At 47.6% G+C, this 57,671-nt stretch carries 45 protein-coding genes and 1 pseudogene (2 of these 46 running past the window's edge); 19 read left to right on the top strand and 27 right to left on the bottom strand.

Going from position 1 to position 57,671, the window contains the following annotated elements; genetic code table 11:
* The 6 genes and pseudogenes from BGX14_RS04975 to BGX14_RS04945 form a co-directional block, all read left to right on the top strand.
* A protein-coding gene (locus tag BGX14_RS04975) for an ISL3 family transposase (protein ID WP_158223236.1) crosses the window boundary here: on the top strand, positions 1–223 show its final stretch. The gene continues 1,094 nt to the left of window position 1, outside the view; the window shows 223 of its 1,317 coding nt (coding positions 1,095–1,317); its start codon lies off the left edge, out of view; the stop codon is at positions 221–223.
* A gap of 30 nt (positions 224–253) precedes the next feature.
* Positions 254–577: pseudogene (locus BGX14_RS04970) on the top strand (transposase); the annotation flags it as partial.
* A 573-nt stretch (positions 578–1,150) separates the two neighbouring features.
* Complete coding sequence (locus BGX14_RS04960) at positions 1,151–2,302, top strand: hypothetical protein (protein WP_095879249.1); 1,152 nt, start codon at positions 1,151–1,153, stop codon at positions 2,300–2,302.
* Between the two features lie 851 nt (positions 2,303–3,153).
* Complete coding sequence (locus tag BGX14_RS16015) at positions 3,154–3,423, top strand: hypothetical protein (RefSeq protein WP_233126413.1); 270 nt, start codon at positions 3,154–3,156, stop codon at positions 3,421–3,423.
* Between the two features lie 212 nt (positions 3,424–3,635).
* Positions 3,636–4,202: a hypothetical protein gene (locus BGX14_RS16010; RefSeq protein WP_233126412.1), complete on the top strand. Its 567-nt coding sequence runs from the start codon at positions 3,636–3,638 to the stop codon at positions 4,200–4,202.
* A gap of 364 nt (positions 4,203–4,566) precedes the next feature.
* On the top strand, positions 4,567–5,073 hold the full coding sequence (locus tag BGX14_RS04945) for a hypothetical protein (RefSeq protein ID WP_095879247.1): 507 nt from the start codon (positions 4,567–4,569) through the stop codon (positions 5,071–5,073).
* Position 5,074: 1 nt separating this feature from the next.
* Here the strand turns inward: BGX14_RS04945 and BGX14_RS04940 are convergent, their stop codons facing one another.
* A complete protein-coding gene (locus BGX14_RS04940; protein ID WP_095879246.1) occupies positions 5,075–6,616 on the bottom strand; it encodes a YDG domain-containing protein in 1,542 nt (513 codons plus the stop codon).
* A gap of 938 nt (positions 6,617–7,554) precedes the next feature.
* Between BGX14_RS04940 and BGX14_RS04930 the strand changes: the two genes are divergently transcribed.
* Together BGX14_RS04930 and putP are read left to right on the top strand one after the other, a co-directional pair.
* Complete coding sequence (locus BGX14_RS04930; protein ID WP_095879244.1) at positions 7,555–10,992, top strand: SNF2-related protein; 3,438 nt, start codon at positions 7,555–7,557, stop codon at positions 10,990–10,992.
* Between the two features lie 114 nt (positions 10,993–11,106).
* Positions 11,107–12,639 carry a sodium/proline symporter PutP gene (gene putP / locus BGX14_RS04925; RefSeq protein ID WP_095879779.1) on the top strand — a complete coding sequence of 511 codons (1,533 nt, stop codon included), beginning with the start codon at positions 11,107–11,109 and terminating at the stop codon, positions 12,637–12,639.
* 228 nt (positions 12,640–12,867) lie between these two features.
* Here putP and BGX14_RS04920 read toward each other — a convergent pair whose 3' ends face one another.
* The 10 genes from BGX14_RS04920 to BGX14_RS04875 form a co-directional block, all read right to left on the bottom strand.
* Positions 12,868–13,608: a ZIP family metal transporter gene (locus BGX14_RS04920; protein ID WP_095879243.1), complete on the bottom strand. Its 741-nt coding sequence runs from the start codon at positions 13,606–13,608 to the stop codon at positions 12,868–12,870.
* A gap of 30 nt (positions 13,609–13,638) precedes the next feature.
* Positions 13,639–14,598 (bottom strand): nickel/cobalt transporter, encoded by a 960-nt coding sequence (locus BGX14_RS04915; protein ID WP_095879242.1) that lies wholly within the window; start codon positions 14,596–14,598, stop codon positions 13,639–13,641.
* Positions 14,573–15,163 carry a DUF1007 family protein gene (locus tag BGX14_RS04910; RefSeq protein ID WP_095879241.1) on the bottom strand — a complete coding sequence of 197 codons (591 nt, stop codon included), beginning with the start codon at positions 15,161–15,163 and terminating at the stop codon, positions 14,573–14,575. Before BGX14_RS04910 ends, BGX14_RS04915 begins: the two co-directional genes overlap by 26 nt.
* A gap of 138 nt (positions 15,164–15,301) precedes the next feature.
* Positions 15,302–16,588: a serine--tRNA ligase gene (gene serS, locus BGX14_RS04905; RefSeq protein ID WP_073303268.1), complete on the bottom strand. Its 1,287-nt coding sequence runs from the start codon at positions 16,586–16,588 to the stop codon at positions 15,302–15,304.
* Positions 16,589–16,709: 121 nt separating this feature from the next.
* Complete coding sequence (locus BGX14_RS04900) at positions 16,710–17,987, bottom strand: hypothetical protein (RefSeq protein WP_095879240.1); 1,278 nt, start codon at positions 17,985–17,987, stop codon at positions 16,710–16,712.
* Positions 17,984–18,670 carry a hypothetical protein gene (locus BGX14_RS04895; RefSeq protein WP_095879239.1) on the bottom strand — a complete coding sequence of 229 codons (687 nt, stop codon included), beginning with the start codon at positions 18,668–18,670 and terminating at the stop codon, positions 17,984–17,986. Before BGX14_RS04895 ends, BGX14_RS04900 begins: the two co-directional genes overlap by 4 nt.
* Entirely contained in the window at positions 18,671–19,339 is a 669-nt protein-coding gene (gene pyrE / locus BGX14_RS04890; RefSeq protein WP_078775616.1) for an orotate phosphoribosyltransferase, read from the bottom strand.
* 1 nt (position 19,340) lies between these two features.
* Positions 19,341–19,871 (bottom strand): hypothetical protein, encoded by a 531-nt coding sequence (locus BGX14_RS04885; RefSeq protein WP_073303261.1) that lies wholly within the window; start codon positions 19,869–19,871, stop codon positions 19,341–19,343.
* A gap of 10 nt (positions 19,872–19,881) precedes the next feature.
* A complete protein-coding gene (gene purU, locus BGX14_RS04880) occupies positions 19,882–20,727 on the bottom strand; it encodes a formyltetrahydrofolate deformylase (RefSeq protein ID WP_073303259.1) in 846 nt (281 codons plus the stop codon).
* 33 nt (positions 20,728–20,760) lie between these two features.
* On the bottom strand, positions 20,761–21,666 hold the full coding sequence (locus BGX14_RS04875) for a GGDEF domain-containing protein (protein WP_233126410.1): 906 nt from the start codon (positions 21,664–21,666) through the stop codon (positions 20,761–20,763).
* 782 nt (positions 21,667–22,448) lie between these two features.
* Between BGX14_RS04875 and BGX14_RS04870 the strand changes: the two genes are divergently transcribed.
* Both BGX14_RS04870 and BGX14_RS04865 read left to right on the top strand, forming a co-directional pair.
* Complete coding sequence (locus BGX14_RS04870) at positions 22,449–23,552, top strand: hypothetical protein (protein ID WP_143394139.1); 1,104 nt, start codon at positions 22,449–22,451, stop codon at positions 23,550–23,552.
* 5 nt (positions 23,553–23,557) lie between these two features.
* Positions 23,558–26,773, top strand: coding sequence for a fibro-slime domain-containing protein (locus tag BGX14_RS04865; protein WP_233126491.1), 3,216 nt, complete (start codon positions 23,558–23,560; stop codon positions 26,771–26,773).
* A gap of 965 nt (positions 26,774–27,738) precedes the next feature.
* Here the strand turns inward: BGX14_RS04865 and BGX14_RS04860 are convergent.
* Positions 27,739–31,848, bottom strand: a complete 4,110-nt coding sequence (locus BGX14_RS04860; protein ID WP_143394137.1) for a DUF3320 domain-containing protein — start codon at positions 31,846–31,848, stop codon at positions 27,739–27,741.
* On the bottom strand, positions 31,845–32,723 hold the full coding sequence (locus tag BGX14_RS04855) for a glutamate--tRNA ligase family protein (protein ID WP_095879234.1): 879 nt from the start codon (positions 32,721–32,723) through the stop codon (positions 31,845–31,847). The genes BGX14_RS04860 and BGX14_RS04855 overlap by 4 nt, the downstream gene beginning before the upstream one ends.
* 13 nt (positions 32,724–32,736) lie before the next feature.
* Between BGX14_RS04855 and BGX14_RS15500 the strand changes: the two genes are divergently transcribed.
* Positions 32,737–32,907 (top strand): hypothetical protein, encoded by a 171-nt coding sequence (locus BGX14_RS15500; RefSeq protein ID WP_158223235.1) that lies wholly within the window; start codon positions 32,737–32,739, stop codon positions 32,905–32,907.
* A 139-nt stretch (positions 32,908–33,046) separates the two neighbouring features.
* Here the strand turns inward: BGX14_RS15500 and BGX14_RS04850 are convergent, their stop codons facing one another.
* From BGX14_RS04850 to BGX14_RS04815, 9 genes are all read right to left on the bottom strand, one after another.
* Positions 33,047–33,631: a hypothetical protein gene (locus BGX14_RS04850; RefSeq protein WP_073303248.1), complete on the bottom strand. Its 585-nt coding sequence runs from the start codon at positions 33,629–33,631 to the stop codon at positions 33,047–33,049.
* Between the two features lie 101 nt (positions 33,632–33,732).
* Positions 33,733–34,881: a hypothetical protein gene (locus tag BGX14_RS04845; RefSeq protein ID WP_233126409.1), complete on the bottom strand. Its 1,149-nt coding sequence runs from the start codon at positions 34,879–34,881 to the stop codon at positions 33,733–33,735.
* Between the two features lie 169 nt (positions 34,882–35,050).
* Positions 35,051–35,467, bottom strand: coding sequence for a hypothetical protein (locus BGX14_RS04840; protein WP_233126408.1), 417 nt, complete (start codon positions 35,465–35,467; stop codon positions 35,051–35,053).
* 165 nt (positions 35,468–35,632) lie between these two features.
* Entirely contained in the window at positions 35,633–35,869 is a 237-nt protein-coding gene (locus tag BGX14_RS04835) for a hypothetical protein (protein ID WP_233126407.1), read from the bottom strand.
* 7 nt (positions 35,870–35,876) lie between these two features.
* Complete coding sequence (locus BGX14_RS04830; protein ID WP_073303241.1) at positions 35,877–36,539, bottom strand: serine protease; 663 nt, start codon at positions 36,537–36,539, stop codon at positions 35,877–35,879.
* 2 nt (positions 36,540–36,541) lie between these two features.
* Complete coding sequence (locus tag BGX14_RS15235; RefSeq protein WP_073303239.1) at positions 36,542–36,967, bottom strand: hypothetical protein; 426 nt, start codon at positions 36,965–36,967, stop codon at positions 36,542–36,544.
* Positions 36,968–36,975: 8 nt separating this feature from the next.
* Positions 36,976–37,764, bottom strand: coding sequence for an amidohydrolase family protein (locus BGX14_RS04825; protein WP_095879231.1), 789 nt, complete (start codon positions 37,762–37,764; stop codon positions 36,976–36,978).
* Positions 37,761–39,212, bottom strand: a complete 1,452-nt coding sequence (locus BGX14_RS04820) for a radical SAM protein (protein ID WP_095879230.1) — start codon at positions 39,210–39,212, stop codon at positions 37,761–37,763. The genes BGX14_RS04825 and BGX14_RS04820 overlap by 4 nt, the downstream gene beginning before the upstream one ends.
* Positions 39,212–39,742, bottom strand: coding sequence for a hypothetical protein (locus tag BGX14_RS04815; protein ID WP_095879229.1), 531 nt, complete (start codon positions 39,740–39,742; stop codon positions 39,212–39,214). The genes BGX14_RS04820 and BGX14_RS04815 overlap by 1 nt, the downstream gene beginning before the upstream one ends.
* 374 nt (positions 39,743–40,116) lie before the next feature.
* Here BGX14_RS04815 and BGX14_RS04810 point away from each other — a divergent pair, with 374 nt between their 5' ends.
* Both BGX14_RS04810 and BGX14_RS04805 read left to right on the top strand, forming a co-directional pair.
* The gene (locus BGX14_RS04810; RefSeq protein ID WP_095879753.1) at positions 40,117–41,352 is read left to right on the top strand and encodes an IS256 family transposase; all 1,236 of its coding nucleotides are present in this window, start codon (positions 40,117–40,119) and stop codon (positions 41,350–41,352) included.
* A 468-nt stretch (positions 41,353–41,820) separates the two neighbouring features.
* The gene (locus BGX14_RS04805) at positions 41,821–42,129 is read left to right on the top strand and encodes a helix-turn-helix domain-containing protein (RefSeq protein WP_143394136.1); all 309 of its coding nucleotides are present in this window, start codon (positions 41,821–41,823) and stop codon (positions 42,127–42,129) included.
* Between the two features lie 86 nt (positions 42,130–42,215).
* Here BGX14_RS04805 and BGX14_RS04800 read toward each other — a convergent pair whose 3' ends face one another.
* Both BGX14_RS04800 and BGX14_RS15780 read right to left on the bottom strand, forming a co-directional pair.
* Positions 42,216–43,013, bottom strand: coding sequence for an aldo/keto reductase (locus tag BGX14_RS04800; RefSeq protein ID WP_095879227.1), 798 nt, complete (start codon positions 43,011–43,013; stop codon positions 42,216–42,218).
* Positions 43,014–43,042: 29 nt separating this feature from the next.
* Positions 43,043–44,311 (bottom strand): carboxymuconolactone decarboxylase family protein, encoded by a 1,269-nt coding sequence (locus BGX14_RS15780; RefSeq protein WP_198951153.1) that lies wholly within the window; start codon positions 44,309–44,311, stop codon positions 43,043–43,045.
* 264 nt (positions 44,312–44,575) lie between these two features.
* On the opposite strand from BGX14_RS15780, the gene BGX14_RS04790 reads away from it, so the two are divergent.
* A complete protein-coding gene (locus BGX14_RS04790) occupies positions 44,576–45,130 on the top strand; it encodes a hypothetical protein (protein WP_143394134.1) in 555 nt (184 codons plus the stop codon).
* A 12-nt stretch (positions 45,131–45,142) separates the two neighbouring features.
* On the top strand, positions 45,143–46,234 hold the full coding sequence (locus BGX14_RS04785) for a PolC-type DNA polymerase III (RefSeq protein ID WP_073303225.1): 1,092 nt from the start codon (positions 45,143–45,145) through the stop codon (positions 46,232–46,234).
* A gap of 911 nt (positions 46,235–47,145) precedes the next feature.
* On the opposite strand, the gene BGX14_RS04780 is transcribed toward BGX14_RS04785, so the two are convergent.
* Together BGX14_RS04780 and BGX14_RS04775 are read right to left on the bottom strand one after the other, a co-directional pair.
* Positions 47,146–49,623, bottom strand: coding sequence for a DNA topoisomerase III (locus BGX14_RS04780; RefSeq protein WP_095879224.1), 2,478 nt, complete (start codon positions 49,621–49,623; stop codon positions 47,146–47,148).
* A gap of 5 nt (positions 49,624–49,628) precedes the next feature.
* Positions 49,629–50,768, bottom strand: coding sequence for a glycosyltransferase (locus BGX14_RS04775; RefSeq protein ID WP_073303293.1), 1,140 nt, complete (start codon positions 50,766–50,768; stop codon positions 49,629–49,631).
* A gap of 207 nt (positions 50,769–50,975) precedes the next feature.
* Between BGX14_RS04775 and BGX14_RS04770 the strand changes: the two genes are divergently transcribed.
* Both BGX14_RS04770 and BGX14_RS04765 read left to right on the top strand, forming a co-directional pair.
* Entirely contained in the window at positions 50,976–53,156 is a 2,181-nt protein-coding gene (locus BGX14_RS04770) for a carbohydrate-binding domain-containing protein (RefSeq protein ID WP_158223234.1), read from the top strand.
* A 377-nt stretch (positions 53,157–53,533) separates the two neighbouring features.
* On the top strand, positions 53,534–55,039 hold the full coding sequence (locus tag BGX14_RS04765; RefSeq protein WP_095879222.1) for a carbohydrate-binding domain-containing protein: 1,506 nt from the start codon (positions 53,534–53,536) through the stop codon (positions 55,037–55,039).
* A gap of 9 nt (positions 55,040–55,048) precedes the next feature.
* On the opposite strand, the gene BGX14_RS04760 is transcribed toward BGX14_RS04765, so the two are convergent.
* Positions 55,049–55,912: a radical SAM protein gene (locus BGX14_RS04760; RefSeq protein WP_095879221.1), complete on the bottom strand. Its 864-nt coding sequence runs from the start codon at positions 55,910–55,912 to the stop codon at positions 55,049–55,051.
* Between the two features lie 30 nt (positions 55,913–55,942).
* Here BGX14_RS04760 and BGX14_RS04755 point away from each other — a divergent pair, with 30 nt between their 5' ends.
* Positions 55,943–57,226: a folylpolyglutamate synthase/dihydrofolate synthase family protein gene (locus tag BGX14_RS04755; RefSeq protein ID WP_095879220.1), complete on the top strand. Its 1,284-nt coding sequence runs from the start codon at positions 55,943–55,945 to the stop codon at positions 57,224–57,226.
* Positions 57,227–57,238: 12 nt separating this feature from the next.
* Positions 57,239–57,671: the 5' portion of an aminoacyl-tRNA hydrolase gene (gene pth / locus BGX14_RS04750; protein ID WP_095879219.1), read on the top strand. 122 nt of this gene lie beyond the right edge of the window; the window shows 433 of its 555 coding nt (coding positions 1–433); its start codon is at positions 57,239–57,241; the stop codon falls past the right edge of the window.

Here is a 57,671-nt window from a genome sequence, read left to right as displayed (position 1 = left end):
GCGCAACTACGACGGAATCCTCAACACAATCAGGCTGGGCGTGTCAAACGCAAGGATCGAGGCGACGAACAACAAGATAAAGCTACTGATACGGACTGCCTATGGCTTCAGGAACATGAACAACATGCTGTCGCTGATAATGTTGAGCTGTTCCTATGTAGATGTAAAGATAGCCTACGAATGGGAATCGGTATCGAGAGAATCATCTAGCAAGGCTGCCTAAATGCTACCACACATATTGATGATGCCTCCAAAAAAATATCCAATCGTCATTCAATCTTGGAAAGAAAAATGGGATAAACTTTCGTGTTATTTTGATTATCCAAGTGAAATTCGTCGCATTATTTATACGACAAATACTGTCGAAGGTTATCATCGCCAAATTCGAAAAGTGACAAAAACAAAAGGTCTGTTTCCAAATGATGACTCGCTTGTAAAACTCGTGTACTTGGCGTATCGAAATATCAAAAAGAAGTGGAAAAAGCCATTGCAAAACTGGACAACTTGCGTACAAAAATTATCGATTCTTTTTGGTCAAAGATTTAATCCACTCAACTTAAATCAAATTCCAAAATGAATTTTCTCCGCCCCCAAACGGAAACACAAAAACTTTAATTGGATGATTTTTTTTCAAACAAGGAATGATAATTTTATCATTTCTTGTTATATTTGAATTGCTTCAAAAGGAGAAATTTGAAGTTGTCGCAAAGACAAAATCGAGTTGAAAAAACATCGCTTTGATTTTGCTTTTCGCTTCTTCAATTTTGAAATTTCAAAGCTCTTTTTTTAGCTAACAAAAACTAAATGACACAGTTTATTTGACAGAACCAATTTTATGTACACTGATTGGAATCATATTAATTCCCTTTTTTTAGATTTTTATGGGTGTGATACTTATGATTGCAGTAATGTTGATAAAATCGTTTTGAGAAGTTCCGATTATTCGTACTCCGAGGTTTTTGATGTGGATGATTTCTCTATAACACAATCGAAAAAGAAGTTTTCTCGTTCTGCAGAAGGCGAAGATTGTGAATATACCGACAAACATCTTTTTTACTTTACCATAAAAACAAAAAATGTTGATGTCGAAATGAATGTGCAAATTGGTTCTTCTGAATGTCGAATTTGTTATGAGTTTTGCAGGTAGCACATGTTTCGTGTAATCGTTTTGATGTTTTTTGTTTTTCTCATTGTTGGTTGTAGTGAAGAAAATGATTACAGTGTGAACAGAGTAGATTCTTATGATTTAAGTGCTCCGCATTCTATAAAAAATAGAGCCCTTTCAGGTTCTATTTTTATTCCCCAAGAATTTTCGGTTGATTCTGTTAGCTTGTGCGAATTAGACAGTTGCTTGAATAAAATTCAGGGACGCTGTTACAAAGGGACTGTAATGGATTCGAAATACAGCTTTCTTGCTACGGATTACAAATCTCCTTATGTGATTATAGAACTGCATTTGCGATTCTCTCATTCTGATTCAGTTGTGTCCAAAATAACATTCTTAACACTGTCAAATATTTCGTTGTCGCTCCATCCTCGATTATCGATAGAAAGCCATCTAGAAAGCAAAAGAGTAAAAAAGTTGTATGAGGATGGTTATCCATTTCATGCGGCCAAAAGTAAATCGGCTATAGAATTAGAACGACTTTTAGGAGCCCGTTATGGGGCATATACAGAGGACGATTCTTTATATAGATATGATCCAATGCATCCTTACTATATTTCTTATGGAACATTTAATGGCCGTGCGGAAAATTTTTTTCTGTATGTGATGTTGGGCTTTTTGGTCCAAGATTCATTGTTTAAACAAAATGTTGATTCATTTACAAATTATTTTTCTGAGAATGGGCAATGGTTTGATTCTGATAAAGCTCTTATTAGCGCTGATTATTGTGCCTCAAATCGGGATACTATCATTAAATGGGTTATGAAACACGATAGTACTTGGTTGTATTCTCAACGTGATTTGAATGAACTAATGTCTAACTTGTTAGAGAAAGTTTATGGTTTCCCAAAATGTAAGGCTGGCTTTTATGGTGATCCGAACAGTGGTTCGTATGATATTCGTATGGTAAATGAGAATCCTGCGTCCATCCATTATGGGGATTCACTTGTCTGTGATCATTCGAAATTGACGCTCCGCATTTGGCGATTGCCCTATGATAGCTTGGAACGGAAGTTTGGCTTTTGTACTTACGCAGAAAAAGCTGAGAAAACTATTGTCATGACTGAGGACTCTCTTTACTATGAATGTCGGCATAACGATACCGATCGAGGTTGGTTTCCTACGAAAAAACCTTAACATTCGTTTTGAGTCTTCGTTCATTTTCAAATCTGAAAATGAGGAATGGACTAGTTTACAATTGCACGAATGCAAATCGTTGCACTCGCATGGTGTGTTGCAATCTGTTCCATTATGCAGTAAATCATAGAAATGGCAAGTAAATACCGTTTGTGCGAATTCGGGCGGGCGTAGGCTTGCCCTTTTTGCGTTAGGGATAGTGACCCCTTGGGGCGAAGACTTGCGGACAGTTTCGTCTTGGTGTTTTCGGGAGCAAGGCTTCGTTTTAGGAGGCGAGTAACGAGCTAAGCGAAGGTGGTCGCCCCTAAAATATAGCCCGACCGCACATATATGTGCGGGAACGCCCAAAACATTAGGTGGCATTATCCCGCCGGTGACTATCACTAAGGAATAGCGTGCAAGCGAGTGTCGCGACGAAATGCTCGCATTTCGGCATGACCGAGCGCCGCCGCGGACGCCTATACGAAACTAGCCACTTTAGTGGCTTAGTTGAGTTATCCCCTTTGGGGAAAAGGCGTCAAAACCTCGCCACCATCAAGGATTACACGTGGAAAATCGCTGAAGCTCTTCACGTTTTCAGAAACCCATACGGCTCGGCAATGAAAATGCAAGCATTTTCGCTGCTCTCGCCTTGTATGGTTTTGCGGCCTCATGAACATGCAGTACGCCATCGAAGACGGCAAGGTTTTCGTTTTGGAAGCCAACCCCCGCGCATCTCGCACGGTGCCGCTGGTCTCCAAGGTTTGTAACACGCCCGTGAGCCGTAGGCGACTCGTCATAACGAGTCGTCGGAGGCGATAGTGAGGCTGTAAGCCGAACGGTCACCACAGGCCCGCCTCGCAACGCGCCTCATGCTCGGCGAAAAGCTTGAAGACCTGAAGCTCAAGGACAAGAAGTTGCAGAAACCCATGCGCCTCGGTCATGCGCAAGCAAGCTTGCTCGCGACGCTCGGCTTTAGGGTTTTCAACCACCACGGCGCCAAGGAAGCTGTGTTCCCCTTCGACAAGTTGCAGAAACTTCCTCGCCTCGGCAATGGGCCTGCAAGCAGTCCCGCTGCTCTCGGCTTGCGGAGTTTTCCCGAAGGGGACCCGGTGAAAGGCTTCGAAATGCGCTCCCTGTGAGCCGTAGGCGACTCGTCTTAACGAGTCGTCGAAGGCGACCTTTGACCACTTAGCACTTTAGCGCTTATGTGGGCATGGCGACCTTTAGGTGGGAGTGAGGCGTAAGCCGAACGGTCGTCATAATCGAAGTCTTCGGCCTCTCCGACGACTACGCCCTCGCTTACTACAAGAGCCAGGAAGCCGCAGGTTCCTTCCTCCCGAACGAAGGTGCCGTGCTGATTAGTTTGTCTGACAAGGTGAACCTCTCCGAACAGGCAATCGAAATCGGCAAGGAATTCCAGAAACTCGGCTTCAAGATTTACGCCACCGAAGGAACCGCCAAGTTCTACGAGAAGGCCGGCGTGAAGTGCGAAGTGGTGAACAAGATTGCCGAAGGCCGCCTCAACGTTTTGGACATCATCTTGAATAAGCAGGTGAACCTTATCGTCAACACGCCGTGGGCAAAGCGCGACGCCATCAAGGACGACAAATGCCAAGGGCGAGTGAAGCAGGATTGCTTGCAAGCCTATTTCCGAACCCAGCATTTGGGAGCCGAAGGATCCAAAGTGCCATCCGCAAGGCCGCCATCAAAAGTGTGCAAGGTGAGTGTCGCACAAAAATGCTTGCATTTTTGTATGACCGAACCGAAGCCACGGACGCGAAGCGTCAACTACAAGGTTCCCTACATCACGACCCTCGCCGGTGCCTACAACACTGTCAAGGGAATCGCCGCCGCAAGGAACGGACATGGTGCTGTGAAGAGCCTCCAGGAATACCATGCGACCATTGAAGAGATTTAACAGGAAGTCTCTGCAGGTATGGCTTGCAAGGCGAATGGCGTGTCAGAGAGTTCTCTGGCATGGCTGAGCCGGAGCCGCTGACGCCGTAGGCATCAATATCACGCGACGATTGAAAAGGTGTAAGCGCTGAAGGTCCCTGAGCCGTTTGTCGAACTAGCCGAACCGCTTTACCAAGGTCATTTTTAGAGGTGGTTTGGCTTTTACATTTAGCGAAATGAACAAATTCTATTTCCAAAATTCTTGACATTTTTTGGGATTTTTCTATTTTGCGAAGCACAATTTTCACTGCGTATAATAGTTCAGCGTGAAATCCACCGGGTTTTGCGCTTTATTTTTTGCGAAGCCCACAACAAAGAGGTCCACTATGGATTTTTATATGAAGCTTCCGCGCAGAAAACGCGAATTCACTTTATTTTTATTCGTGCTTTCTTTGATTTCCATGAATATCATTGCGCCGCTTATCACCTGTTTTGAAATGGGATTTTCGCTGAACAGCTGGGCGCATGTTTTCCCGATTATGCCGATTCTTTGGCCGTGCGTCATCGCGACGGTTCTTGTCACATATAAACCTGCCGCATTTTTGACGTCGAAACTCACGCAAGAGGGCGACAGCTTTCACGCTGTGGTTACGCTCAACATCATGTGCACGGTTTTCTTGATGTCCATCATTTTGACGGTTGTCGGTTCCTGGGTGGGCGCACAGCAAATTTCGATGGATCCCATTTCTCGATTTTTTTACAAGTGGCCGCGCAATTTTGCGATTTCCTTGGCCGTAGAAATTTTTATTGCGCAGCCGATTGCGCGCCAAGTGATGTTTATGTTGCATAAGCATCTGGATGCGAGAAAAGCACTTTCGGCTTCAGCCGCTTGATTTACTTGAGTTTATTGCCCAGTAAATCAAAACGCATGCCATTCTTTTCGGCTATCACAGAATGGCCGTCAAAGCGGATTTTTTCTTTGTATTCCAAAACGCTTTTTTGCGAAATAATGCGATAACCAATTGACGCGCTTTCTTGTGTGATATTCGCTTTCAATTCTGGTAGCGCAAGTACATAATTTGCAAGTACGGCGGAATCGCCTTCGAGTGTCAAACCGGAAAGAATGATCTTCTTGTTCGTTCCCACTTCTGCGTTTTCAAACTTGGCCGTAAGGGATCCCTTCAGAGTCACATTGTCGTCTTTACAAATCCCTTCTATGTTGGGCTCGCCAGAAATTACCGCATCGTCTGTGCCATCGTACTTCTTGTCTGCTGCGGTAAGGCCTGTTACGTTCAAAGTTATGGGCTTAATTGGAATATCAAGCGTATCGCTGACAAATGCATAGCCATTCTGGTTCAGCGCATAGACCTCGGAAAAATCAACTACCATCTTGTCTCCGATTTCTACCACGTTGAAAATTCCATCGTAGTTCCGTTCATCCAATCCTTCCGGCATCAGCGCCATGCCGACGCCTAAAACCTTGCCCGTGCAATATTCCTTTGCATACCAAACAGGCTTCACTCCCTTGACGACCGTTAAGTTGGCTTTCAAGAACGGCGTTGTTTCTCCTTCGGCAATCCCCCATGTTTTTTCAAAGTCAAAACCGACAAAAAAATCCTTCGCTTTCATGCCGCCATTATAATTATAGTCAAAGCATTTGACCGATGCGCTGTTTGTATCAATGAATCCAAGATTTGAACCTATCACCTTGTTTCCTTCGCAGTCAGCGTAGGATATTCCGTACGAATTTTCGACAGAACCCGTGGCTTCGTTTACGCCGACAACGGTACCCACATTATATTTGTATTTGTATGTACCTTGCAGCGTGCCTTCGTTGATAGCATAACTCGTTTTAACGGTTCCTTGGTTTTTGCCGATGATGCCGCCGATGTTATAATTTTCGCCGATTTTACCCACAAAGTAGCAGTTCTCGATTGTCCCGCCAAACACTCCGGCAATGCCGCCAATGTAGGATTCTTCGGGTTTGTAACCCATATACAGGACTTTGCCAGTAACATAAACGTTTCGGATGATTCCCGAATCGCCTTGTCCGACAACGGCTCCCGTATAATAACCACCATTGACAAAAATGTCTTCAAGACCGAGGCTATCGACCAGCCCATTCATGTCCCGCCCAAACAGGCCTTCAAAATTGTCGTTGAAAAGTTCCAAGTTCTTTATTTTGTGCCCCGCACCGTGGAATTCGCCCGAAAAATCGTTAATAGGTGCAAAACCATGCCATTCGTCATCACTTTCGGGTGCGACGATGTCGGCTGTCAAACGGTATTTTGCATCCAATGCACAACCCTCGACTCCCACCTTGGTTAAATCTTCAAAGGATTTTACTTCGTATTCGCTCGCCTCATTCAACACGAGGTCACAGGCTGCATGTACTGCAAAAGGCAACACTAACAGTAACGGAAATAAATTTTTCATCGTCATTCTCCATATAAAATTTGCTTCCAAATGTAATTATTTTGCAAAAGTCGTCGGTGCTTGTGGTACGATGCGGCGTACAAATCGCACAAAACCGCAGTCAGCTTACGCCTAGAATACTGTGATCTCGCTGCTTTATAAAATGATGCAGTGCGCCTCGGTTAAATTTTAGGGGATTATATACAAAATTCCACCCGATTGGCTCGTAATCGATTTCTCCAAAGCTTTCAAAGTCCAGCGGAGTGAGCAGAAGAAATATTTGCTTTTGTTCTTACTGCGAAAAAGGATGCTTCGTTGCACTCGCAATGACGGGAAAAGATCCATTTCCAAGCGTGTGCATTGTCATTGCGAGGAGCAAAGCCCTATGAGTCTTGGGAACTTGTTCCCTTAGACGAATTGTCCCTTGCAGGGATACTTCAACTATGGAATCGGAGATTCCAAGTTTCAGGGATGCGCAGCCCCATCATAAATTGTAATTCGCTTCGTCTATGCGCTTTGGAATGTTCCCAAAGCCCATTTTGGCATCGTGCCATTCACCGTCCCGGGCAAAAAACGGGTTGCGGCATCGTGCCGAATGCCAACCAGTGAAAAAAGCAAGCGATATAATGCCAACGGTCCGTCCGAGAACCTCCTTTCGACATCTTCTGCAAGGAAAAATCATTCCTTTTTGAAAGCGACCGTCATTGCGAGCGTTAGCGCGGCAATCTTTTACGGAACAAGTCTCCAAGGCTCATGAGGCTTTGCACAATTCGTCTAAAGGAGCAAAGCTCCTAAGACTCATGAGGCGAGCATTTCACAATCTGCGAGAAGAAATTCACCGTGCGTCTCACTTTGAAAAAAATTTTAAGTGAGAGTATTTGGTGGAAGATTGTATATGATTTTCAAATTTTACTGTACATTTAAGCACTGAAAAGAGATGTTTTGCTATATTTGCAGCAATGTCCGCGGATTCGATAAAACATTCCTTGTGGGGCGATAAGTGGAGAGCCGCTGTAGAGCAGTCTTTTCCGGTGTATTCGCGTTCTCAGGCTCGCGCTGCCGATATTAAAATTTCGGGCAGAACTGTTGAAGCGCGTATTGTCGATGGCTCGTGGAGTACGCAAAAAACGGTTCTTCTTCTTTCCCGCTTTTCGGAAGAGGAAGAATCGGCGTTGATGGATTCCTTCAAAAAAAATCCCCAGTTGGCAGAAGCGCTTGCGCATCATCTGGAACCGAAAGAAGCTTTGGAACTCGCCGAAGGCTCGGGAATAAAGCTTTTTCCCGAACGCGGGGTGAAGTTCTCGGTAAAATGCAGCTGTGGAATGCGGGGAATGTGCCATCACGCTTACGCAGCGATTTACGGGGTAGGGAAAAAAGTGGACCGCGATCCGTTTATCCTTTTTAAAATTCGAGGGATGAATGTGGGAATGCTGGCGGAGCAGTGTACGCAGGCTTCTTGGGAAGAAGATCTGCCTGTTTTGGAAGGCGCAGACTCGCTTCCGCTTTTTGCCGGTAAATTTACGCTGGTTCCAAAGGCGGGAGCAGAAGAAATTTCCGAAGTCCCGGAATACGAATCGGCGGATATTGTGGATGTTCGGAAAGCGGTTGTGCATCTGGTTTCGCCGAATGCTGTTTTCCATGCCGATTTTGTGGACGCTTACAGGGAATGCCTTTTGGAAATGTTCGCCAAAAATTTTGAACGCTATCCCGAGAAGTCGGTGGATTTGGCTGTTCCGGGAATTGTCCGTTATCGGGGCGGTTCTTGCTGGATGTTTGGGAATGTTCCGTTGGAATGGGCATTGGATGCCGTTTCGGTGGAAGGTTCTGTGGGGATGGAAAAAGCGGATGTTTCTTTTCGGCTTTTGGATTATGCCCGAAGAACAGCTTTGGAAATTCTGCATCGGGGCACCGTTTTTCCGAAGCCTTTTGCTATCGATAAAAAGGATGCTCAATTTTTTTGGCAGCCGATGGATTTTATTCCCGAAGTTCACGGGGCGATAGAACGTTTGCAGGCTTGGCTTCCGGCAAAATTTGTACGGAGCGATATGGAACCGCCTCATTTGATGACGCAGAATGCGGCAGAGATGCTTGTGCTGGCGATACTGAATACGTATCTTCGTGTGGGTTCGGAAAAAATTTTCCGGGATGAACGTTTGTACGCTTTTTTTGGCGATGTGACTTTGGCGTATTCCGGGAAAAACGATGGAATAGAAGAATTTGAAAAATGGCTTTCGGGTTATAATTTGCCGTATGCGCCGTATTTGCCGGTGATAAATGGGGTGGATGCCGGGTTTGGAAAAGTGGATGTGGATTTGGATTTTTTGGACAAATCGACCGGAGAAATCAATTCCTATTCCAAATTGTGGATTCGCGATTTTCCTAGCGAAAAACGGGCCAGGATTTTGCGTTCTTTGCAGCCGTTGCAGAATTTTCTTCCGGGCTACGACGATTACGTTTCGGCAAAGGCGATGGACAATATCCATTTGTCCGGTGAAAACCTGATTCGCTTTTTGAACGAGTCCGTTCCGCTTTTCCGCGCTTTGGATCTCGAAATGGATTTGCCAAAAGGAATTGAACGTGTTGTCCGAGGAGTTCCGCATCCGCAAATCGTGCGCTCCGACGAAAAGAAACAGGCGGGATTTTGCCGACTAGAAAATCTGTTGCAGATGAACTGGTCTTTGGAAATTGCCGGCAAATGGATGGACGGGAAAAAATTTTTGGAACTTTATGCGGAATCCAAGGATTTGCTGTATTACGAAGGCCAGTATTTTTATGTGCTTCCGGAAGATGTGAAAACGATAAAGGAAGGACTTCGCGACCGATTTAAAATTCCGGCGATCAAGGTTTTGCAGATTGCGCTTGCGGGTGAATTTGAAGGGTTTTCGGTAGATATTGCCCCTGAAGCGTTGGAAGAAATCCACAAGTTGAAGTCGGAAAACGAATCGGACATTCCTGTCCCGCCGCAAATTCGGGCATCGCTTCGCCCTTACCAGAAACGCGGATTTGCTTGGATGCTTGGCAATTCCAAACTCGGATTTGGGAGCATCATCGCCGACGATATGGGACTCGGAAAAACGTTGCAGGTGATTACGCTTTTGCAGCAGATGAAAAATGACGGCGCATTGGAAAACGAGAAGGCCATCGTCATCGTTCCTACCGGACTTTTGCAAAACTGGAAAAAGGAACTTTCCAAATTTGCTCCAGAGTTGAATGTTCGGATTTATCACGGTTCCCATCGTCAGTTGGAGATGACGGATCAAGACGTTCTTGTGACGACTTATGGCGTTCTCCGATCGGACAAGGATAAATTGACAGAAATGCGCTGGCAGGTCGCCGTGATTGACGAAGCGCAGAACATCAAGAATGCGGGGACTTCGCAGAGCAGGGTGGTGCGCTCTGTTTCGGCAAAGATTAAAATTGCGATGAGTGGCACGCCGGTGGAAAATCGCCTGTTGGAATTCTGGAGCATCATGGACTTTTGCAATCGCGGATTTTTGGGAAGCGCAAAATCCTTTCATGAAGAATTTGAATTTCCCATTCAGGGTCGCGGAAATAAACATCGGGCGGAGCTTTTCAAAAAAATTTCAGCACCGTTTTTGCTTCGCCGCCTGAAAACAGACAAGTCCATTATCGCCGACCTTCCCGAAAAATTGGAGCAGAACGATTGGGCGACGCTTTCGCCGGAACAGGAATCGCTATACAGAAAAACATTCGACAGCTGCATGGCGAAGCTGGCGGATTTTAATGTGGAAAATGCCGAGGAAAAATTTGAACGCAGTGCCGCCGTGCTTCGGCTGATCGTCGCTCTGAAACAAATCTGCAATCACCCGGTGCAATATTTAAAAGAAGGAAAACCGGATCCTGCGCTTTCGGGAAAGATGCAACTCTTTTTGGATATTGTCGGGGGAATTCTGGAGACGGACGAAAAGGTACTCGTCTTCACGCAGTTTACGGAAATGGGCGAAATTCTACAGGAAGTCCTCAAAAAGGAACTGAAAGCGGAATCTCTTTTCTATCACGGCGGATTGTCGGTTTCTGCGCGGGAACAGATCATTTCTGAATTTGAAACCTCTCCGGAAAAAAGAATTTTGATTCTTTCTTTGAAAGCGGGCGGAACGGGATTGAATTTGACGGTCGCATCTCAAGTGATTCACTACGATTTGTGGTGGAATCCGGCTGTAGAAGCGCAGGCGACGGATCGCGCGTATCGCATTGGCCAAAATCGTCGCGTGGTCGTGCACCGCTTGATTACGAAGGACACGTTTGAAGAAAAAATCAACGATATGCTCGAAAGCAAAAAGAAAATTTCCGAGATGACGGTGGCTTCGGGCGAAAACTGGATTACGAAACTCTCTGATGATGAACTTCGTCAGGTCTTCACTCTGGGAAAAAATTGATTTCTCTGAAAGCCCGCAAAATGGCGGCGGGATTCTTTTCTGAATACGGAATGGTAACGGACATCTCGGAGAAATTTTTTAAATTGCGGAAAAATTAACTGAGGATGTTCCATGATGGCGATGGTCGTTTTTATTCTTTATTTGCTGCTGATGCTCGGCGTGGGATTTTATTTTTCGAAAAAAGCGAATAGCTTGAATTCCTACTATCTCGGTAACCGGAACATGAACAAGTGGGTCGTGGCGATGTCGGCGCAGGCATCCGATATGAGCGGCTGGCTTTTGATGGGGCTTCCCGGAGCCATTTACCTTTCGGGGCTTTCGGAGGCGTGGATTGGCGTGGGGCTCGCCATCGGTACTTACATCAACTGGAAAATTGTCGGTCGTCGGCTGCGCAAGTACACCTATTTTTGCAACGATTCAATAACCTTGCCCGATTTTTTTGCCAATCGCTTCCGCGATAAGCGGGGAATTATCCGCGTAATTTCGGCTCTGTTTATTCTGGCATTTTTCCTGTTTTATACGACTTCCGGATTTGTCAGCTGCGGAAAATTGTTTTCCACGATTTTCGGTTGGGAATATACGACCGCTTTGCTCGTCGGCGTTGTCGTCGTGGTTTCTTATACCTTCTTGGGTGGTTTTTTGGCGGTCAGCTGGACGGATTTTGTGCAGGGCATTTTAATGCTCATTGCCGTGCTGATGATTCCCGTCACGATTTGTACGTTAAATGACGGCTTTGCTCCGACCATCGATGCGATGAACAAGGTGAATCCCTATCTGATGAATATCTTTACGAATGCTTCGACCGGGAAAGCGATTACGGTGATTTCGCTCCTCTCTTCGCTCGCCTGGGGACTCGGCTATTTTGGAATGCCGCATATTTTAGTGCGCTTTATGTCGATTAAAAATCCTGACGAGATTACGCATTCTCGCCGCATTGCCATGACTTGGGTGATTTTATCGCTCGGCGCATCCATTTTGATTGCGGTTTTTGGACGCTATTATCTGATGCAGCATAACATCGCGCTGGATGACCCCGAAAAAGTCTTTATGGTCTTGGCGACGAATCTTTTCCCGACGGTGATTGCGGCTGTCATTATGGCGGCGGTACTGGCAGCGATTATGAGTACGGCGGATTCGCAGCTTCTCGTTTCGGCTTCGGCATTTAGCAATGACCTTTATAAACGCCTGATTCATAAAAGAGCGTCGAATAAGGAATTGATGCTTGTGAGCCGAGCCATTGTGCTTGTGATTGCGCTTGTTGCTGGATTTTTGGCTTATCAAGGACGACCGAACGGTTCTCACGGCTTTTTGGACGTGGTGATGAGTCTGGTGAGTTTTGCCTGGGCCGGATTCGGTTCCACGTTCGGACCGGTTGTTTTGCTCGCCCTTTTTTGGAAACGGACGAATTTGCCCGGCGCGATTTGCGGAATGCTTTCGGGTGGAATCCTCGCCTTTGTCTGGAAATTTTACCTTTCGGGATTTGCGGATTCCTATGCGATATTCGGTCTATACGAACTGGTCCCTGGTTTCGTCGTCAGCTTTGTGACGATTGTCGTCGTGAGTCTTTGCACTCGGAAACCCTCGGACGAAATTGTCAAAGAATTTGAACAGGTCGATTCCAGCCGCTTGAGCGATTTGATCCATTGATGTTTTGAAATCGTGTGTTTTGGGGAAGCTTCGGAAAATCGGAAATGGGAAGCTTCCTATAAAAAATCACAGGTCGTAAACATGGAGGGGAAAATTACCGGGCGAGCCCTGCCTTTGGCAGGTCGGCGACTTCCGGGCTACAGCTTCGCAAGGCTCAAAGGATCGCCTTGCTTTTGCACATCTGTCGGTAGCCTTTGATCGGTGCTGCGCTCTGGCCTTGGAACAATTCTATCCGAGTGCCACGTCCAGCGCAAGCATCAGGCTGAATCCCAATGCAAAAAAGAGCGTTCCCAAATCGGAATGTTCACCCGCTGCCGAACTGGGAACCAGTTCTTCAACAACGACATAAATCATGGCGCCCGCGGCAAAGCTCAAGAGATAAGGCATCGCCGGGGAAATGGAGGATGCCAAAAGCAGCATGGCGACTCCGGCGATGGGTTCCACGATTCCCGACAGCATTCCATATACAAACGCTTTTGAAGATTTGAATCCCGCGGTTTTCAAAGGCATGGAAACGATGAGCCCCTCGGGAATGTTTTGAATGGCGATGCCGATGGATAGAATCCATGCGCCTTGTGCCGCACCGAGCGCCATTCCTTCGGGGATGTTGTGCAGTGTGACGGCGAGGACAAGCATGGTGGAACGTTGCAAATGGGAATGAAAACCTTCGGGTTTATTGGCGAATTGATGCAAGTGCGGAATGACATGGTCGAGGAGCAGCAAAAAGAGAATGCCCGCCCAAAAGCCGACGACTGCGGGAACGAAGGAGAACTTTTGCAGATGCGCCGAATTTTCAATGGCGGGAATCAGCAGGCTCCAGATGGATGCCGCAATCATCACGCCGCCGGCAAAGCCTGTCAGCATCCGTTCGGCGGAACGGTTGAGCTTTTCTTTTAAAAAGAAAACCAAAAAGGCTCCGAGAGTTGTGCCTAAAAAAGGAATGAGCAGGGCGAGAAAAATCGATGTCATATTTAACCCGGGTAAAAGGATGCGGAAACGTTATGCTCCGAGCAAAAGAAAGATGCCAAATAGAAAAATGCACAGTCCGCCGATAAGAGCGATGCACGAATGGATGGAAACTGCATAGCGTTCCAGTTGCTTTGTTCGCTGGATTCCTTTGTCGATTCCTCGCCGTGTAGCGATAGCAAGGAACCCGAATGCGGTATTGGTGATAGCCATGCCAAGACAAATGCCGAAGGCTCCCAGCAAGGCAAGGCCGGGAAGGTCGTTGAGCAGGCAGAAAAAGACGATCAGGGCGACCGCAGGGCAGGGGACGATTCCGGTTATCAGCGCAAGCCAAAGCAGCTCTTTCCAACTGGCGTGCATATTCGCCGGTGCGTTCTTGCGACCGTGAATCCACTCTCGAACGGCGATGAAAATCAAAAGGATTCCGGTGAAAGCGATAAGGATGTAGCTGGCCTTTTCGATGTTGATTCGGCTGGCGTCAAAAATAGGGAACAGCGCGGTTTTAGCAATGCCGTAGAGAATGAACAGAAGAATAACCGCTGAAAGGGTATGAATCGTGGTGATGGCGGTTCCAAGCCCGATGCCTTGCGCCACATTCCCTCGCCTTGCCAAAAAATAACTGACGACAATCGTTTTTCCGTGGCCGGGCCCTATCGCATGAATGAAGCCGTAAGCAAAGCAGATGAGCAGAAAGAGGAAGACGCTTCCCGAATGTCCCGCTTTCAATTTGCGGATTTGGCCGGAGATATTTTCTCGAAGGCTTTTTTGCCATTCCGTCAATTGCTGCAACATTTTATCGGATCCGAAAAAAATCTGGCGTTTGGATGTTTTCACCGTTGCCGTGTCCGCATCGGAGGCGATCTCTTGTGTAGGTTCTGCCTTTTTAAATTCAAATTTTTTGACGCTGGCGTCGGCGAAGGAAAAAGAAATTCCACCGCAAAGACAAAGGAACAGAATGGACAAAATTTTAATTTGTTTTTTTATAGCGAACATAAACCCCTTTGACTTGTCGAGAAAAATTTTTGAATTGGGTTAAACCGTCCAGAGCGTCCACAAAATATTCGACATCCATTTCTTTGGGCGATTGGACTGTACTTTTTTCCATATCGATCGTGATGGAAATATAATTCGACGGATCATTGACAACCAGTACCAGCATCGTGTAATCGTTGGAAATTCCCGGAATGTGGAAAGCATTTAAAAATTCAAGAACGAGTTTGCCTTCTGCGGAAATGGATGCTTTCAGGTTTTGAATTTCTTTGGGATTGTAAAATTGATTGCCGTCGCCTAAGTAATTGAATCGGCTGAATGCTTGGTATGGCTTGATGTTTTTTTCTTCCAAAAAGTCCAGTTCGTTTTTTTCAAAATGACCGTTTTGATTTTTATCCGCGGAAGCAATCATCGCTTGGCTGTAGATGAGGTCAAATTCCCAACGATTTTGTACGCCGACAAATTCATCGGTGTTAAAAATCAGACTGGCTTGGGCGTCAACGAAAATATGCGGGTGCGCATGGAGGGCGATAGCGGCGGTGAGAATAAAGGATATCAAACGTGCCATTGCCTGTAATATAAATTATTTCGGCGTTAGGACTGGGAAAATGGACGGCGATTTCGAGAGGCATTTCTTGTATTTGGGCGGACGAATGGAATGCAAAAAAGCCGCCTTGCGGCGGCTTTTTGAAATTTTGCGAGAAAATTATTTTTTGGGTTCGATGACTTCAAGTCCGCCCATATAAGGCCGCAGAACTTTTGGAATGAGCAAAGAACCATCTTTTTGTTGATAATTGTCGCAAATGCCAACCATAACGCGGGGTGTCGCCAGTCCGGAACCGTTCAGGGTGTGGACAAAAACATTCTTGCCGTCGATCTTGGTTTTAATCCCTGCGCGGCGCGCCTGGAAATCTTCAAAGTTGCTGCAAGAGCTGACTTCCAACCATTTCTGCTCTACGGGCGCATAGACTTCGAGGTCGTAACACTTGGCGGCGCCAAAGCCCAAATCCCCCTTGCAAAGGCAAAGGCGATGATACGGAAGTTCAAGTTTTTCGAGCAGGGATTCTCCAAAGCGGGTCAGTTCTTCGTGCATCTCGTAACTGTTGTCCGGGCGAGAGAAATACACCATTTCCACTTTGTTGAATTGGTGCAGCCGCAAAAGGCCTCGGGTATCTTTGCCGTAGGAGCCGGCTTCACGGCGGAAACAGGCGGAATAAGCGCAAATGCGTTTGGGAAGCTGGTCTGCGGGAATGACTTCGTTCGAATACAGATTCGTCAGCGGAACTTCGGCGGTGGGAATCAGGAACAGATCATCGTCCTTGTCGCAGCGATACATGTCTTCTTCAAATTTGGGAAGCTGTCCAGTGCCGCGCATCGTATTGCGGGATACCAGATAGGGCGGCGTAAACTCTTCAAAGCCGTTCGCCATGTGTTCATCGAGGAACCATTGGATCAGGGCGCGTTCCAGGCGGGAGCCGAGTCCGCGGTAAACAGGGAAGCCGTTGCCGGAAATTTTGGCGCCGCGTTCAAAATCAAAAATGCCCAGGCGTTCGCCGAGGGTTTTGTGATCGACGGCTTGAAAATCCCGATTCTTGGCGTAGAAATCAAAGGGAATCGGCCCGTCTTTTTCGACCACGTTGTCGCTAGAGTCTTTGCCTTCCGGAGCTTGGGGGGCGATGTTCGGAACGTGCATCAGCATTTCTGTCTGCTTGTAATCCAGTTCCTTGAGCTTTTTATCGAGACCGTCAATTTTGTCGCCGAGATCCCGCATGGCTTTTACCGCTTCGTCGGCATTTTCGCCTTTCTTTTTCAGTTCGCCAATCCGCTTGGATTCCGCATTGCGCTCGCTTTTCAGTTTTTCCACTTCAGTAAGAAGCGGGCGGCGTTCCGTATCTACCGCAAGAACGTCTTTCAAACTGACTGTCGTGTACTTTTTCTCGGTTTCTGCAATGTAGTAGTCCGGATTTTCACGGATTTTGCGAATGTCAAGCATGATGTGCCTCGTTGAAATAATACGCGACAAATATAGGAAAAAAAGTGGGAAAATTTTCGTGCCTAGAGGTCAGAAGTCCGGGAAGTTGGCTCTTGCTGACATCCCCTTTTCTTGTGCCGTTTCACAGGCTCCAGTGATATTCAAAACCGAGTTGGATAAAACAGTCTATCGTGGAACCGCCGATTTCCGTGGGTTCCGCCACTGCATCGACAGAAGGTTCTCTGTCCAAAATGCGCCCGCGCCCGGCCAAACCCGCCCGCAAATCAATGCCGTAGTGGTCATAAAAAATGCTTTTGGCTCCAATGGACAGAACGGCACCCTTGTAAAAATTGGCAAATTCGATTCGGGATTTGTAAGCTCCCGAAGGCTTGTAACCGCTTTTGGTATCGATAGATTCCGAAAAGAAGCTGTATAAGAATCCGACGGAAGCGTGAGGAATCAGCGTCACGTTCTTGTGCAGGGGAATCCGGTGGGAAAGCATCAGGCTGATGCCGATTTCAAAACGGTAGAACTTCCAGTAATCCAGTTCGTTGTAGATGGTGTCCCGCTCGTCGATTTTGGCATCGTGCTCCGAAAAACGGAAGAAAATTTCGGCTCCGATAAAATCATACCAAGTGCCGCCGACATAGACGTTCAAAAGCGGAGAGCCGTCTTCCAAAAAATTCCAGGCGGAAAGCGAGTCGCGGGTGTTGCGGTAATTTTTGATTTCGCTATTCAGTTTGCGGCGATACCAGCTGTATGGCGTGAAAGGAACCCGCGCCTGCGTGTAACCGCCGGCAATGCCGACCCATGCCCGGAATTTCGGGAGTTCGGAATAGTATTCGTTGGGCTCAACGGCTTTCTTTTTGCGTTCTTCGGCGGTCAATCGTCGCTGGGTGCCGCCTTCAAAAAGCATTTCCGCAATGGCGTCGCCTAGGGCGACTTTGTCGGCGGTGTAAGGGATGGTTCCCGCTGCTTTGGGCGAGTAGCTGCTTTCATCAAAGAGTGCGAATGTCAGGGTGTTGCCGTCTTTGTTCAAGTAAAGCAGATATTTGTCTTCAAGTCCGGCGATTTTTTTTTGTACTTCTTGTGCGCGGGCTTTTAAAAGTTCCGCAGGAATTTCTGGCAGCAAATTATTCCGTAGCCACGCTCCGTAAAGGGCTGCGCTGGAATCCCGTTCCCATTCTCCGGCGATTCGCACCGAGGGATTTCCTATGCCTCCGTTGGTGCGCTTTAACGATAGTGCAAATTCCCGTGAATCCATCGGAGCTGCGGAATCTGGCGACCAGACTAGAATTTCCGGATCTTGCCAAAGAATATAGGGCGAACGGAAGAACATTTTTCCGGCGGCAAAAGCGTAGACAGCAAAAGCGTTGGTGACAAAAAATGCCCATAGAAAAGTTCGCGAGAAAATTTTCATCTGCGGCCTCCGTCTATACCGGCTACCAGGCTGTCGGCGGCTAAGGCAGAAATTTTTAGAATATCGTCCGGTTGAATGCCCTGAGGAATGGCGTGCGGAATTTCAGCGACTGCACTAAAAAGGGCGCGTTGTTTTTCGTTGTCCCATAAAGTATAGGAAAGAAGAATCGTCAGTTTTTCGGCGGTCTTTTTTTCGGAAGCTTCGTTTCCTGTAAGCGCATAATCGTAAAAATTGTCTTTTTGCAAGTCGAGTCCAAAAGTGCATTCGTGAATCAGAATCAGATGCTTCGGATGTTTTCCGTCGGGCCCTGCGAGCGCTTTTCCCTGAATGGGGAAGTGCCCTTTGATGTAGATGCGTTCATCGAGTTTTTGCGATTCTTCCGGCTGCTTTTCATAGAGCGAATCCGGCCAGATCACAAGTTTTGGATAGCGGGTTTGCAAAAGTTCCTGCGTAAAGGAATTCTCGATTTGCTTTCCTAAAATCCGATAGACGGAATCCCGCGGGATGCCCAAATTTTTAGCGAACCATTTGTCCCGGGTAACGACAATCGCATTCTGGAGACCGAGTATGGCGATTTCTTCGTTTGCGGCGGGGGATTCGCGATAATACGGATGGCTGGCGCTCCACTGCTTTCCCGAACAGGCCGCAAGGACCAGCGTTAAAAGCAAAAGCGCCGTTTTCATTTAGGCTCCCCACTCTTGTCGGTAAGCGCGAACCTTTTCCAAAATGTTTTCGGGAGCTCCGATTTTTTGGCGATTCTCTTCGCTTTCCAAGAAGGCGATAATGTCGTCGATGCTGATGATGGAATGGGCTTCGATGCCGTAGGTTTCTTCGACAGTCGCCAGGGCGGATTTCCCGTTTTCTAGGCGTTCGCGGCGATCCACGGAAATCAGGAGGCCTTTGATTTTCGCATGGGGAAACGCTTTCATCGTCTGCATCGTTTCATTGACGGAAGTGCCCGCCGTAATGACGTCTTCGATAATGACGACGTTGCGGAGTTCCTTGTAAGTATCGCCGACAAGATTGCCGCCTTCGCCGTGATCCTTTGCCTCTTTGCGGTTGTAGGTAAAGCTCAGGTCCATTCCGTGATGTTGAAACAGTGCCATAGCGGTAGCTGCGCAAAGGGGAATTCCCTTGTAAGCGGGGCCGAAAAGGTTGGATGCCTTGTCTTTAAAATGTTCGACAAAGGCTTGGGCGTAAAATTCGGCGAGGCGGGAGAGCGCTTGGCCTGTGCGAAATTCTCCCGTGTTGATAAAATACGGCGTGTGACGTCCGCTTTTGGTGACGAACTCTCCGAATTTGAGTGCGCCTGTCTGCACGAGAAAATGAACAAATTCATCTTTTTGAATCATATCAGTTGGAACCTCCCAAAAGGAGTGCGAAAATTTTTGCCCAGACATTGGCGCTCGTTGCGACAGAGATGGCCGTCAAAATGACGGTCACGATGACGCAAAGTCCGATGTACCACAGGAAAGATTTTTTGAAACCTTTGATTTTGAGCTTGAAGATAAGCCAGACGATGACCGAAAGGATGGTCCCGAAAATCCAGGCGATCGGAGCCGTGATGGCGGCGATGCAGCTGACCAAATACACGACGGTAATGCCCGGAATGAAAAAGAACACAATCGCAAGAACGGTCAGCAGGACAAAGCCCACATAGTGCGCAAGTCCGCGTTCCTTTTGAATGATGACTTGAGGCTGCGGGGCTGGTGCTTCGGCTTTTTCGGATTCTTTGGGCGGGTTCTTTTCCGCAGGGCTTTCCTGTTTGGCGGGCTCTTGTTCGGGTTTCGCTTGGGCGACTTCCGCTCCGTCGGTTTCGATTTTATTCGCCGCTTCGGGAGTTGCCGAAACGATTTCGGCGTCCTGGATTTTTTCTTCTTCCATAAATTTGTCCTTATAAAATAAAGGTTCGCCCTTCGTAAACAAAAACGCGGTGTTCCAGCCAAAGTTTGATGGCCGAAGAAAGCGTGCGTTTTTCAATGTCTTTGCCCAGCTCGACGAGTTCGTCGATGGAAGCGGTCTCGGGAACGCGCTGGACATCTTGACAGATGATGGGCCCCTGGTCCAAATCTTCGGTAGCGAAATGCGCGGTTGCCCCGATGATTTTCACGCCCTTGTGCCATGCCTGGTGATAGGGCTTGGCTCCTTTGAATGCGGGCAGGAATCCGTGATGGATATTGACGATTTTGTATTTGAACTCTTCTGTAAATTCCGCCGACAGGATTTGCATATACCGGGCGAGGACGATGCCGTCCGTTTTGGTTTCCTGGATGATTTCGCGAAAGCGGTTTTCGGAAACGGACTTGGCTTGCGTGCTGGGAACGTAATAGAAGGGAACGCCAAAGGTGCCGCCGACTGGCCCCAATTCCGTGTGATTGCTGACGATGCAGCTAAATTCGCAGGGAAGGTCGCCGTCGCGGTGTTTTAAAAGCAGGTCGTAAAGGCAATGGTCGGTTTTGGAAACGAACAACGCCAGCCGCTTGACTTTGGATGTGTCGTAAAGTTTCCAGGTGAGGGAAAGGTGCGGCCCGATGGATTCCAAATGGCTTGAAATCTCTTCTGCCGCTTCCGGTTCGCATTCAAAAACGGCGCGGAGAAAAAACGTTCCGATATCTTTTGCCGTGTGCTGCGTCAAGTCGATGATATTGGCTCCCGCTTTGGCCAGAACTTGGGTGGTTCCGGCGATAAGTCCTTTCTGGTCGGGGCAATGAATTTGTAAAATGTAACGAGTTATAGCCATGCCCTAAATATACAAATCTTGTATCGTGGGGTCTTATTCGGCACTCGCTACTTGGTTTCTTCCGTGTTCTTTTGCAAAGTAAAGAGCCTTGTCGGCTGCGGCGATCATCGTTTCGATGGTCGGGATGTCTTTTCCCCTGTAACTGGAAACGCCAAGAGAAATGGTAATGGGAATCATCTTGTCGTCAATGGAAAACTTGTAACTTTCGACGGCTTTACGCAAGCGTTCCGCACTTTTGATGGCGTCCGCTTTGGACATCTCGGGGAGCAAAAAGACAAATTCTTCGCCACCGTAGCGCGCAAAAAGGTCGCTTTCGCGCTTGTTCCGGGTAAAAATCTGGGCGATGTTTTTTAAAATCATATCGCCGGCGGGGTGTCCCCATTCGTCGTTCACCTTTTTAAAATGGTCCACGTCGCACATAAAGGCGTGCATATATAGATTTTTGCGTCTGGCGGCGGCGAGTTCCCCCACGGAACGATCCATAAATGTTCTGCGGTTCGGCACCTTGGTGAGCGGGTCGGTCGTTGCGGCTTCAAAAAGTTCCCGGTCAAAGGCCTCTTCGCAGGGATCCTTAAAGTCGATTTTCAGAACCATTTTCCCGATTTGCAGCCGATTGTCGGATTCAATCGTTTTGGGGTGGGCGGTGACGGTAACTCCGTCCAGAAACGTCCCGTTCGTGGAGTCCAGATCGCGGACCGTCATGCGGTTGCCGTCCCAGGAAAGTTCGCAATGCTTTCGGGAAATCATGTCGTCTTCCAAGCGGATGTCGGCGTCGGTTCCCCGACCGATAACCGTTTTCCCCTGCATCACGGGAATCTGGCGGAAAGACGCCTGCGGATAAAGTACAATCAGATGGGGCCGCGGCTCGGCGGCGGGCATCGGGCGGGTAAGGCCGCTGGCGACAATAGTCTTTTCAAGATGGGAGCCTAAATCGTACATTTCGCTTTAAATATTAGTTTTTTTCATCAAAACAGGGAACTTGGCAAAAGCAAAAAGCCGAAAATGCCTGAAAAACCGTCATTGCGAATCCGCCAAGGAGAAAATCCGTCACATTTGAACGCGACCGTCACCCCGAACCCCAAAGGGGTTATACGACACTTGTCAATTTATTGACTTAGTGGAGTTATACTCGAAGTGTAGAAGCAATCCTTTTTCCGCAGATAGGATTGCCACGGCGCTATCGCGCCTCGCAATGACGAGATGCCAGCCAAGATTGCTTCGGCTTTGCATCCCTGAAACTAGGAATCTCCGATTCCATAGTTGAAGTATCCCTGGAAGGGACAATTCGCCTAAAGGAAGCAGAACTTCCAAGGCTCATAGGGCCTTGCTCGCAATGACGAGGTGCCTGCCAAGATTGCCACGTCGCTCTGCTCCTCGCAATGACGGACCGCTGACGATGACTTGCGCTCCATTTGACGAAGACCGATATTGCTTCGAAATAGGCTTTTTTCATTTACTTGAAGCCCGAAAACGAGAAAAAACGGCTGGCAGCTGATAACTACCAACTACCAACTCCCCACTCCGCCCCTTTTTTGCTAAAAAAGGCGTTTGGTATCACATGTAAACGCAAAAATAGGGGGTAAGCGAATAAAAAACTACCCTTTCCCAAAAAAAAAGGATAGTTTTCAAGCGAATAAAAGCGACTTTTGGCAAAAGCCGTTTTTTGGCTGTCATTTGCGGACTCCTGTGCACGGGATGATGCGATTGGTTTTGGAGATGTTATGAAAGAAAATGGAAAACACGTCAAGTCCTGGCTCGCGAAAGCGGTTTTCGGCTGTTCGCTTTTGCTGGGGGCGGCTCAGACTTGGGCTCTTAGCTGTTCGGGTAATATATATGTCGCTGATCCGGGGTGGTCATCGTTTCAAATGGTGGTGGATGGTGGTTTTAATTTAATTCCAAGCACGTCGCTTTCGGATGGATGGTATGTGATAAAAGCCAATTCCGTGGGGTCTCAACATGCCAAGGATTTTTTCTTTGCCGCTTCGGATTGGAACGGCTTTGGAATTACGAAATCCCAATATAATGTAACAGGCTGGAATCAGAACGATAAAATCAGTTGTTCGGACTTCGGTACTTCCGAAAGCCTTTACATTTACGAAGATCCGACGACAGCAGGGAAAACGGCCGTCTCCACGGAACCTCCCGATGCCAAGTATTTCTATTTCCTTCCCCCGGACGATCAGCTTTGGAACAGCTCCATTCCCATGCTGAGTACAGACGGCGGGAAAACCGGGGTCGCTATGTCTACGGACCCGACCCGTTGCGGCTGGTTCTATTATGTATGGTTCAATCAGGAAGTTCCCGCATCGATCACGATTTACAGGGATTCCGACACGGAACGCGGCGAACTGATCGGCTGGGATGGTTACGATGGGGCAGGAGATGCGCCGACAGCCATCCCGATGAATGATTTGTTCTCTTCTTTCAGCACGAACATGATTTTCTTTATGTCGGATCCGAGTATGTGGCCGGACGATTTCCCGGAAGCGGACAAGGGATTTGCCGTTAAAGATCCGATGGTGGACGGCAATTGCGAATACCATTTGGCGGCGATTATTTATGATTCCGATGCGAGTTTGCATCCGGCGTTTAGCTGTTACTCCGCTGGGGGCGAGGGATGCCAGTATGGTGTGCCGGGAGTGTCTGCTGATCAGGCTCAGGCAGCGGTAAATGCCTGTATCGGCGTTACGCATGGGATCGTCCAAGATACGCTTGGACCGGACAAAAAGCCTCTCCTGAAAACGACGGCGATGGGGGTATGGGTGAAACGTGCTTTATTAGCGAAGCATTTTTCAATCAGCTTTTCCATCCGACTACGGGTGTGAACGAAATGACGTGCTTTGACCTTCCGTTTAATCGTGATTCTTATGGTAAATGGGAATTCAATTCCGATTACTATACGAGCAAAGGTTTGACGGCCCAAGGCGGATTTTATCCGACGGAACAGACGACAGACGCGGATGTTTTGACGAGTTACGGATCCTCCCCGCTTCCTGCAGCAAGAACGAAGCGCGGTGCAGAAGGCCCGGTCTTTGTGGGACCTTTGCTCCGTGAAGTGGATCCTGCGGAAAATGCGCAAAAATTTGATTTGCTTTGCAATGGTGCAGGTTGGCTCGGAGGAATGGATGATTGCTCCGGTCGTTTTGCTAACGGCGATGACGACATAGCTGCCGTAAACTCTTGGTTGGGGGCTACGGATGCATGTATGTGGGGATGGTCTTGCCAGGATAGCAGGCCGGCAGGTTGGCCGAGCTTTAAGGACGGAACGGATACTCCGCTTGCAGGGGGAACGTATCGTTGGACGAGTACGCGCAACCAGCAGTTCTGTTTTGAAAGCCATGCTCAATTCGTTTACAAGCCGGGTCTCCGCTTTAACTTCCGCGGTGACGATGATATTTGGGTCTTTATCGGTGGCAAACTGGCTGTGGACCTTGGCGGAACGCACCTCGCGGCTCCAGGCTACGCCGTGCTGGACAACTTGACCGACAAGAACGACAATCCGTTTGTCGAAGGCGAAACCTACGATTTGGACATCTTCTTCTGCGACCGCAGAACCACGATGAGTAACGTCCGTATCAACACGAACATGTATATCCAGCAGAATACGGGTATCAATCGCACGAAGGATACCACTTATGTGGGCGACGGCGATCGCTATAATATCTGCTACGAGGAAACCGGTGCGGGCGACTGCGCTGCGGCGCTTTCCGGTGCTTCGGGAACGGAAACAAAGGTTTATTGCAATGACGCAATGGCGGGAATCGTCACTTTGACCTATGCGCTTTACAAGGGCAGCTCCCCCTATACGACGGCAAGCGGAACGACCTTGGACGAATCCTATTTCGCTTCTGCTTATGCGAGTGGGCAAAAGGTATTCTTTGGCGCTATCGATTTCTCTTCAAGCTGGTATCAGCCGGTGATTAACAAAGCCGCTGTTGCGGGCCTTCCTTCCGGAACCTACAAGCTCATCGCCGCTGTCAACGGCAAGAAAACGACAGTGGCGACCATCCGTGTCGCCGGAACTCTGGATGTGCTTACCGAAGACGGTCAGGATTCAACCGGACATATTTACAAGGTGGTCACCTCGGCAATGGCCGGCGTTCGCATTCCTGTGTTTGTCGGCGCTATCGGTGACGCTCTGGAAAACGGCAATCTGGATGTGGACTTGGAAGGTGCTGTAGATGAACGCTATACGCCGTCTTTTGATGATGGATTGATGGTCTTTGCAGACAGCTCGTCTCAGACTTCGCTGACATCGAGCGATAGCCAGACAGTCGGTGCGCGTGGCATAGATACGCTGTGGGCGACGGTTCCTCTTGCGGCGATGACGAGTTCGTCCATTACCAAATCAATTTGGGTGCGCAATAAAAAGCTGGCTTTGACGTTTACGCGCCCGGCGATTGCGTTTGTGGATTCCACTTACTCGGAACAAATCAATCCGCCCTATGGCAACTGGAATATCAGCGAGGATTCCATCTTGTATCGCGGTGCGGAATACAAAGCTTATATCATTATGTTTGATCCGACGACGGGAACGCCTTGCACCAGTTGCTCCTATGGCTTGGTGGTGGATCCGGCGCAATCTTCGGAAGGCCTAACGGGAACTTCTTTGGAAATGGTGGAAGGTAAGGCCGAAATCCGCTTCCGTTCTTCGAAACGCTATCCGGATGATTTGACTTTGGACAGTGCGTTTATCACGGTGACGACCACGGAGAACTCTCTGGTTTTTGCGACATATCGCGGGCTTGTCTTTACCGAACCTCCGGTACCTCTGCCCGATTCCGTGATGGTATTTGACGCCAAGGGCGAGCCGAAAACCTATGCGGGTCTAGATCAGAACTTTACGCGGGACGAATATCTGGACGGCATTGCGGATTCGCTTTGGATTAGTTACCATCGTCCTTTCAAATTGGACTCTTTGCCGGATTCCATTATTGTAACCTGGTCGCTGGATTCTACAGAAGCGGTAACGCTCTCTCGCTCCCAGATTGAAGCGGCGGCAAAATTGCTGCCGAGCGGAGACCTTTATGACTCGGTGCTGACTTTTAGTGGGCTTTCGCTTTCGTCCGAAGTGCAGACCACGCATTCCGGAGCTATGGTTCATTCGTGGGCAAGCTTCAAAAAGAACGGCGTTGTCGCTCATCAGGGATTCAGCAAAACGGTTGAAGACAAGGTTGCTCCGATTATTACCCGCGGAACGATTTCGGAAATGTCCGAAGGCCTTTTCCAAGTTCGGGTAACTTTCTCGGAACCGGTCGTTTCGGCGGAATCCGATATCAAGTCGCTCTTCATGTATTATTTGCGCTCGGCTACCGATTTGGTGGGTTCAGCAAAATATACGGAAGTCTCTGCGACCAATGCCTATATCGTGGATTCGAATGTGACGATGTCCTTTAATGCTTCTCTTGGTTCTATTCCGCAGTCGGGTGATTTTGTCCGAGCCAAACCCGGAATCCTGACAGATGCTAACGGAAACGGTCTTACGGATTACGATGTCGTTGTGCCGTCGCCGTGGATGCTTCTGAAAGGTGACGCCCAATCGACGATAGCGAGCATCAAGATGGGAACGGTCAATTCCGAAGCGGACTTGAAGGCTCCTCCGGTTCAGACCTATTTCCTGGGCATTTACGATTCTGTAGGAACGCTGCTTGAAAAATATCCGAACACTCTCGGTTATATTATCAAAACGGATATGGGCAACATTCTTACCGATCCGAAATTGGATTCCTTGATTGCAGCCGGAAAGGTCAGCATTGACGATGTGAAATTGCATTATGAACTGGATATTTTCACCAATTTGGGCACTTTTGTGGTGCATAAGAAGGGTTCCATCGCTTGTTCTGATCAGGAATTCTTTGGCGGAGACTGCCGGAATAACCGCGGTTATGTCTATGTCGCTTGGGATATGGTGACATCCAAGGGACGTCTGGCGGGAACCGGAGCTTACATTGCCAAGCTCAGCACCCACGCGACAATTCCGACGCAAGGCAAAAAAGGCAAGCACAATGTGACGGAAGTTTGGGGCGTTCGCCGCACGACAAAATAGGTTCGTTAAAACCGAGTTCTTGCAATCAAAGGTTCCGCTCTACTGGGGCGGAATTTTTTTATGAGCAGTGGCACTACATCTTGCGAGGAGTTTTTTCGCTCTGTCATTGCGAGCCGTAGGCGCGGCAATCCTGACGCGCATGAAGATTGCTTCACCCTAAAGGGTTCGCAATGACGATGTAGCACGGTTCGGGGTGACGATGTGGCACGGTTCGGGGTGACGATGTAGCACGGTTCGGGGTGACGATGTGGCACGGTTCGGGGTGACGATGTAGCACGGTTCGGGGTGACGATGTGGCACGGTTCGGGGTGACGATGTAGCACGGTTCGGGGTGACGATGTGGCACGGTTCGCAATGTTTAATATAAAATGACGGGAAAGCGGGGATATGGGGGGACGGAACACCGTTCACTCTTGGTGAACCCGTTGGACCACTAAAGCCATTTTTAGAGAAGGCCTTAAAGCAGCCCTAGAGTTTCTTTGATTGTCTGTTCGTCTGTTCCGGGCGGGAAAAGTTCTTTCTCTTCGGGAGAAATGAAAACCAGTTTGCGCTCTTCTTCGGGGAGTGCACAGGGCAAGCACAATGTGACGGAAGTTTGGGGCGTTCGCCGCACGACAAAATAGGTTCGTTAAAACCGAGTTCTTGCAATCAAAGGTTCCGCTCTACTGGGGCGGAATTTTTTTATGAGCAGTGGCGCTACATCTTGCGAGGAGTTTTTTCGCTCTGTCATTGCGAGCCGTAGGCGCGGCAATCCTGACGCGCATGAAGATTGCTTCACCCTAAAGGGTTCGCAATGACGATGTAGCACGGTTCGGGGTGACGATGTGGCACGGTTCGGGGTGACGATGTGGCACGATTCGCAATGTTTAATATAAAATGACGGGAAAGCGGGGATATGGGGGGACGGAACACCGTTCACTCTTGGTGAACCCGTTGGACCACTAAAGCCATTTTTAGAGAAGGCCTTAAAGCAGCCCTAGGGTTTCTTTGATTGTCTGTTCGTCTGTTCCGGGCGGGAAAAGTTCTTTCTCTTCGGGAGAGACGAAAACCAGTTTGCGCTCCTCTTCGGGGAGGGCACTGCGGTCGCGCAAAACAACGGGCTTGTTATTGGTCGTATAGAAGAATTGACCCGTTTTGATGAACGCTTTTTTGGCGAGACCTTGGACGATGGCGTTTTTAATCGCCCGGACGACGACGGGACCCGCTCTGTGCAGACCGTGCAAATGCAAAACTCGGCGGATGAGACTTTTTTCGTGAATCGGCGATTCCGCGTCGATATAAAATTTCATTTGCAAAATCAAAAGTTTGGCTGCAAGCTCCGGAATAGGGACGTCGTGCACGCTTCCTTCAATTTTGGGATTGATGATTTTATAAGGTTCGACGTGAAATTCGGGCTCCTCTTCTTCTCTGCTTTTTTCGCGCGGAGGCGGGGCGACGCTCTGTTCAACGGCAATCGTTGTCAGGACGTGTTCGCATTCGTCATGGGTAGAGCGGAACCAGTTGGGGCACCAGAGCCGAATGATTTTCCAGCCCAGATGTTCCAAAATTTTATTTCGCAAGTAAAGCCTGTCTTCTACCGATTCCCGCAGATAACCATTTGAAGAATCGGTTTCCACGCCCAGCAGAAAATGTTCCGGATTGTTGCTGTCATGGACCGCGAATTGAATCGATGCGCCGTTGTAACCCCAATTTTTTTCAATTTGGCATTGGTCGGAATCCAAATTTTGGAAAATGTGTTCTTCGAGAGTTGCCAAAAGGGGATTTGCTTTGAACAAGGGAATTTCTTTTGCTGTCTGTACAAAGGACAGGAAATCCGCATAGGCGCGAACGCCTGCATTTGCCGAGGAACTTTTTTCAAAGGGTTCGCTGGTAAAGATGCGCAGGCACGAAAGCGCGTGAGTTGCGCAGACATGGACGGATTTGGCGTTGAATCCTTGATTGGCGATAGCCGCAACGGGTTCTGCGCAAATAAAAAGAACATCGCGAAAATTTCCGGAAGCTTCTTCGGGCAACCTGACGTAAGGGTCGCGCAGGGCGTCTTTCGGGGAAAGGAAAAATCCTAAATCGGGATGCTCATGGATTTTTTTCTGAATGGCCTGGAAGACGCTTTTGCGACGTTCTTCGGTGAATACAATGATGCCGAGAGATTGCATCGGGTGCTGTTCGACGTGCTTTGCTGCTGCATCGGCGATTGCCAGCGAAGTATCTTGAACCATCGAGACCTGAATGTCGTTTGGAATTTCGGCATTAGGCGGCGGCAGCTTTTTGATTTTTTGGTTGTAGATGTTTCGGTTGGCGTAATCGATAAGGATAGGGTGCTTGTGCAAACGATTTAAAGCTAAAAACGAAAGTTTGGCCCCTTTGTATAAAGAATAGGAGATGACGCTTTCAAATTGTGAAGCGATAAAAGGAGGCTGGCGTTCCTCGCCTAGAACATTGGGAAACGGCGGTGTCGGTAAATTGGAATCGCCAAAAAGAATCGCGCGTTGGGAACGAAGAAGCGCAGGGATTGCCTGGTTGGGCGGAATGGCTTCGGCATCGAGAATGACGGCGACATCGAATTGCCGGGCTTCTTTAGGAAGGTTGCTTGCGACCTGCCCGATGGGAAGAATGGTCAGCAGCTTTGGATTTTTTTGAACGACGTTTTTGGCAAAACGTAGGTTCATGGTGCAAAGATCGTCGGAGGCTTCTCGAAAATCGCGTGCATGTTTGGTATGGATTTTGGGCGTCGATGAAAAAAGTTCCGGGAATATGTTGCACGCTCTTTGAATTTGCAGGGAATGCCAGAATCTGGAAAATTCGGCAGCCAGAAATTCTTTGCCCGGATGCGAAGAGATAATGGCTTTATCCAGTTCGTCCAGCTTTTGCTCTCGCAATTCTTTGCGCTTGGATTGGATTTGGGTAAAGATGGGTAAAAGCGGAAGGGCGGCTTCCCATTTTTGAAGAAGTTCCGCTTGTTCGGTGACGCTTTTGAAGTCGTCCGCTTTCTGGAATTGAAATTCGCGGCAAAGATCGTCAAAATCTTCTTGCGCTTGGCGGCACAATTCCCGCAGAGCCTGGGCATCGCTAATTTGATTTTTAATCTGGCTGTATTTTGAGAGAATCGCATAAGCGAGAGAGGCGTTCTCGGATTTTTCGGCCTTTTGCCGAAAATTGTAGAACCAGCGGATTTTGGCGTCGAGAACAATCCAGTTGGTGTGTTCAAATTGCCAATCCTTTCCGAAAAGCCGACCGGCAAGTGCCGAAGTGTTCGTGTAGAGTTTTTTGCTGTCTTGCAGCTGGATGAGCTTGTCTGTAAGAGCGAGCAGGTCGGCGTCGTTGCGGCCTTGTTTCGGGTCTTTCAGCGTGCGCAGCAGGATTTTCCGCGCATTGTGATAGTATTCGGAGAAAGCTTTAAACGTGCGGTCTAAATTGTCCTTGAGAATTTCCCGGGCAACGCCAAGTTGCATGTCAATGGCGCCATCTACATAAATGGGCGAGCCGGTTCTGCGAAATTCCGACCAGATGGTTCCGGCGTTGGGAAGAGCCTGCAAGGAATCTTTGAAAGTCGTCCAGTCTTTGGATTCCAAAGCCCAGCCGTCAAAAGAAGGAGTGGAATTATTGAAATCCGGGGAAATGGCGTTTCCTAAATCCGAAAGGGTTTGAATGTCGATATTCTGATTGAAAAAGAGAACGTTGGAGACGCTTTCCGCCAAAGTGGATAGAGTGGAAAATTCTTCGTTCGCCCTTTTTAATTTTTCGGCAAGCCTTTTCTTTTGCAGTTCGTTTGTGGAATCCAAAAGACCGCCGTCGTAGGCTTCCAGGGCTTTTTGGGAATTGTCGCGATCCAGAATTTCCAGAAGATCTTGCAGGTTGCTTTGCGCGGAATGAAATTGTTCTTTGCTTAAATTTTCGGAGCCGCTGAATGTGGAATCGGACCAGTTTTTTTTGCGGTTGGTATTTTGGGCAAGTGCCGCCAGAGCGTCTGCCAAGGAGCAGCCTCCGATGGGAATCGGCTGGTTTATCGCTTTGTCGTAATTGACGACCGCAGCCCTTGCTTGGGATAGAGCTTCGCGCGCTTTTTCCAAAGTCGTGTCTTTGTACTCGGGACTTTGCGGGTTCCACGTTTTTTCAAAGCGGGCAAAGGAGGTTTTTCTTTTGTAGGTCAGCAACACCTTTTTTCCGGTGGAGACGCTTTCGGAAATATAATTGGCCAAAAATTCTTCCCCAGAAGAACCGGGAGGCGTTTCGACAACGCAAAGATCGTTTGCGGGAGAAAGGGACTCCAATAAGGCCGTGTTCGCTTCGGAATCCAGAATGTGCGTGAAAAAATGCTCGGTTGGGTTGAAAATGTCGTTGGGATTGCTGGAATCCAAATCGGATTCGACGACGTGGAAACCTTCGGAAGAAAGCAGCTGGGATAAAAGATGACCGGTCAAATCAAATTGTTTCCAGCTTTCGGATTCCATATCGTTGAATGCGTAAAGGCTTGCGGAATCGTAAAAGCCGATAAATAGCCCGCGGGAAGTACTGCGCCATTCCGGGAAAGGGACGATTGCTTCTTGAACAGCGTCAAAGTAGTTCCGAATCTGGAACGTTCCGCCTATGACAAAATTTTTTGCCACGGGAAATTTTAGCGTTTCTTTGTTCTTGACGCGGAGAGGAATGTTTTCTATGGGTGGGGTCGCCGAAAGGGAGACCGTCAGATTTTTCGTGTCGATTTGGACGGGGACGAGCAGGAGCGGGGCCAACCCTTGGGATTTCAAAAAGCCGATGCATAAAAACGCATTCTGTTCCCCGGTGCCCTCTTCCAAAGAACGAATGGCGTATCGGATGTCGGCAAAGAGATTGCTCTGGCTTGTATCCGAAAAAGCCGCAGTCACCGGAGCGAACAAAGACAATGGGAGTGCGACGGGTTTGCGCATCCATTTTTCCAAAAAGGCAATGCCGTCTTCGGACATCAGCGGCGTCTGGAATTTTGCCTGGGGGACAAAATTCAAAAGTCGGCTCTGATGATTCAAATCGAAAGAGGCTTCGCGAAGATTTAAGAGTTTATGAAACAGGTCGTCCGCCATATATACCGGAATATATTTCAAATTTTGGAAAATAGATGCTTTTTTGCCAGCAGAATGGATTCGTTAACAGAAAGTAACCTGAACGAGGAAAGCAGTCCGGCTTGAACGCAGACTTCTCCCAGAAGCTTTTCGGGGGAAATGCCGAGTTCCCGCTCGCCCCGGATGCTTGCGGCGTGCTCTCTTTTGGAAAGTTTTTTCCCCGATTCGGCGCAGATGAGCGGATGGTGCAAAAAAAGAGGCGGCGTTTTTCTGCCGAGGGCTTGGCCCAGGGCGATTTGGCGTGCGGTAGAGGCGCGCAGGTCTTCTCCGCGGACGACAAGGCCGATTCCTTCTTCCAGGTCGTCGGCGACGACGGCGAATTGGTAAGTCCATTGCCCCGCCCTGTCTTTGATGGCAAAGTCGCCGCATTGCTCGGCGGGATTTTCGAAAAATTTTCCCAGTCGCAGATCATTCCATTCGATGGTGGCGCTCGGGGTTTTAAATCGGACGGCATTTTTTTCCGTAAAGGGCAAATCCAGATGGCGGCAGTGGCCTTGGTAAATGGCTTCGCCTTCGCTGTTGGTGGGATTCGTCTCGAATGTAAATTTTCGGGAACAATCGCAGGCGTAAATGCGGTTTTCCTCCTTCAGTTTTTGGAAAAATCGAAGGTAGCGGTTTTCGTTGGCGCTTTGGATCGATTCCGCTTCCCAGGAAAATCCCAACCATTCCAGATCTTCGCGGATGGCATCGATGTAAGCTTGCCGAGCCCGGCTTTTGTCGTGGTCTTCGATGCGCAGGCGAATCGGGTATCCGAAATGCTCGGCGGCGGCGTACACGAATAAAGCCGAAAGGACGTGCCCTCGATGCAAATAACCGGTGGGACTGGGGGCAAAGCGTGTAAAGGGGAATGGGTTCATAGAAAAATGCGCTATGAAAATAATAAAAATTTTGGGGGCGGCTTTTGAAAATGATTTTGGCGGAGTGGTGAGCTTGTCGAACCATGGTCATTTGTTAAAGGATGCCTTATGGAGAATCTTCTTAATGCTTGAACGTGGCAAAACAACCTTCGCCTGTGGTGGCTCGGAAAATTTTATTTCCTAGCATCAGGGAGTTGCCGGATGGTTTCTCGGCAAAAACCAAAATGGAAAATACAGGCGTTAGCAGAAGAATTCTTTTTATTCAAGTCCTCTAAATGAAGCTACGGTTCCTTTGGGTAATATCGCTCTTGAATTCCGATTTGTCAATTTTTATTTGCCGTGCGACCTTTTAAACCTTTGCTAGCGTAGAATCGGTGAATGCACTCTGCAAGCTCTTTCTCTGAAAGAAGGATCATGGCTTGGTATCGAGCCCCTTTGAAGTCAGATTTTTTTTGCTTTGCCCGATTGATGATGTCTTTGTTAAGGGCACTGAAATTGACAGGATGCTTATCGTTTATTTCCGCTTGTCTAGTTGCAAGTAGTTTTTTCAAAAGATCTCCTTCGCTTAGGGCGGGGTCAAGGTAACCTGCGCTTCCTATTTTTGGGGGACGATTGCGTCGCCTATTTTCAAATACAAACACAAGGTCGTCTGGGTCATTCATTTTCCTCATTTCGCTTTTGTTTGCGGAACGAGTCGCCTTTATTTTGGCTCGGCGAGACGCCTCTGAGAATCTTACGCCCGGACTCTTGTGGGTGTGTACTTTTTCCGTTCTACTCATGATTGTGCTCCTGTAGCGAATGGCATGATGTCTTTCGTAAGGAAAGAGATTTGATTTTTCTGTAACAATAATATCGCTTTTGATTTTAGATTTGTCAAATTTTATTCGTCGTGCGATAATAAGAATCACGAAGCAATCTGTTCGCGTTCTCCCTAGAAATTTTCTTCCAGTCCTTGCTTGCGATCTGCTTGGTTGCGACAAAGCGTGTGTGCAGATGGCAGGGGACAATATTATGCGCTTCCGCCTTCAGTAAAACCGAATTTCTGGCGGGCCCAAGGTTCCATATAGGGCAGAATTTCCTTGTAAGGCACCACGATCATCACGCTGCCGCGGGAATGCCAGCCGATTTTGAAAGAGTACCCGTCAAAACCGATACCGTCCTTCCAAAAAGAAGGCTTCAGCTCGAAATCCATGTCGATGGCATCGGCATTGACTTCGTATTTTGTCGCATATTTACGAAGAAGCGATACAATCTTTTCCTTTTCTTCTGGATTGAATATTGTGGAATCAACCAGCGACCCGTCTTTCTTCGAGAAGGTCCGATGATACTCGTATTTGGATCCTGCGGCGGCACCGGCAGTGTACTCGGCTTTCGAAATATAATAAGTCGTCCACAGCAGTGAATCGAACGCGAAATCTATGCTGTCCTGGCGTTCGTATCTGAGAGTGGCGGCGACTTCCGTCCGGGCGCTGTCATAATACCAGTCATCGGGATAATTCCTGAGTTCGGACTCAATGGACCGCTTGTATGCCTCCACCTGACGGTAAAGGGCCCTTTTATGAATTTTTCCTAACTGTCTAGAATCAAGGACCGTGTCGGCATCGGTCAAGTCATCGCCCAGCAACCCCTTGATGATTTTCCGGTAGACCCATTTAGGATAAACTTGGAACCTCGGCAACTCCCAGTGCAAGGATACCATGTAAAACCTGCTGCTGTCGCGTTCCGTTCCATAATTGGAGAATTCCATACAGCCCTTCTCTTTTGTGGGGTCGCACTCAATCAATTCGTCGTCATGTATGGCAATCTCCGCCTTGACCCGCTCCAGATCGCTTTTCCCAATCAGGCTGTATTCCATTTTCATGTCGGCAAGCATGGAATAGACTTTATCCACCTTCTCTTCCAGAACGGACAAGTCCTTGTCATTTTGAACCTGCAATGCAACTGTCGGTTCCTTTTTGGGGGCATCTGACCGTTCTTTGGAACCGCTTTGGAAAAAAGCAAGCGAGCAGGCAAGTACCGCGATAACTACCGCGGCAAGGTATGCCGCCGACAAAATCGAACTCACGATTTTCTTTGCCCTGGAGCCTGTCGGGCTCGGCCTGTTCATCATGGCGAGCACGAACGCCACCACGGCAAGCGGAAGCAAGAACAGGGACATTCCTCCCCGCGACACAAGGCCAACGAAAAAACCGGCCAAGATAAAAAGGATTTCAAAAATTGCCATATTCTACTCCATAGTGCATGTCGTCAGCAAATGTCTTTGCGACGAAAGATAGAATGATTCCAAGTCGTTGTATCATGATATTGGCGTTTCAGACTTCTATTTATTATTGGCGATATTGTAAGTGGAGATGTTCAGTTTGAATGCCTTGGTTTTCCCACCTGATAGTAAAGTAATCGGGCATTGTAGCTTTTAGGAACTTTACGATACGTCTTTTCTCTTTTAGAGGCAGGTCAGCGAGACCTATATCGACAGCACGCCCCCAACGATGAGGAGACCATTTGTTATGCGTATTGAAAGAATCGTGAGCCGAAGTGATTGTAGGAGAGAAGTCCTGTCCGAAGACTGTTTTGAAAGCTTTTATGACAAATACGAGACCTTTTTCAAGTTCGGGGTCAAGTTCCATTCGGACGAATTGTTTTTGGAAGGTGTTAGCCATTATGTAGTCATGAGTTGTTCCTGTTTGCATCGGGACATCGTAACTGATGTTGTCGATTGAAGGTTCATTCTGTTGGGAATCCATTTCTGCCGACTTATGAGACCAACAGCTGTTAGGGGATTCGGGTCGATATGGGTCGAACACGAGTTTGTATCCCACAACAAGCATGATGAGAATCAAGAAGATTCCGAGGACGATTTTGAACATGTTAACTAGGCATCCCATGGTGACAACTCCGTTGTTGTTTGTTTATTTTCCATATTGTTCGTCATAGAGGCGTTGCAGAGCCTCCCTGTATTTTGCCTCTCGTTCGGTCTCGATTTTTTGTTTCTGAATATCTTGCGAATGGTCCACATAGGGGTTATTGTTGTGCCTATGCGCTGCAAGTAAAAGCAAGACAACTGCAAACACGATGATGATAAGCAAGATGATCTGAACAAAGAAATTAGTAATCCTTTCAAAAATGTTACCGATGAAATCAAACATGGTTATATTATTTGCCCCATTTTAATTGAGCAGACTTAAAAACCTCAACGGAATTCAAGATGCTGATTGCACATTTTTTGACATTCTTGGTGTTCGGATATTCGGTTACGCCATTCCTTCTAAGCATGCGAACCACTTCCGTAGACTTCACCAGATTGCTAGTATTCTCTTCCATTAGCGATACAGATTTGTTCATTCCGCCAATTCGCCCATCCCTGGTAAAATTAGGTCCGCCAGACATTCCATATTCTATTATTCCGCTTGTGCGATAATAGCTGTAATTGCCATCATAACGATACTGCATACGAATTCGCATAGGCACAACCGTCAAATTAGGGTTAATGAACGGCTGAGTGTAGCCATACGAAGTCAGTTTTTCCCCATTTGGCAATTCATTGTGTTCGAGACTGCATACCATAGGCATTGCAACAGGCACTTCATCAAGTTTCAAAAGAGCGAGGTCTGACTCCAAATCGTAATCAACCATATGAGTCTTGTAGCACGTGTCATTCTTGATATCGTAATAACACTTATGTTCAAAGGTTTCTACCACATGGTATGCAGTGATGATGTAATCGCTGTTAACGAAGAACCCGTTTCCGTTACGCATGTCATCTGCGGCAAATGCCACGAAGAAGGAGAGAAGGATGATTCCGATAAGCTGTTTCATGATTATTCTACGGTGACATAGCTTCGGACTTGATACGTGCATTTTGATATGTCTGCAGTCGTGGGTCGGTTTTGGCTTCGTATATATTCTGACAAGAGCATACCGTCATAGAAGAACGATATGTCGGATTTGCGGGTGCTGTTTCCAAAACTCATTCCGATTACCTTGCCGTAACTTGAAATTGCCGCACCGCTGAATCCACCAGGAGTCCTAACGTTCAAGGCCCGTGCTACATATTCGGGGAATGTCGAGTCCGCAACGACTTTAGCTGGGAAAGACTTTATTTGAAGTTTGGAATCTTCCTGTAGAAATCCTGTTACGGTGACGGGTTCGCCTGTTGTGACCAATCTGTCTTCGATTTTGCATGCGTTGAGCAAGACCTTGTTATCGACCTGGATGATTTTGAAGAGATTGAGTAGGCATCCCATGGTGACAACTATTCGTTTGAATAATGATTTTTCTTATAAAACTCGGTCAACTCTTCTTTTCCAATACTCGGGATTCTTTCTTTCCCGAGGACATTATACCACCAATAGGTAACTGGCATATCGGTACCCCAAAGGATTCGCTTGCGTTCGATGCCGTCATCTATAAGCGCTCCAATTTCGTTCTCGCTTGCAAAAGAGGAATCGACCACTACATTAGGGTAATTTTTTAGCATATATTCCTGAGCATCCAGGTCTTTCAAATGTGCGAGCTGTACAAGACCATTCGGATGTGCTTTGATAAAATACTCGAACCGTTTCGGCGAATCATCGCCACTGGCCCCTGTATGAATCAAAATACGCAAATTTTGTTTTTCCGCATACGAAAAGAGCTCTTCCGTAAAATTTACAGTTACGGGATCGTCAAGTTTCCACTCTTGAGCGCGAGGGTGTAACTTGAAACCTTCGTAAGGGCATTCTGTCATTGCCCGCTCAATGCCAATGCCGCTTTTGACAATATCGGGAACAACCCAATAAAGGGCATGAGCCTTGAAATCTATTGTTTGCGCATATTCCAAGGCAGAATTGACTTCTTCGCGGATTTTTAGATAAAGTTCCTCGTGACTTAAGTCCTCGGCATCACATTTCCCTGCAACAATTGTTTTTGAATACAAGCAACTGGTTGTAGAAGAAAACCAACATTCACTAATGCCAGAATTTTTCAAAGCATAGAAAATATCTTCTGCCTTAAAATAGACATCGTTCCATTGACCAATATGAACATGATAATCCGTCATCATTTTGAAAACGTCCGTTTCGCCTTGGCTTCTTCTACAAGTTTGCGGTTTAAGTGGGCAGCCTTGCAAAAATGCGAAGCCACCTTCAGATAATCTCCGCCACTTTCGTTGAAGTTGCGAACAAGACACGGAGCACAGAACTGTTTATTCTCGCAATCATAACATTGCGGGATTGCTGATTTGGTAAGATTGCGCAACTTATTAAGTTGCGGGGATTTTTCCCAGATATCCTTAATGGGTTGTTCTCGCACATTGCCACAGGCCATGCCCTGCCAGCCACTACACGGATAAACAATTCCGTCACTTCCGATACAGAGATCGTCCATCCCCACACCGCAGAAAGGTTGCTCGCCCCATTCCTCGCGGGATATCTTAGAAATAGGCGTATCGGTAAAGTTGAGATAATCTTTATCGAATTGGATAATGTCTTTAATCAAATTCTCCGTTTGCTCCATTGTTAGACGTTCTGTTAGGTTATCTGTTGTAAAATCATAGCGAGCCATCATCACGAAGTCTGTATATGCTTTACATTTTCGCTCATAAGCGTATCTCAAAACATCTTTGTAGGTATGATAATTCGTTTTCATTACCGGACAACTAATTTGCACGGGAATATTTGCGGCGATCAACGCATCAATTGCCACTTTGGTCTTTTCGCAACTGCCTTTCAGTTGAGTAATGTGGTCATGCTCTTCTGGAATGACGCTATAAAGCGAGGTCTGAACGAGTCCAGGATTGACTTCTTTAAGGACTTCAATCATCTTGGGCGTAAGCAGGGTAATGTTAGAAAGAATTGTGAAACTAAAATCTAGTTCCCGAGCCTTGCATAAAATCTTTTCTGCATCAGGGTGGGTAAAGAATTCTCCGCCCGAAAGGGTCAGTCCCACGACTCCCAAGTCATGCAATTGTTGCAAGACACTTTCAATCACTTCGTAGGGCAATACCACATTTTTCAATTCATGAGGAATGTAGCAGTGGATGCAGCGTTCGTTGCAACGGTTGGTGGTCTCGATTTGGCAACTGTGGATTTGCGGATGTTCACGATAGTGCGAACCCAACACCTCTTGCGTGTCGGCATAGAGCTTTTCATCGTCAGGATTCTGCCGGGCATTGTAGGTGAACAGTGTCTTTGGATTTTCCGCATAACTAAAATAGGTGTCTTTAGAGGAACATTCTTCGGCGGTCGCTCCAGAAACCAAATAACGATCAGCAACTAAAGAATCTAGGAATTCTTTTAAGTCATCCTTGATGACTGCAGGGGTAGCGTCCTCAAAGTATTCACAAACCTTGGCCGTCAGGGCATCAAGACTTTGCGGCTCACGGGATAGAACATCAAGGAAAGTCCAGCCCTCTTGGGTATAGGTGCGGTCGTGCTTAGTGAGCTGGCTGTAAATGTAGCCATACTCGCCAATGGAACGAATAAAGGTGTCTCGAGATTGCCGATAGAACATTATTTTCCCTTTGGTTCTTTCTTCACTTGTTCAAACTGTTCAAGACTTTTCTTTAATAGTTCCGATATTCTTTCCTTTATAGATGAATTTGAAATGTCAAAGGAGAATGCCATTGAGGCTTTGTAGGGGCCCTTTATTAAATAGCCTTCTTCATCCAGTATGTCTAATTCGCCTTCGTTTCTTAGATTACACCTACAATAAATTTTTTTATCTGACGAGAATGCAGACGAGGTTGCGTTCATGTTTTCAAGATAATTTGCAATTTTATCGATAAATTTTTCATGTTTCCAAATAGGAAGATTGTTACAAATTGATGTTTCAACCATTTCTCTGTATTTGATAGACACGGTTTTGGCATTTTTAATGACGACTTCTGTGATTCCATCGTCAGTAAGAGAAAATTTAAAACTGATTTTTGTTGGAGATTCTGAACAAAGTTTTTTGCTAGCACCAAAGATTTCGGCTAATTGTGAGAGATCCTGATCCCAAAAAAAATCAATTTCTATTGACAACATTGAATATTTACACATATGAAGATTCCTTTTATGAATAAATTGAAGGAAACAAAAAAATCCTAGAGCAAGGGATTCAACCCCACTCTAGAAAGAATTGATGCTCAAAAATTGTTAGTTTCCATATAGGCAACTTTTGCAATAGAATGGCGTGTGAACGTCCTTTGACGCACATCCAGCAGCGAAACTACCGGTAGGGTTGTTCTTGGCGATAAGTTGGGGCTTCTTGTAAGCAATCTTTTTCATTGTCTTCATATTATACCTCTAGATTGTATTTCCCTTTGTTACCTGGTCAAATCCGGGATAACCTCGACCAGAAGGACTCTATCCATAAAACTGTGTCATTCACCACCAAGCATCATTTGAAAAATGATGTAAATTGAGGAACTATGATGACACACGAAGAATATAAAGAGATGATCAAAAAAGCAGCATCTCAGTTCAAAACAGGAAAGCCAATTTTTGGCAAAGACGGAGCATTTCACCAAGTATTGGAAGATTTTTTGAATGCTGCATTAGAAGCGGAAATGGATGTTCATTTGGAAAAAACAAAGCCCGAAAATCGAGAAAATCGGCGCAATGGGAAAATGCCGAAAGAGATAAAAACGGCATACGGAGCAGTCCAAATAAACACGCCTAGAGACCGCGAAGGAAGCTTTAATCCTGAGATTGTGAAGAAACGTCAAACCGTGCTTGCCGAAGGTCTTGCAGACCGAATTATCGGCCTTTACGGACTCGGACAAAGTATGCGCGATATTCAAAAATATTTGGAAGATGATTTTGGCGAATACATTTCAGCCGATACCATTAGCAACATCACAGAACGCGTGTGGCCAGAGATTAACGAATGGAGAACGAGACGTTTAGAAACGGTTTATCCCATCGTTTGGATGGACGCAATTCATTACAAAGTAAAAGATGAATCAGGCATCGTAACAACGCGAGCAATTTACAATGTCATCGGTGTTGATTCAAATGGTTACAAAGATTTGCTAGGCATGTATGTGTCGCAAAGCGAGGGTGCAAAATTCTGGATGCAAGTCCTTTCCGATTTGAAAAATCGCGGAGTGGAAGACATTCTCATCGCTTGTGTAGACGGACTTTCAGGCTTTCCGGACGCAATAGAATCCGTGTTTCCAAAGACCAATGTTCAGTTGTGTGTAGTGCATCAAATTCGAAATTCACTCAAGTACATTAACGCAAAATCACAAAAAGAATTTTTGAAAGAACTGAAGTTAGTTTATGCGGCATCGACCAAAACGGAAGCCGAAATTGCACTAAAAAAATTAGAAGAAAATTGGGCAAAAAAATATCCAATCGTCATTCAATCTTGGAAAGAAAAATGGGATAAACTTTCGTGTTATTTTGATTATCCAAGTGAAATTCGTCGCATTATTTATACGACAAATACTGTCGAAGGTTATCATCGCCAAATTCGAAAAGTGACAAAAACAAAAGGTCTGTTTCCAAATGATGACTCGCTTGTAAAACTCGTGTACTTGGCGTATCGAAATATCAAAAAGAAGTGGAAAAAGCCATTGCAAAACTGGACAACTTGCGTACAAAAATTATCGATTCTTTTTGGTCAAAGATTTAATCCACTCAACTTAAATCAAATTCCAAAATGAATTTTCTCCGCCCCCAAACGGAAACACAAAAACTTTAATTGGATGATTTTTTTTCAAACAAGGAATGATAATTTTATCATTTCTTGTTATATTTGAATTGCTTCAAAAGGAGAAATTTGAAGTTGTCGCAAAGACAAAATCGAGTTGAAAAAACATCGCTTTGATTTTGCTTTTCGCTTCTTCAATTTTGAAATTTCAAAGCTCTTTTTTTAGCTAACAAAAACTAAATGACACAGTTTATTTGACAGAACCACCAGAGTCACAGACGTCTGTAACTTTTTAAAAATATAGATAACATTCATTCTAAAATCACAGAGATATGTGACTTTTTTTACGATTAAGGCCAAAACAACCCTACCACATTATTTCAGCACCGAGTCTGTCCTTCCTTACACCATCACAATTCTCTGTAAAATAGTAACAGACATCTGTATACTTCAAATATCGTCCAAAAACTAACATTTTAACATGTCACACATGCCTAAGATAGACCTGCAAAACTTGCAGAAAATGGAGGACGACCGCTTCGCTGAAGCCCTCGCAAAGGTTCTTAGGCGGCACCGCAAGGCACGTGGCATCACCCGCGACGGGCTCGCATTCCAGCTAGGTCTCCACAAGAACACCCTTTACGGTGTGGAAGTAGGCGTAAAACGCAAGAGTGGGCACTTTAGCCACACCCAGCTCACCATGACAAACTTCATTCGGCTGGCCGCGTTTTTCGGCTATCAGCCCGGCGAATTCCTGCAAGATGTCCTCATCGAGGCAATCGATTGTTAGTTTTCTCAAAAAATCGCATAACGAAAAAACAGTTTTTTAGATTTTTTGAATTATTATAATCTAGAGCTTCCTTTTTAAATTTGCGCCTATGCAGAAAACGGAAACCTGGTACAAAGCGGAAGGCGATTGTCCTGCATATCTTGCTCGCTCAACGAAAAATCGAAGACGCTGAAGTTTTCTTCCATGCGTTCGGCGTGCGTGGATTTGGGAATCACGATGACTCTGCTTTGGATTAAAAAACGGAGTGCCGTTTGGGCAACGCTTTTTCCGTATTTTTCACCGATGGATTTTAATACGGGATTGGAAAAGAAGTCTTTGCGGCCTTCGGCAAACGGGCCCCAGCTTTCATGCCGGACATTGTATTTGTTCAAAAATTTCCGCGCTTCCTTTTGCTGCTGGAAAACGTGGGTTTCAATCTGGTTTACCGCGGGCATTACGTCGGCAAAGTTGCAAATGTCGATGAGCCTGTCGGAGTAAAAATTGGACACGCCGATAGCGCGGATTTTTCCGCTTTTGTAAGCTTCTTCCATTGCCCGGTAAGATCCATAGTAATCGTTGAAAGGCTGGTGGATAAGCATCAAGTCCAGATAGCTTGTGCGCAATTTGCGAAGCGATTCTTCAATGGAAGCTTTCGCTTTTTCATAGCCGCCGTTTGAAATCCAGATTTTGGACGTGACGAAAAGCTCTTCACGGGGAACGCCGCTTTTTTGAATGGCCACGCCGACGCCTTCTTCGTTGCCGTAAGCCTGCGCCGTATCGATGGAACGATAGCCGAGAGCGATGGCGTCCAGAACGCAGTGCTCGGTTTCTTCGGGTGGAGTCTGGTAAACGCCGTAACCCAGGATGGGCATTTTTACATGATTGTTTAATTCCACGTATTCCATATTGAGTCCTTTTTTTGTTGGGCCTTTGTTTATTTCAGTTTGGCGTATTCTGCATCGCTAACGGGTTCCAGCCATTCGTTGCTCGGATTTTCGGCGGGAATTTCAAAAGCCAGATGGCTGAACCACGAATTGGCCTTTGCGCCGTGCCAGTGCTTGACATTGGCGGGAATTTCCACGATGTCGCCCGGGTTCAGGGATTGCGGATCTTTGCCTTCTTCTTGATACCACCCGCTTCCCGCTGTGACGATTAAAATTTGTCCGCCGCCTTTTGTCGCATGGTGAATGTGCCAGTTGTTTCGGCATCCCGGTTCGAAAGTGACATTGGAAATTGAAATGGGTTCGCCTGCCTTCGTTACCGGATTCAGGAAGGAATTGCCGATGAAGTATTTGGCGTAGGCGGTGTTGGGCTTTCCCTTTCCAAAAATGTTCTGCTTGTCGAATTCCGCCCGGTTTGCCATTTGATCGTTTTCTTTGTTTTGATTTTCGGCTTTTTCAAAGGACTTTGCCGCTTCTTGAATCCCGCGAAGAGCATTCAATGTTCTGGGATAACCCATATAGGGAATATTCAAAGAGATGATGTTTATCAGGAATTGTTTGGAGCGTCCCATCCGTAAATTCGCCGCCGCATGGGAAATGAACTGCGGTTCTGCATCGCCCTGTGCGTAAAGATAGCAGAAAGTCAAAAGTTCCCGCATTTTGGCATCGAGTGCTGCGCGCGTGTAGTAATCGCCGAAGCAGTTGGCGGCAAGCAGATAATTGATGTGCCGACTTTCTTCCGGTCCGGATTTGTAAAATTCACGCATCCGTTCGCCGAAAATTTCTACCTGTTTTTGGGTGCCGCTTTCTTGCCGACTGACATGGACCGCATCTTTGTTTGGTTCCGGAGTGGAAATGCCCATGCTTTCAAATACTTCGTTTTTGGCATAAATGAAGGGCAGCACACGCCCGATTCCCAAGTAGGGGACTCCCTGATAAACCAGTTCGCGAACTTCCTCTGGAGTTGTCGATGTCCCTAAAGCCGCCCGGAGTTCCGCTTTGAAAAGTTCTACGCTTTGTGAACCCATGAGCACCGCCAGTTTGGAAAGCGAGGCTTCTTTGGCTGTCGGTATATCCGCCGGGTTTTCGGCGGGCAAAAGCGGCTGAATTTCGGAATCGGCGACATGGGAAAGGATTTCAAAAAGTTCCGGGTCTGTTTTTTTGAACGAGTCAAAATGCTTGGCGCTATTTTTTTCTCCGTGTTGCGGGGAGCACGCGACAATTCCTGCAAAAATTCCAGGCAAGATTTTTTTCATCAGCATAAATTCTCCGTAATAATGGTTAAAGGCCTCGTTGCTGCCCTTCGACAGGCTCAGGGGCCGAAGCATGGTTGCTGAGCTTGCCGAAGCATTCGCCAAAGCCTTTTTTAGATGGCGGCTTCAAAAAATATATCAAAGCCCGTGTTTTTTGAGAATCTTGAATCGGTTGTCATTGTATGAACGAAAAGTTTATACGTCTCGGTGGCTTTGTTGCGGTTGGAACGCAAAATTTCTCCGTTTTTGCATAAAAAAGACTAGATTCTGGATATGATGAAAAAATGGATTTTTGGAGTGCTCTCGCTCGCACTTGCGGCATTTGCAGAAGATGTGACCGCGACGACGTCGGGCGGGAGAATCGTGATTTTGCACGATAATGGCCGTTGGGAGTATTACCAGAACAATTCCCGCGTCCGCGACATTCGGGAATCGGCGATCCCGAAAGATATGCAGACGAATGTTTCCATTGAATACGAACCTTTGGATAAATTGGAAGGGGATATGCGGATGCGCATGGAAGCGAACGACGAGCCCGAAGATAAAATTCGGGACAGTTTGCGTACTCTTCCTGTGGGAGGCATCGTCCATTTTTGTGCGGACGAAAGCCAGGTGCATCGCGGCAATCCCAGAACTTTCACCTATACGATTTGGGTCGGGAAAAAGCAGGTCTATAGGGCATCGGTTTCGGAATCGGAAGCGCAACTTTCCGATGTCGCCAACGTGACTTACCTTTTGTCGGTACCTTTGCAAATGAAAGTGAAAGGGCAAAAGATCAAGGCTCGGATTGAAAACGGCTACAGTTCCGTGGATTTTGATGTCCGCTGACGGGAATGGGCCATGGAAAAAGCTCCCCATTTTGCGGTAGTCGATGTAGAAACGACGGGCGGTAAACCGGAATATGCCCGCATTATCGAAATAGGAATTGTCCTTGTTGATGATTGGAAAATAACGGATTCGTTCAGCTCGTTTGTGCATACGGACGGAGAATTGTCGCCTTTTATTCAGAATTTAACGGGAATTACGCCGCAAAAACTGAAGAATGCGCCGGAGTTTGAACAAATTGCGGAAAAGGTCGATGCGCTTTTGGATGGGCGTATCTTTGTCGCGCATAATGTGGCTTCGGATTATGGAGTTCTTGAAGCGGAAATGAAACGGGCGGGGTTGGATTTTTCGCCGGAACGACTTTGTACGGTCAAATTGTCCCGCCGGGTTTTCCCGGGACTTGCCAAATACAGCCTGCATGAACTGGTCGCCGAATTGGGGCTTCCGGATTTTGACCAGCACCACGCTTTGAACGATGCGATGGCTGCGGCGCGGGTTTTGATACATGCGAATGAAAGCGGGGGATTTGCGCAAATAGAAGAGCTGTTGCGCGGCGGGAAAAAGCCCTTGTTTTATCCGAAGAATTGGACGGAAGAGCGTGTGATGCAGATTTCGCGGCATCCGGGAATTCTTTATTTTATGGGGAAAAGCGGGGTCTTGTATGCGACGGCGGCGCGGAATCTTCGCAGTCGGGCATTGGAACTGCTTTCCAATACGCGGAGGTCGCCCCTTAAAGGATTGACGGATGGAATTTGGGATATTCGGGTGAAGGAACTCGGCTCGGAAATTTTGTCCAAGCTGTATTTGGAATCGGAATTGGCGAAAACGCGTTTCCCGTGCAATGCGGTAGTGCGTAAATTGCCGGATGTCGGCGCTCCCTTGCCCGACTTGGCGATGTTTTTGCCGGGGCGCTCCCATGGGGAATGCGGCGTGGTGATTGTGCAGGGCGGCAAGGTTTGCGGCTTCACGTTTGTGCGGGAAGAATGCGAGGTGCGGCTTTTTGACATTTTGGAAAATCTGATCCCGTTTGAACAAACGGAAAATCTGGTGCCGATTCTTCGGCAGGCGTTGCTTCGCAGGGGTGTGCGGGTGCAATTCTTGCCGTGAATGCTGCGTTTTTTCAGGCCGCGCGGGAAAGAATTGTATGTAATCTTCCACTCGATATTCGCAATTGAAAAATTTTTCAAAGAGGGAACTTTCTTTCACAAGATGAATTTCTTCTCGCGTGGCGCAAGCTCGCCCGCGCCCCATGAGTCTTAGGAGCTTTGCTCCTTTAGACGAATTGTCCCTTTTAGGGATATTTCAACTATGGAATCAGAGATTCCAAGTTTCAGGGATGCGCCGCCGTGGCAATCTGTGCGGGTTTCCCGTCATTGCGAGCAGCGATAGCGGCGCGGCAATCCTTGCTGGCATTTCGTCATTGCGAGGCGCGATAGCGCCGTGGCAATCCTATCTGCGGAAAAAGGATTGCTTCTACACTTCGAGTATAACTCCACTAAGGTAACAAAGTTACCAAGTGTCGTATATCCACATAGAGGATAACTCCACTAAGTCAATAAATTGACAAGTGTCGTATAACCCCTGTGGGGTTCGGGGTGACGTAAAAACAACCGCCTGCTCAAGGAACGCAAGCGAGCAGGTTCTCGTACACAATCCGTCCCAGCGAGGAACAAAGCTCCCCATGAGCCTTGGGAACTTGTTCCCTTAGGCGAATTGTCCCTTCCATATCCGCTAATTACGGCCTTGCTTTAGGGATGCCTTATCACGCTCTTTGGGAGACGCGAAGTGTCAAAATTCGACTGCCTTGGAAAAACGATTAGGGGCGAATTGGGAGGAATTTTGGAAATGGCGTGAGGGATAGTGACCCGAACGGGCGGAGACGCGGCTTGCGCGGCTCCGTTGCTCTTGGCGGCAAAGCTGCTGTGCTCTTATTTTGCGGCTTTGCAGCCTAGTGCAATATAGCCCGACCCGGCGAAAATTCTTTTTGGCGTTGCCGTTTAGCCGGGGCACGCGCGCCGTTAAGCGTTTTCTTCTTTTTTCTTTTTGAAGAATCGCTTACCTTTGCCGGGCACGCGCGGCGGGAAGTCGAATTTGATTTTTCCCGTTTTGGGTTCGAGCATGAGATAGGCGTCGAAGAGGCGGCGTGTTTTGGCGGAACGGAACCCTTGGATGAGCGTCGTTTTTTCACCGGCGAGCAGTCGCTTTAGATTGTCCGTGGAGATTTCTTTGCCGAGGATGATTTTGTTCAAGTGAAATCCGGATTCTTTTTTATCGACGTAGCTTTGCGAAACGTAGGCGGTCAAGGTGTCGAAAACAGGGCTGCCGTCGATGGGCGATTTGCCGAGTTCTTCGCCTAATTCGATTTCTTCGTTTTCGGCGTTGTCAAAGACGAATTTGACTTTGCCTTCTTCGATGGCGAGTCCTGCTGAAAATTCCATGCCTCGTTTGGAGCGGAATCCGGTCAAGGGCCCGATTTTATGCTGGGTCAAAAGTTCCACGGCTTCTTCGTCGCTCATTTTACGTCCGCTTAGGATTTTGCGGATGAGAATGCCGTCTTCGGTTTCAAAGCGGGAAACGCTTTCGTACACTTTTTTGCCGTTCACCGGGCTGAAAGCCGCTTCTTTTCGCGTGTCCTCTTCCTTGAAGCTGCGGATGTTGTGCACCATTTTGGTCGTCAGCTCTTCGATGCCCTGCATAAAAGCGGAACGGGTTTCCTTGCCTTTTTCAATTTGGGAAAGCTGGTATTCCCATTCGCCGGTAAGTTCCGGACTGGTCAAGTTCTCGATTTTCATCGCGCGGGCGATTTGAATCAGGCCAAACGCCTTGCTGGTCGGAATCAGTTCTTTGCCGTCCCGAACCATGTATTTGTCAGAGATAAGCTTTTCGATGATGGCCGCCCGAGTCGCTGGAGTTCCCATGCCGCGGTCTTTCATCGCATCGGCGAGTTCGTCGTCTTTGACGAATTTTCCCGCATTCTCCATCATGGAGAGCAATGTACTTTCGGTGTAGCGCGGCGGCGGATTGGTGTGCTCTGCGGAAATTTCGAATTCCTTGGCTTGCGCCTTGCCGCTCGAATCGATGGGCGAGATGTTCGCTTCGTCATCCGATGTTTTTCCATAGACTTCTTTGAATCCCGGATCTTTGAGGATTTTGCCTTCGGTCAGGAATTTTTCGCCTTCGATTTCCGTGATGCGGGTCGTGTTCAGGTATTCCGCGGGCGGGTAGAATACGGCGATGAAACGCTGGCAAATCATCGTGTATATTTTAAGTTCCGCTTCGGAGAGCGATTTCATTTTATTTCCCGTCGGGATGATGGCGAAGTGGTCCGAAATTTTGGCATTGTTGAAAATGCGCGGATCTTTTTTTACCCAGTTGTTGTCGAGCGCTTTGTGTGCAAAGGAAGCGAGATTCCCTTCCATCGTGGTGAGGGTCTTTTTTACAGTACCGACGTAATCTTCGGGGAGGGCGCGGCTGTCGGTTCGCGGATAAGAGGTGAGCTTGTGCCGCTCGTAAAGTGCCTGGGCGATGGAAAGCGTCGTTTTGGCGCTGAATCCGAAGCGATTGTTCGCTTCTCGTTGGAGAGTTGTCAAGTCGTAAAGCGGTCCGCATTTTTGAAAGCTGGGTTTGGTCGTTTCGGAAACGGTTCCCGTTTTTTTCTGGCATTTTTGGACGATTTCTTGCGCCCGATCTTCTTCCCAGATTCGATCTTTGTCCGCTTTCAGTTCCGGGTCAATCCATTTGCCCTTATATTCCGATTTTCCCGACAGAAACGTTCCTTCGATTGTCCAATAGGGCCTGGAAACAAAGTTGTTCCGTTCTTCTTCCCGGTTTACAATCATTGCAAGGGTCGGCGTTTGAACGCGACCGCAGGGAGTCAGCTGGAATCCGCCAAAGCGGTTGTTGTAGGCCGTCAGTCCGCGCGAACCGTTGATGCCCACGAGCCAATCCGCTTCGGAACGGGAAAGGGCGGCGTCGAGCAGGTTCCGCATTTCCTCTTGGGTCCGCAGATGCTCGAAGGCGTCTCGGATGGAAGCCTGGGTCATGCTTTGCATCCATAGGCGCAGAATATTTTTCCCTTTGAGTCCGGTCTTTCCTTTTTCAAATTCCAGAATATAATGGAAAATCAGTTCGCCTTCCCGACCCGCATCGCAAGCGTTGATGATGGTGCCGACGTCTTTGCGGCGGATGAGTTTGCCAAGTGCGGTCAGCTGGGATTTGGATTCGGGAATCGCTTTAAGCGCAAATTCCTTTGGCAAAATGGGAAGGGTTTCCATTGCCCAGCTTTTGTATTTGTCGCTGATTTCTTTCGGGTCGCAGAGAGTGACCAGATGACCCAACGCCCAGGAAATGATATAGCAGTCGTTTTCGTAGTAGTTCTTTTCTTTTTTGAATTTACCACCGACGGGGATTGCTCGTGCCAAATCGGCGGCGACGCTCGGTTTTTCGGCGATGACCAGAATTAATTTATTTTCGTCTGTTGCTGTTTTTTTGACCATGGAGTTCAACCTTTCCACTTAAAATGACCGGCTATTCCAAAAAGCACGGCGAATACAGTAAATGGGGCGTGAATGATTTCTACGGGGAGGAACCATTTGAAAAGTTCTTGCTGCTGGAAGATGCGGAGTCCGCGGAGCTCCACACAGGTGTCGCCGACCAGTTTGATCAGGAAACCGAAAAGGGTGGCGAGAAAAATGGGAAAACTGAAAAAGGAAAGAATGTAGCCGGCAAAGAGCAGGCAGAAAAAGAGAAAGACCATTGTCAAAATGGCAACCGTTTTGGGGGCGTAATAAGTGGTTTTGGACGCCCAGCGTTTGCGCTGTTCCCAAAGTTCGGGGAAAGTTTCTTTGCCTTGCGTTGAAACAAAGGCTTCCGGGTCGATGGAATAATGCGCTTTCCAGGGGGCTTCGCGGGCGAGTTTCTGCAGCAGCAGGTCATCGTCGCCGCTCTGGATTTTAGAGACGCCTTCAAACCCGTGCACTTCTTCAAAAAAGCGACGGCGATATGCCAGATTGTTTCCGGTGCTGGTGATCGGCGTTCCCATGGCGAGGGCCGCGGTTCCGGCAATGCGATAGGCCATCGTTTCGACGGCTTGCATATTTAAAAGCCAGTTGAATCGGTCTTTGGGAAGTTCAATATAGGAGTGGCCGGCGACAAAGTCGATTCCCGGCTCGAACTCTTGCATCATTGCGCGGATCCAGGTCGGCGGAACAATGCAGTCGGCGTCGGTCAAAAGGAGAATTTCCCCGGCGGAAGCTTTGACCAGTTTGGCGATGGCGTTCTTTTTGGCGCTTTCTCCCGGCGAAAGTTCCGAAATGGTCAAAATATGAATGCGATCGGGATATTTTTCGGCGTATTCGGCGAGAATCTGTGGGGTGCGGTCCGTAGAACGGTCGTCGGCCACCCAAATGTCCCATCGCCCTTTATAAAGCTGCTTCATCAGCGAATCAAGGGTTTGCGAAATTCCCGCCTCTTCGTTCCGGGCAGAAACGAGGATGCTGACGGATGGCAACGGATTTCGGATGGAATGACCGATATGGACTTTCCCTAAAGCGCGGAACATTCGCCATTCAAATAGCGCGTAAAAAAACGCCGTGACGACGAGTAGCGAAACAAAGGCGGTTTCCAAAAGGGTCAAAATCATGCTCCGTAAATGTAATTCAAGATTCTTTTGACGGTTATCCGTCTGTCGGGAAAAAGGCCGCCTTTTCAAAAAATCAAATATGGAGAAGATTGTTCCCATTTTGCTTGCTTTGGGAATTTTCTTCCCGAAAAACGAAAACTGTAAATGCCGCTTTTACGAAAAAAGAAAGGATTCGGCATCTATTTTTTTCCAAAAAAGGAGTCCTCTATGAAATCTTTTTTCCAAAAAATCGGTTTCCCGCTGCTTTGCACGGGGTCGGTGGTCCTTTTCGGCTGTAGCGACAGCGATTCTTCGAGCGGGCCCGAAGAGGCGGATATCCTGGAACCGGTGAATTCGGTTTGCGGCGATTATCAGCCTTTAGAAGACGGTTTAGGCAACACCTATTGTTTGGACGATTTTGGCAATCTCGTTTATTCCGTTGCAGCGGATGGGACGATTTTTTATCCGGAAACGCCGGCGGTTTCTAGCAGTTCGGTGGAGGGCGACTCCCTGCTTCCGGCGCTTTCTTCTTCGAGCGGAGAGATTGAAACTTACATTTGCGGTGAGACGACGGCACCTTTGAACGTTTTGGGTAGCAAGTATTTTTATCGCGATGCGCTGGGCATGTATTACTACGAAATGAACGACTCCAGTTGCACCAAGATTTATCTTACCGTCGTGGCATCTTCGAGTTCCTCTGCGGAACTTCCATCGGATACGGTTTCCGTCTCTTCCTCTTCAGCAGAAAATCCTCTGAACTCCTCGTCGAGTTGGATTGAAATCTTGAAGAGTTCCTCTTCGGTGGAAGTTATTGTTCCGAATGGTTCCGCTCCGCTTCTCACTTTTAGCGGCAGCGCGCTGACGGTGGAAAATAACAATAATTGCGTGGATACGGCGGGGACGCTGGTGAAAATCCTGTGTGCCGGCGATTATACCTTGACGGGGACGACCTCGAATTATGAAATTTTTGTGAGTGCGGACGCCTCCGACAAAGTCTATCTCTATTTGAGCAACCTTTCCTTGACAAGCCCGGATGATGCCGCCATTTATGCGCAATCTGCGGACAAGGTATTTCTGATGCTCGTCGATGGTACAAGCAATACTTTAGGCGATGCCAGTTCCCGAACGAAAACGTGGAGCTATACCGATGAAGGGGAATACAAGACGGATACCACCAAGGCGGTCGTCTATTCCAAAAAGGATTTGACCATCAAGGGATCGGGTTATTTGACCGTTACCGCATCCTGTGCGGATACGAGCTATTGCGGAAACGGCATTCACACGACCAAGGATTTAAAAATCAAGGACGCTCCGAACATTTCCATTTCTGCGAAGAAGCACGCTATCAAGGGAAAACGCTCCGTGGAAGTCGAAGGGGGAATCCTGAATTTGACAGCGGGCGGTGACGGCATCAAGGCGGATGAAGATGATGCGACAAAACTCGCTGAAGGCAAGGGCTATATTGCGATTCTCGGCGGAACGATTGCTATCACTTCCAAAGATGATGGCATCCAGGCTTCCAATTACATCGTGATCGCCGATAGCGCAACGATTCCTTCGATTACGGTCAACGCATCCGCAGGGAAGGGCATCGTTTCGGATTCGATGCTGTTCATTCATGCGGGCATCCTGAACGTGATTTCAACGAGCGATGACGGCATCCATTCCAATTTAAGCATTGTGTTCAATGGTGGGCAAACGACTGTTTCCGCTGGTGATGACGGTATTCATGCGGATTCGGCTCTCCATGTGAATAACGGCTATATCAATGTTGTCAAAGCAGTCGAAGGAATGGAAGCCGGATATATGTACTTCGACGGTGGTGTGACATCGACTTATGGGACAGACGACGGCTGGAATGCGGCAGGTCTGACTTCGGGTTCTACGAATACCGGGGGTTGGGGCGGTCCGGGTGGGGGAATGCAGTCTAATTCAACCGGATATCTTTACATTCGTGGGGGCTATCACTATGTGAGTGCTTCGGGAGGTGATATCGACGTATTAGATGCGAATGGCACCGCAACGCAAACGGGCGGTGTTCTGATTCTGGAAATCCCGACGAGCAGCTCTGGGGGTGGTTTTATGCCTTTTGCCGGGCCGGGTGGCGGAAGCTCCAGCGGAGGATGTTCTACAAATGGTACTGGCGGTCTTATTGACACGGATAACGGCTATACGATTTCAGGCGGTGTAATGCTGGCGTTCGGCAGCCAGACTGAGGAATACCCGAATTGCACGGCGACTTCTTACACGAATACGAATTATTACGGTTCGTCAAATGCGGCTTTCAAACCGCAGGGTTCTGGCAGCATGATTCTTTATGGTGGATCGATTTCTTCCGTTTCGACGGTGGATGTTTCGGGAATGAATTCAGTGACGTTCCTGAACGGTCTCAGCTACTACTACAAATAACTGTATCCTCCAAACCAAAACAGGGAGTCCCGCTTTTCGGCGGGACTTCTTTTGCCGGAAATGGCGATAAATTTGCAATTAAAATTTTTTCAAATTGCGAACTTTTTTCGTGACTGAGAACTCTTTTTCTCAAGATGAACTCGGTTATCAGTTTCAACTTTCAACTTCCAACTTCCAACCGGTTGCTGAGCCTGTCGAAGCACAGCAGCCGTTTGCCGAACTAATCGAAGGGTACTCGCCACTAGTCGCTAATCACTAATAGCAGGGATTCTGCGAATAAGAAACATGGGTTGCAAAAACAGCCCCCCCCTTGTGAGTTTTTTTTTGCAAATGGAATTGAATCGTTTAATATATATTCAAAACGTTGAGGTTGATTGATGAAACATTCTACGTTTACTTTAAAATGGTTTTGTGTAGCGGCTGCGATTTTTGTCGCTTGTTCCTCGGATTCTTCTTCAAATGCGTCGGAAACGGATTCCAGCAGTTCGGAATTTTCTGGGATTTCTTCCGAAAATTTGGCGGAAAGCTCTTCCTCTCAATTTAGCACGCTTTCTTCTTCGGAATCGGGAGATTTGGACGGCGATAATCCGGATGTCGAAAATACCGACACCGATACGTTGAGCACAAGTACTTGGCTTTCGTGGGAAGTTCCCGAGGCACCTTCGGCGGGTGTGTATGCGGCTCCGGATTCGGCAGTGCTGGTGACTTTTAGCGATGCGGGAATTTCGGTTTTGAACGCGGGAACCAAATCCGTTTCGGTCTCGGAAAATATTCTTGTCATCGGAAGTGCCGGGCTTTATGTGATGAGCGGTTCTTGCTCGGATGCGCAGATTTTGATTAATGTGCCGGAAACGGCAACTGTGGAATTGGTTCTCAATGGCGTGAAATTGCACCATTCCGAAAATGCGCCGCTTTTCTTTGTCGCTGGCGACAAGATGAAAATCCATCTGGCTGATGGTTCGACAAACATCTTTTCGGATGCCCGAAAATATGCGTTTATGACTGTCGGCACTTATACGGAATTGGATTCGGTTCCCAAAGCTTGCCTGTATGCTCGTGAAGATTTGACGATTGAAGGAAATGGTACTTTGTATGTTACGGGAAATTACAATAACGGAATCCATACAAAAGCGGACCTTGTGATTAAAGATTCGCCGACGATTTATGTGAATGCGCTGAACAACGCGCTTAAAGGAAAAGGTTCCGTCCGAGTGAAAGATGGCGGCAATTACTACTTGCGCACGGGGGACGGGTCGGGAATTTCTTCGGATAAGGCAACGCGTCCGTTGGACAAAGGCAGGGTCGCCATTTCGGCGGGGACATTTACTATGGATGTAGGGAATGCGGGAGTCAAAGCGGCTTATGTCGATTCCATTGCTGGCGGAAATTTTAAAATTCGGACGGTGAACGGGGATGCTTTCCATGCGGCTACTCTCCAAGTCTTTGACGGCAATTTTGAAATTCTCGCTGGGGATGAAGGCTTTTGCGCGACGGAAAAATTGCAGCTGATAAATGGAAATGCGAAAATAACCAAAAGCTCCAAACCGTTTATAGGAACGCAGGAACTGTCGGTTTCCGGTGGAACTTGGGTAGGACTGGGTGGAGGGCATGATTCCACCATGGTTCCCCGAAATGCGGATATTTATGCGGTTGTAACAATTCTTCCGACAGAAATCATCGAAGGTTCGATGGTGTCCATTCGCAATGCCGAAGGTTCTTCGGTGTTCTCATTGGAAGCAGGAAAAAATATCCAGTCGCTATTTGCAGCGTCTCCTGATTTTTCCGCAGGAATTTACACGGTTTATGCCGGAGAAAGTGCTGTATGTTCGTTCAGCTGGGATTCCGCAAATAAAATCGCAACGTCTTGCGAAGCTGTTCAGTAAAAGCTTTGTTCAGAAAATGGCGACGTGGACGGGAATGGTTTCTCGGATTTTTTGAGCGACCATTTCAAAGAATTCTTTTTCCAGTGGAAATACTTCGGGAATAGCCGTTCGCCGGATTACGCCATAAAGTTGAACGCCCAAAAAGTTGCTGGGATTTTGAACGTAAATTTTTTGCAGACGCTGGATATACAAACGGATTTCTTCTTCATCGGGAAATTCGTTTTGTATTTTGCACAGCATGGTCTGTATGCGCAGAGGAAATTTTTGAACGGTGCTTTCCAGATTTTTTTGAATCTGTTCCAACGAAATTCGGGAACGGTCGATTTTTTGAAACCAGCGTTCGCTTCCGGCATCGAGCTTCGCCCAGATTTCGCCTCGCTTTTCTGTCAGAGCTTCCAGTCCTTTTTGCACGTTGGGACGGTTCAAGCAAGTGGCATTTGTGATCAAGGTCAGCTGCAATAGATAGCGAGAGTATCTGTCTTGTAAACGGCGCATCATTTGGCAAATTTCGGCAAAGGATGTGGCAAGAGTACTTTCGCCGTCGCCAGAAAGGCAAATGTCTTTGATCCGGCGTTTTTCGGGAGCGACATCTCGAAATAAGGCAAAATCGGAAAGCCCATTTTTTTCGTAAGCAGCAAAAATCCGTACGATTTCCGCTTCGATAGTATTTACATCGATTTCTTGCGGGGAACCGGGAATGGTACGATCGACTTGACAATAGGCGCAGTTGAACGTGCACTTTTTATCGGGATTCAAATTGATGCCGATGGAAAGACCGCCGGCACGGCGGCTGATAACGGGATAGACCCAAAGGTTTTTGTCCCAGAGCAAGGAATGCTCGCTCCAGGCTTTTTTCAAAGCGTTCTGATTCATAGGCAGGGAAATATTAACTAATTTAGAAGCATGAATTGCGCCGGTTTAAAATACCTGCAAGCTCTCGCTCCCTTTGGGATGACGGGAGATTTGAAGAATATGGAACGTCTGCTGGATGTGTTCGAACATCCCGAACGAAAATTTCAAACCATTCATGTTGTTGGAACGGATGGAAAGGGATCGACGGCTTTTTACCTTTCTCGGATTCTTTCTGCGCATGGCATTTCGGCGGGGCTTTACACGAGCCCGCATTTGGTGAATGTGCGGGAACGCATCCGGTTGGATAATGCGCCCATTTCTGAAGAGGATTTGAACCGCTTGCTGTTGCAGGTAAGGGATGTCGCCGAACAAACGCAAACACGGATTTCTTTTTTTGAAGCCCTGACTCTGGCTTGCTTTCTGTATTTTGCCGAAAAAAATGTGGGAGTCGCGGTAATAGAAGCGGGGCTTGGCGGACGTCTGGATTCGACTCGGACGGCTTGCGGCAAAAGGGCTGTGCTGACGAGCATCGGGATGGAGCATACGGAAATTTTGGGAAACACGGAACGGGAAATTCTCCATGAAAAAATGGGAATCCTTTCTGCGGGGGCGACTTTGTTTGCCGGCGGAATTTCTCCAGAACTTGTGCGGGATACCGAGAATTTTTCAAAATCGCTTTCTGCCAAAGTTGTGTTTCCCCCGGTTGTCGAAGATTTGGAAGTCCCGAATGTCGGGCATCATTATGCGGAAAATGCTTCTCTTTCTTTGGCTGTTGCCTGCGATTTTTTAGGCATCGCTTTTGATGAAGAAAAGGCTCGCGATGCGCTTCGCCATGCGCTTTGGGTTGGCAGAATGCAAAAATTGCGGACGCCAGAGGGAAAGCTGCGCTGGATTTTGGATGGGGCGCACAATCCCCATGCGGTAAAACGGCTAGCGGAAACTTTGGAACTGGAATTCCCGAAGCAGAAACTCGCTTGCGTTTTCGGTGCTCTCCGCGATAAAGACTTGAATGAAATGCTGAATTTGCTTGCTCCCCATATTTCTGTTTGGCACGTTACCAGAACGCCATACGAAAGATTTCGCGAAGTAGGGGATATATCGTCGGAATTGCAAACCCGAGGCTGCCAAGTGGGATATTCGGGAGAGATGTCACGCCCTTTTTTGGACAAGGTACAAGAAATTTCAGATGGGCCCGTTTTAATCACGGGATCGCTTTATATGATTGGAAGTGCAATATATCAACTCAGGGATGATTTTGAAGATCTTTCCTTTTTTCGGGGAATGGAACTGACCGAAAGCGAAACGCATGGAAAACAAAAAACGAAAGCACTTTGAAAAGGATTTGATATGTATCTGATTGTAGGATTAGGAAATCCGGGAACGCAGTACTTGAATACGCATCACAATGCGGGCTTCACCGCCGTTGAAAAATTGGCCGATGCCGGCAGGGAATGGAAATCGGAACATAAATCGCTGACGCAAAAAGTGCTCGTGGCGGGGGAAGAGGTCATCCTTGCCAAGCCGCAGACGTTTATGAATCTATCGGGAGAAGCGGTGCAGGCTTTGATGACTTGGTATAAAATCAAGCCCGAAAATCTGCTGGTCTTTAGCGATGACGTGAATTTGGATGTGGGGCGGATTCGGATTCGCGCGAATGGCAGCCATGGCGGGCAAAACGGACTGCGAAATATCATTGAACATATTGGCGACAGGTTTCCGCGAGTGCGTTTTGGAGTGGGCAAGTGTCCGCCCAAATGGGATTTGGCGAATTGGGTGCTCT

This window comes from Fibrobacter sp. UWS1 (assembly GCF_002300445.1).
GTDB lineage: Bacteria > Fibrobacterota > Fibrobacteria > Fibrobacterales > Fibrobacteraceae > Hallerella > Hallerella intestinalis.
This window is presented reverse-complemented; position numbering and strand designations above follow the sequence as displayed.

Coding starts and splice junctions, on each gene's coding strand:
- BGX14_RS04960 (WP_095879249.1), top strand. CDS start 1,151: ATGTTTCGTGTAATCGTTTTGATGTTTTTTGTTTTTCTCATTGTTGGT.
- BGX14_RS16015 (WP_233126413.1), top strand. CDS start 3,154: ATGCTCGGCGAAAAGCTTGAAGACCTGAAGCTCAAGGACAAGAAGTTG.
- BGX14_RS04945 (WP_095879247.1), top strand. CDS start 4,567: ATGGATTTTTATATGAAGCTTCCGCGCAGAAAACGCGAATTCACTTTA.
- BGX14_RS04940 (WP_095879246.1), bottom strand. CDS start 6,616: ATGAAAAATTTATTTCCGTTACTGTTAGTGTTGCCTTTTGCAGTACAT.
- BGX14_RS04930 (WP_095879244.1), top strand. CDS start 7,555: ATGTCCGCGGATTCGATAAAACATTCCTTGTGGGGCGATAAGTGGAGA.
- putP (WP_095879779.1), top strand. CDS start 11,107: ATGGCGATGGTCGTTTTTATTCTTTATTTGCTGCTGATGCTCGGCGTG.
- BGX14_RS04920 (WP_095879243.1), bottom strand. CDS start 13,608: ATGACATCGATTTTTCTCGCCCTGCTCATTCCTTTTTTAGGCACAACT.
- BGX14_RS04915 (WP_095879242.1), bottom strand. CDS start 14,598: ATGTTCGCTATAAAAAAACAAATTAAAATTTTGTCCATTCTGTTCCTT.
- BGX14_RS04910 (WP_095879241.1), bottom strand. CDS start 15,163: ATGGCACGTTTGATATCCTTTATTCTCACCGCCGCTATCGCCCTCCAT.
- serS (WP_073303268.1), bottom strand. CDS start 16,588: ATGCTTGACATTCGCAAAATCCGTGAAAATCCGGACTACTACATTGCA.
- BGX14_RS04900 (WP_095879240.1), bottom strand. CDS start 17,987: ATGAAAATTTTCTCGCGAACTTTTCTATGGGCATTTTTTGTCACCAAC.
- BGX14_RS04895 (WP_095879239.1), bottom strand. CDS start 18,670: ATGAAAACGGCGCTTTTGCTTTTAACGCTGGTCCTTGCGGCCTGTTCG.
- pyrE (WP_078775616.1), bottom strand. CDS start 19,339: ATGATTCAAAAAGATGAATTTGTTCATTTTCTCGTGCAGACAGGCGCA.
- BGX14_RS04885 (WP_073303261.1), bottom strand. CDS start 19,871: ATGGAAGAAGAAAAAATCCAGGACGCCGAAATCGTTTCGGCAACTCCC.
- purU (WP_073303259.1), bottom strand. CDS start 20,727: ATGGCTATAACTCGTTACATTTTACAAATTCATTGCCCCGACCAGAAA.
- BGX14_RS04875 (WP_233126410.1), bottom strand. CDS start 21,666: ATGTACGATTTAGGCTCCCATCTTGAAAAGACTATTGTCGCCAGCGGC.
- BGX14_RS04870 (WP_143394139.1), top strand. CDS start 22,449: ATGAAAGAAAATGGAAAACACGTCAAGTCCTGGCTCGCGAAAGCGGTT.
- BGX14_RS04865 (WP_233126491.1), top strand. CDS start 23,558: ATGACGTGCTTTGACCTTCCGTTTAATCGTGATTCTTATGGTAAATGG.
- BGX14_RS04855 (WP_095879234.1), bottom strand. CDS start 32,723: ATGAACCCATTCCCCTTTACACGCTTTGCCCCCAGTCCCACCGGTTAT.
- BGX14_RS15500 (WP_158223235.1), top strand. CDS start 32,737: ATGAAAATAATAAAAATTTTGGGGGCGGCTTTTGAAAATGATTTTGGC.
- BGX14_RS04845 (WP_233126409.1), bottom strand. CDS start 34,881: ATGTCCCTGTTCTTGCTTCCGCTTGCCGTGGTGGCGTTCGTGCTCGCC.
- BGX14_RS04840 (WP_233126408.1), bottom strand. CDS start 35,467: ATGGATTCCCAACAGAATGAACCTTCAATCGACAACATCAGTTACGAT.
- BGX14_RS04835 (WP_233126407.1), bottom strand. CDS start 35,869: ATGTTTGATTTCATCGGTAACATTTTTGAAAGGATTACTAATTTCTTT.
- BGX14_RS04830 (WP_073303241.1), bottom strand. CDS start 36,539: ATGAAACAGCTTATCGGAATCATCCTTCTCTCCTTCTTCGTGGCATTT.
- BGX14_RS15235 (WP_073303239.1), bottom strand. CDS start 36,967: ATGGGATGCCTACTCAATCTCTTCAAAATCATCCAGGTCGATAACAAG.
- BGX14_RS04825 (WP_095879231.1), bottom strand. CDS start 37,764: ATGATGACGGATTATCATGTTCATATTGGTCAATGGAACGATGTCTAT.
- BGX14_RS04820 (WP_095879230.1), bottom strand. CDS start 39,212: ATGTTCTATCGGCAATCTCGAGACACCTTTATTCGTTCCATTGGCGAG.
- BGX14_RS04815 (WP_095879229.1), bottom strand. CDS start 39,742: ATGTGTAAATATTCAATGTTGTCAATAGAAATTGATTTTTTTTGGGAT.
- BGX14_RS04810 (WP_095879753.1), top strand. CDS start 40,117: ATGACACACGAAGAATATAAAGAGATGATCAAAAAAGCAGCATCTCAG.
- BGX14_RS04805 (WP_143394136.1), top strand. CDS start 41,821: ATGTCACACATGCCTAAGATAGACCTGCAAAACTTGCAGAAAATGGAG.
- BGX14_RS04800 (WP_095879227.1), bottom strand. CDS start 43,013: ATGGAATACGTGGAATTAAACAATCATGTAAAAATGCCCATCCTGGGT.
- BGX14_RS15780 (WP_198951153.1), bottom strand. CDS start 44,311: ATGCTGATGAAAAAAATCTTGCCTGGAATTTTTGCAGGAATTGTCGCG.
- BGX14_RS04790 (WP_143394134.1), top strand. CDS start 44,576: ATGATGAAAAAATGGATTTTTGGAGTGCTCTCGCTCGCACTTGCGGCA.
- BGX14_RS04785 (WP_073303225.1), top strand. CDS start 45,143: ATGGAAAAAGCTCCCCATTTTGCGGTAGTCGATGTAGAAACGACGGGC.
- BGX14_RS04780 (WP_095879224.1), bottom strand. CDS start 49,623: ATGGTCAAAAAAACAGCAACAGACGAAAATAAATTAATTCTGGTCATC.
- BGX14_RS04775 (WP_073303293.1), bottom strand. CDS start 50,768: ATGATTTTGACCCTTTTGGAAACCGCCTTTGTTTCGCTACTCGTCGTC.
- BGX14_RS04770 (WP_158223234.1), top strand. CDS start 50,976: ATGAAATCTTTTTTCCAAAAAATCGGTTTCCCGCTGCTTTGCACGGGG.
- BGX14_RS04765 (WP_095879222.1), top strand. CDS start 53,534: ATGAAACATTCTACGTTTACTTTAAAATGGTTTTGTGTAGCGGCTGCG.
- BGX14_RS04760 (WP_095879221.1), bottom strand. CDS start 55,912: ATGAATCAGAACGCTTTGAAAAAAGCCTGGAGCGAGCATTCCTTGCTC.
- BGX14_RS04755 (WP_095879220.1), top strand. CDS start 55,943: ATGAATTGCGCCGGTTTAAAATACCTGCAAGCTCTCGCTCCCTTTGGG.